Below are 55949 nucleotides of genomic sequence, written 5' to 3' on the forward strand. Positions count from 1 at the left end.
GGTAACCCCGATCCCGCTCGGCGGGCTCCTGCCGGGGGCCGCGGCTGTCGTACCGCTCGGGGTTGGGCTGGTCCCGATGCCAGGCGGCTTCCCGAGCGGGACCTCGCTCGTCGGCGGGGCGTCGGTCGGACCAGGCGGTACGTCGGTCCGACTCGGGCGAGCGGCGGTCGTCGCGGCGGGGTGGCTCGGGCAGCGGACGACGGTACGGCTCGTGGTCGTAGTGGCGGGAGTCAGCGCTGTCGGGCCGGCCGTAGGCGGACGCGTCGGCCGCGAGCTCGTCGCTGCGGAGTCGGCTGTAGGCCGACGCCTCGCCCGGCTCGTCGTCGGCCCAGGAACGGCCGTGAGGTGCCTGTTCCGCCGGTGGTTCGTCGGACCAGGACCGGCCGAGGTAGGTGCCGTCCGGGCGGGTGGGCGCCAGCGGCGGCACCTCGGCGCGGCCGGACACCGTCGCGCGTCCGCGCGGTGGTGGCTGGTGCGGCATGCCGATGTCGCCGGCGTAACGCTGGCCGGGGAACTGGGGGTGCCACTCGGTGGTCGGCTCGACCACCCAGGACGGTTCGTTCGGGTCTGACCACCGGTCGGTGTAGCGGCCGTTCATCCGCCGAGCCCGTCGCCACACCCGGCCGCTCGGCCGATTCTCGCCGGGGGCGAGGTGTCCGCAGCCGCCGTCGGGTGACCGCTGGGCGTCCGGTCGCCGCCTGCCACGCCCCGGTGGCCGGCTCGCGTCCGCTCGCTCACGCGTTGTCACCTCGTTGCAAATTGTCGCGCTGGGGCCGCACGCGCCGGTCAGATCGCCGCTCCGGCAGGCCGTGGCTGCGGATGGAGGGTAACGGCGTGGGCTCGCTCACCGCCACTGTGGTGCCGCCCACCGGCGCAAACGTTATCCCATTGGTTTCGGACATTTGGTCCTATAAGCGAATCTGGACTCCGACCTTACCGCACTCAAGGATCACCTGGCTGCGGCGGTATCGCCCTCGTCGCTCAGGGGTGCTCCATGACGAGGACGGCGAACGTACCGGGAGCGAGCGCCTCGTAACGGTGCGGGGCGTCGCCGGGGAACGTGGCGTAGTCGCCGGGTTCGAGTTCGACAGGTGCCGCCTCGGGCCCCACCCGCAGCCGTCCGGCGGCGACCACCACGTGCTCGATACTGCGCGGGGTGTGTCCGGGCCCGGCCCGCACGGCGCCGGGCTCGAGCCTGATCAGGTAGACGTCCCGGCGCAGGTGCGCCGCACCGGCGCTGAGCAGCGTTCCGCTGAAGTCGGCCTGCTCCGAGCGGACGTGCGGCCCGTCCCCGGCCCGGATGACCCGTACGCCGTCGTCGACGGGCTCCACCAGCCGGCTGAACGGCACACCGAGGGCGACGCCCAGCGCCCAGAGTGTCTCCACACTCGGGTTTCCGGTGCCCGACTCCAGTTGGGAGAGGGTGGACTTGGCCACCCCCGCTCGGCGGGCCAGCTCGGTCAGCGAGATGCCGACCCGTTCCCGCTCCCGGCGTAGGGCGGCGGCGATGGTGGCCAGGGGGGCAGCCGGTTCCGAAGGCATGCCTTCGCTCCATTGGTCACATGTTCGGTCTGTCGAACAACGACCCGTTCAGCATGAAGAACGCACGACAAGATCCGCGCAGTTACGGCGAAACTGCTGCCTCGCAGATGTCTGAGGCAGCAGTTTCGCTGATGGTGCGAGGATCGTGGAGCTGTGGGACGGCCCGCCCGCGGGTCAGACCTTGTCGCCCAGCTTGACCTGGGGCGCCGGAGCGCGCATCCGGCGGAAGGTGATCGACCGCATGACCGCGTAGAGGAAGAGCGAGCCCATCCGCTGGTCGGTCTTCGGGAAGCGTTCCCGGACCAACTTGCTGATCTTGCGGCAGATCAGCACCGAGTCGACGACCACACCCAGCGCCAGCGCTCCCCAGAGCACGTTGGAGATCAGCCGGACCACCGGCGGCATGGCGGCGTTCGAGCCGACCAGCACGATCAGCGCGCCGCCGAAGAACCAGGTGCCGACGGTACGCCGGGAGTCGACCACGTTGCGGGCCAGCAGCCGCTCCGGGCCACGGTCGCGGGGGCCACCCTCGCGGCGGAACTCCGACGCCGCCTCGGCGCGCAGTTGCCGGCGGCGCTCCCGCTCCTCCTCCTTGGTGAGGGGACGCGTGGGGCCGGCCGGCCGACGGCCGACGGTCGGCCGCTTGGGCGTCTCCCGACCCTTGGCCGGGGTGTAACCCCGGGAACGCTCAGCGGTCTCCTCGGGGGTCACCGAGGTAACGGCCTCGTCGACGAGGTCGGTGGACTTGCGGCGAAAGAGCGACGGCACGCGGCAAGGGTAGCCAACGGTCCGCGCCCGGTGCACATCGCGGTACAGCGACCGACGGCTCCAGGTCGCAGCGCGACCTGGAGCCGTCGTAGCCGAACGATGGGTGAGCGACGTTACGGACGCTCGGCGTGCGCGCCCAGGTCGGCGAGCTTCGCCTCGAAGTCCTCGTAGCCCCGGTTGATCAGGTCCACGCCGTACACCCGGGAGGTGCCCTCGGCCGCGAGCGCCGCGATCAGGTGGCTGAACCCGGCCCGCAGGTCCGGGATGACCAGGTCGGCGGCGTGCAGCTTGCTCGGCCCGGCGATCACTGCGGAGTGCTTGAAGTTGCGCCGGCCGAAGCGGCACGGCGTGCCGCCGAGGCAGTCCCGGTAGACCTGGATGTTGGCGCCCATCGAGTTGAGCGCCTCGGTGTAGCCCAACCGCTGCTCGTAGACCGTCTCGTGGACGATCGACAGGCCGCGCGCCTGGGTCAGCGCCACGACCAGCGGCTGCTGCCAGTCGGTCATGAAGCCGGGGTGCACGTCGGTCTCCAGCGCCACCGCGTTCAGCTCGCCACCCGGGTGCCAGAAGCGGATGCCGCCCTCCTGACCCGGGTCGCCCAGCTTCGGCGCGCGGGCGTCGGTGACCTCGTACTCGCCGCCGACCGAGCGGAAGATGTTCAGGAAGGTCATCATGTCGGCCTGCTGAGCGCCCAGGACCTCGACGTGACCACGGGTGGCCAGGGCGGCGGCCGCCCAGCTCGCCGCCTCGATCCGGTCCGGGATCGGCCGGTGGGTGTAGCCGTGCAGCTTGGGCACGCCCTGAATCTCGATCACCCGGTCGGTGTGGACCTTGATGATCGCGCCCATCTTCTGCAGGATGCAGATCAGGTCGATGATCTCCGGCTCCACCGCGGCGTTACGCAGCTCGGTGACGCCCTCGGCCATCACGGCGGTCAGCAGCACCTGCTCGGTGGCACCGACGCTCGGGTACGGCAGGGCGAACTTGGTGCCGTGCAGCCCGTTCGGCGCGGACAGGTGCAACCCCTCGGGCCGCTTCTCGACAGTCGCGCCGAACTCGCGCAGCGCCTGAAGGTGGAAGTCGATCGGACGCGGGCCGATGTGGCAGCCGCCCAGATCCGGGATGAACGCGTGCCCGAGGCGGTGCAGCAGCGGGCCGCAGAACAGGATCGGGATCCGGCTGGAACCGGCGTGCACGTTGATCTGGTCGGTGCTGGCGCTCTCCACGTTCGCCGGGTCGAAGACGAGCTCGCCGTCCTCGGTGCCGTCGGTGACCTTGACGCCGTGCAGGCCGAGCAGACCTCGCACCACCTCGACATCGCGGATCTTCGGCACGTCGAACAGCCGGCTCGGGCTGTCGCCGAGCAACGCGGCGACCATCGCCTTCGAAACGAGGTTCTTCGCGCCGCGCACGCGGATCCGCCCTTCGAGCGGAGTACCTCCGTGCACAACCAGGACGTCGTCGGTCAACGCAACCTCCAGCGCGTCGGTGCTGCTGTGTTGATGGTGGGGTGCCTGAACGTCCTCGCTACCCCGGATGCGGCCACATCGAAACGGCTCGCGTGTGTCGTCGCTTGGGCAGCATAGCCCTCGGTGACGAAAAAGGACTCGGTCACATCGGCGTGTGTGGCATTAATCGGTGATCCGGCACTTTTGCGTACCAAGAGCGCTACGGATCGTGATCAGGACACCGTCGGCGGCGGGGTGTCCGCGCCGGGCAGCGCGAGCATCTGATCAAGCGCCACCCGGGCGTGGTGCGCGGTGTCGGCGTCCACCGTGATCTGGTTGACCACCCGGCCCGCTACCAGCTCCTCCAGGGCCCAGACCAGGTGCGGCAGATCGATCCGGTTCATCGTCGAGCAGTAGCAGACGGCCTTGTCCAGGAACATGATCTGCTTGTCCGGGTGCGCCAGGGCGAGCCGGCGAACCAGGTTCAGCTCGGTGCCGAGCGCCCACGCCGAGCCGGCCGGAGCCGCCTCGATGGTCTTGATGATGTATTCGGTGGACCCGACGTAGTCGGAGGCCGTGACCACCTCGTGCCGGCACTCCGGGTGGACCAGGACGTTGACCCCTGGCACCCGCTCCCGTACGTCGTTGACGCTCTCCAGGGTGAACCGGCCGTGCACCGAGCAGTGCCCCCGCCACAGGATCATCTTGGCGTCGCGCAGCTGCTCCGGGGTGAGCCCGCCACCGGGCTTGTGCGGGTCGTAGAGCACGCAGTCGTCCAGCGACAGGCCCATCTCCAGCACCGCGGTGTTACGGCCCAGGTGCTGATCCGGCAGGAAGAGCACCTTCGACCCCTGCTCGAAGGCCCAGTCCAGGGCGCGCTTGGCGTTGGACGAGGTGCAGACCACGCCGCCGTTGCGGCCCACGAAACCCTTGATGTCAGCCGAGGAGTTCATGTACGTCACCGGGACCGTGTCGCCGGCGATGCCCAGCTCGGTCAGCGTGTCCCACGCGGCCTCGACCTGGCCCAGCACGGCCATGTCGGCCATCGAGCAACCCGCCGCGAGGTCCGGCAGGATCACCCGCTGGGTGCTCGTGGTGAGGATGTCCGCGCTCTCGGCCATGAAGTGCACGCCGCAGAAGACGATGTACTCCGCGTCCGGGCGGGCCGCGGCCTCCCGGGCCAGCTTGAACGAGTCGCCCGTCACATCGGCGAACTGGATCACCTCGTCGCGCTGGTAGTGGTGCCCCAGCACGAAGACCTTGCTGCCCAGCTTCGCCTTCGCGGCGGTGGCACGGGCCACCAGATCCGGATCGCTGGGCGCCGGCAGGTCGCCCGGACACTCGACACCGCGCTCGGTGTCGGGGTCACTGCCCCGGCCGAGCAGCAGCAGAGCCGTCGCCGTGTTGGAGGGTTCCACCCAGGTCGAAGTCACGTAGCCCATGGTCCCACAGCGCGAGCGCGACGCAGCCTCGCTCGGTGTGGGCTGCCACACTGCTCGGCATGCGCGTGCTGCTCTGCCCGGACAAGTTCGCCGGCACCCTGTCCGCACCGGAGGTGGCCGCCGCCGTCGCCGCCGGTTGGCGCACCGTCACCGACGGAGACGATCTGCTGATCCGACCGCTCGCCGACGGCGGACCGGGCTTCGTGGAGGTGCTCGCCGAGGCCCTCGGTGGCCGGCTGGTGCCGGTGTCGACGGTCGACCCGCTGGGCCGCCCGGCGGCCGGTGAGATCCTGCTCACCGCCGACGGCTCGACCGCCTACCTGGAGAGCGCGCAGGCGTGCGGGCTGCACCTGCTCTCCCCGGCCGAGCGCGACCCGAAGACCACCACCTCGTACGGGCTGGGTCTGTTGGTGGCCGCCGCGGTGGAGAGCGGTGCCCGCACCGTGGTGATCGGGCTGGGTGGCTCCGGCACCAACGACGCCGGCGCCGGAATGCTCGCCGCGCTGGGCGTGACCCCCCTCGACCAGGGCGGCGCCGCTCTGCCGTACGGCGGGGCGGCGCTCGCCGCCGTCGACGCGCTGGACGGCGCGCCCCGGCTGCGTGGCGTCCGGCTGGTCGCGGCCACCGACGTGGACAACCCCCTGCTCGGCCTGCACGGCGCCAGCAACGTGTTCGGCCCGCAGAAGGGCGCCGATCGCGCCGACGTGTTACTGCTCGACGCGGCCCTGGAGCGTTTCGCGGCGGTGCTGGAGAAGGACCTGGCCGGCTGCCCGGCGGGGCTCGGCGCGCTGCCCGGGGGCGGGGCCGCCGGCGGCATCGGCGCGGCGCTCCTCGCCCTGGGCGGCGACTGCGAGTCGGGGATCGGCCTGGTCACCCGGGCCACCCGTCTCGACGCCGCGCTGGACAGCGCCGACCTGGTGATCACCGGCGAGGGGTCGTTCGACCACCAGTCGCTGCGTGGCAAGGTCGTCGCCGGTGTGGCCGGCGCCGCCCGCGACCGGGGGGTGCCCTGCGTGGTGGTGGCCGGGCAGGTGAGCACCGGCCGGCGGGAGGCCGCCTCGGCCGGGGTGACCGACGCGTACAGCCTGGTGGAGCACTTCGGCGGCGAGGAGCGCGGCGGGCTCGACGCGGCGCTGAGCCGGCCCGCCGAGGGGCTGCGCGAGCTGGGGGCCCGGCTGGCCCGGCAGTGGAGCCGCTGAACGTCCCGGCCGCCCGCGTGCGCCCGCCCCGACCGGGGGCGACCTGCGGCGGGGGTCACGCCACGCGGGTGGGCCCGGCCAAGGCGGCGTACGATCGGTTGAGGACCACAACCGGGAATCACTGGACGACGCGCGACGTTGGCCAGTGCGTCCGGACCCAAACCGCGCAGGGAGACTTCCACGTGACCACGCCAGCGCAGACCGAGTCGACCGAGGCCAAGGCCCCTACTTCCGTCGTCCTCACCGACGTCGCAGCGCAGAAGGTCAAGGCCCTGATCGAGCAGGAGGGCCGCGACGACCTGCGGCTCCGCGTCGCCGTGCAGCCGGGCGGCTGCTCCGGCCTGCGGTACCAGCTCTTCTTCGACGAGCGTTCGCTCGACGGTGACGTCGTGACCGACTTCGGTGGTGTCGAGGTCGTCGTTGACCGGATGAGCGCCCCGTACCTGTCCGGCGCGACGATCGACTTCGCCGACCGGATCGACGCCCAGGGCTTCACCATCGACAACCCCAACGCGGGCAGCTCCTGCGCCTGCGGTGACTCGTTCAACTGAGTCACACCACACATCAGCGACGATGGGGCCGTTCTTCGGGACGGCCCCATCGCCGTACCGGTCGGCTGTCGCACCGGCCCCGGAGCGGGCCGTGGCGGGCTGGTTGCCGGTGTCCGACCGAGCGGTGACCATCGCGTTGCCGTCCCGGTAGGCTGACCGCGCCCTGCTCCCGACCCTGAGGGTTGACATGAAGATCGCCGTCACCGGCTCGATCGCCACCGATCACCTGATGAGTTTCCCCGGTCGCTTCGCCGACCAGCTCATCGCCGATCAACTGCACAAGGTGTCCCTCTCCTTCCTGGTGGACGACCTGGTGCTCCGCCGCGGCGGCGTGGCGGCGAACATCTCCTTCGGGATGGGTCAGCTCGGGCTTCGCCCGGTGCTGCTCGGCGCGGTCGGCGCCGACTTCGCCGACTACCGCTCCTGGCTTGAGCGCCACGGTGTGGACTGCGACTCGGTGCACATCAGCGAGGTGGCGCACACCGCCCGCTTCGTCTGCACCACCGACACCGACATGTGCCAGATCGCGTCGTTCTACGCCGGTGCGATGAGCGAGGCCCGCAACATCGAGCTCGCCCCGGTCGCCGACCGGCTCGGCGGCCTGGACCTGGTGCTGGTCGGCGCGAACGACCCCGAGGCGATGCTGCGCCACTCGGCCGAGTGCCGCACCCGCGGGTACGCCTTCGCCGCCGACCCGTCCCAGCAGCTCGCCCGGATGCCCGGCGAGGACGTGGTGGCGCTGATCGAAGGCGCCGAGTACCTGATGACCAACGACTACGAGAAGTCGCTGCTGCAGAGCAAGGCGCAGCTCAGTGACGACCAACTGCTGGACCTGGTCAAGGTGCGGGTCACCACGCTGGGCAAGCACGGTGTGGAGATCGCCGGGCGCGGCATCGACCCGATCCACGTACCGATCGCGCGGGAGATCCGGGCGGTCGACCCGACCGGCGTCGGCGACGGCTTCCGGGCCGGCTTCTTCACGGCGCTCTCCTGGGGCCTGGGCCTGGAACGCGCCGCCCAGGTCGGCTCGCTGCTGGCCACGCTGGTCCTGGAGACCGTCGGCACCCAGGAGTACGACGTCCGCCGCGACCTGTTCGTCAAGCGCCTCGCCGAGTCCTACGGTGACGCCGCGGCAGAAGAGGTCCGCCCCCACCTCCTCCCGGCGTAGCCGCCCAGCCCTCGCCCCCCGCCCCGCCCCGCCCCGCCCCTCGCCCCTCGGCCTTGGCCCCGCGATCTTGCAGTTTCTGTCGCCGTTTCGCGGCTTCTGCGCACGTTTGTCCCCGCAGAAACTGCAAGATCGCGAGGGTGAGGTAGGGCGGGGGTGTGGGGACGGAGCTCGGCCCGCGCCGCCCCGCCTCCGCCCGCGTCGATCATGGAGTTGTGGTGGCTGGATAGTCGTCTTATGTAGCTTTTGTCCACCACCACAACTCCATGATCGACGCGGGGGTGCGGGGGTGCGGGGGTGCGGGGGTGCGGGGGTGCGGGGGTGCGGGGGTGCGGGGGTGCGGGGGTGCGGGGTAGGGGCGCGGCGGAAGCGTGGGTTACAGGGTTCGGCGGATGTCGTAGGCGGGGCCGTCCGGGCCGGTGACCGAGTCGAGGAACTCCTGGCCGCGCATCCGGCACCAAGCGGGTATGTCGACCGCCGCTGCCGGGTCGTCGGCCAGCACCCGGACCACAGTGCCGACCGGGACCTCGGGCATCCGTCGGGCCGCAGCGATCACCGGCAGCGGGCAGCGTTGCCCCCGGCAGTCGATCACCTCGTCGGGCGTCGTCACAGCCCCACCACCCCGGCCTCGGCGCGCAGCCCGGCGACGATCCCCGGCAGCTCGGTCAGGAACCGCTCCACGTCCGCGTCGGTCGTCTCCCGGTGCAGGCTGACCCGCACGTTGCCATGCGAGAGCACCCCCATCGCCTCCAACACGTGCGACGGACGCAACGTGGACGACGTGCAGGACGAACCGGACGACACGGCGAAGCCCCGCCGGTCCAGGGCGTGCAGCAACGCCTCCCCGTCCACGTACAGGCAGGAGAAGGTGACCAGGTGCGGGAGCCGGAGCACCGGATCGCCGACCACCTCCACGTCGGGCACCTCCGCCGCGACCCGTTCCCGGACCCGGTCCACCAGGGCGGTCAACCGGGTCGCCTCGGCCGCCGCGTCGGCCGCCGCCGCCCGCAGGCTCGCCGCCGCCGCCACGACCGCCGGCAGATTCACCACCCCTGGGGTACGGCCGCTCTCCCGCTCGTCGGCCGGCCAGGGTGACTCCCAGCGAGTGCCCTTGCGGACCGCCAGCACCCCCACGCCGGGCGGCCCACCCCACTTGTGGGCGCTCGCCGTCAGCACCGACCAGCCGGCCGGCAGAGGCACCCGGCCCACCGACTGTGCCGCGTCCACGTACAGCGGCACACCCACGTCGGCGCAGGCCGCAGCCGCCTCGGCGACCGGCTGCACCGTCCCCACCTCGTGACTGGCACTGATCAACGCGGCCAGCGCGACCCCTGGGGCCCGAACGGCGGTCGACCACGCGGTCAGGTCCAGCCGGCCCAACCGGTCGACCGGCACCGCGGCGGCCGTCCCGCCAGCGCCGACGTGCCGTTCCGCAGCGTGCAGCACCGCCGAGTGCTCGATCGCCGAGTGCACCAGCGTCGACCCGACCCGGCGTCGCCCCGCCAGGCCGCCGAGGACGGCGCCGTGGGCCGCGGTCGTACCACTGGGGGTGAAGGAGACCTCATCGGCGCGGACGCCGAGCGTCACCGCGGTGGCCTCGCGGGCGGCGTCGAGCAGTTGCCGGGCCCGGCGGGACTGCGAATACAGCTTGCTCGGATCGGCCCAGCCGTCGGCGAGCGCGGCCAGCAGAGCCTGCCGCGCGACCGGATGCATCGGCGCGGCGGTCGCCGCGTCCAGGTAGACCGGGGATGCGCTCACAGACCTGCCTTCGTTCGCGGCTGCGGGGCTCGCGACCCCGGCTCACTCCTCGCGCTCACAGACCAAGACGCTATCGCGGCGGTATGCCTAGGATCCCCCCGATGGGGGTCGGACAGTGACCCCACCACGGCCGAGTCCGTCATGGTCGAGTAATCTGCGACCGTCGGTGACGCCTTTGCCGCGGGTGCTGAGGAAAGACGCACCGCGGCGCGCTAGGGAGGCAGGACCAGGTGGTCGCAAGGAGTTCGGAGGTACGGCCGTCGGCCGTACGGCACAGCGCTTCCCCAGGGGTTGGTGGACGCCGGGGGCGTGGTGCTGGTCGCCTGGCCGGGCTCGGTCTCGGTGGCGTGGCGTTGCTGGTTCTGCTCACGGGCTGTGACGTCGGTCAGGCGTTCCACGGCTTCGGCTGGCCGCAGGGCGGCATCTCGCCGGAGTCCAAGCGGATGTACGACCTGTGGATCGCCTCCTGCATCGCCGCGCTCGCGGTCGGCGTCTTCGTGTGGGGCCTGATCTTCTGGTGCGTCGTGCGCTACCGCAAGCGTGGCAACGCGCTGCCGGTGCAGACCCGCTACAACATGCCGATGGAGTTCCTCTACACCATCGCGCCGATCCTGATCGTCTCCGTGCTCTTCTACTACACGGCGATCGTGCAGACCGACGTCGACAAGTTGTCGAAGAACCCGGACGTCACGGTCGAGGTCGTCGCGTTCAAGTGGAACTGGCAGTTCAACTACCGGGACGGCCAGGGCACGGAAGCCCGCACCACCGCGTCGACGCTCGGCACCAGCGAGGTCATCCCGGTGCTGGTGCTGCCGACCAACCGGTCCATCCGGTTCGAGGAGACCAGCCGCGACGTCATCCACTCGTTCTGGGTGCCGGAGCTGCTCTTCAAGCGGGACGTCATGCCGGGCAAGATCCGCAACGTGTTCGAGGTCTCGAGCCTGGACGCCGAGGGCGCCTACGTCGGGCGCTGCGCCGAACTGTGCGGCAGCTACCACGCGTTCATGAACTTCGAGCTGCGGGTGGTCTCGCCGGAGAAGTACGACCAGTTCCTCGCGGCCAAGCAGGGCGGCAAGTCCACCCAGGATGCGCTGTCGGCGATCGGTGAGCAGCCGTACGCGACGACCACGCAGCCGTTCGACACGCGGCGGACGCAGGACAACTTCAACCCGGACGACGTTCCGGCCCGCACGGGAAGCTGAGGCAGCCGCATGAAGACCGAGTGGCGTATCTTCCTGATCATCGCCGGGTTCCTCTTCGGCGCCACCATCCTCTACGGTGCCTGGACGAACGGTGCGTCGGGCGGCATCGAGTGGGTCGGCACCGTCGCCCTGCTGCTGTCGTTCCTGCTCTGCTCGATGTGCGGTGGCTTCTTCTGGTTCGTCTCCCGCCGCATCGACCTGCGCCCGGAGGACCGTCCGGACGCCGAGATCGCCGACGGCGCTGGTGAGGTCGGCTTCTTCAGCCCGGGCAGCTACTGGCCGTTCGGTCTGGCGCTGGCCGCCGCGATCGCCGCGCTCGGCTTGGTGTTCTGGCAGTACTGGCTGATTGGTGCCGGCCTGCTGGCCGTCGTCTTCTCCGCCTGTGGGCTCCTGTTCGAGTACTACAGCGGCACCCGGCGTACCGCCGAGCACTGACCCACCCGGTCGCCGTCGCGACCGACCCGGCATGACGAAGGCCCGTTCCCCGAGTGGGGGAGCGGGCCTTCGGTCATGCGCCACCCCGCCCGGGGTGGGCTGCGGTGCAGCGGTAGGGCGGTGACTGCGGTCAGGCGGCGCGGCGGTGGGCGGGCTGGCGGCGGGCGGCCAACCGGGTGACCGGGACGGCGAACGCGCTGACCACCACGGCGGCGCCGCAGCCGGTGCAGATCAGCTCGGGACAGTCGGTGCCGTGGCCGTCGACGCAGGGCGGCGGCTCGAACGGCGCCACGCCCTCACAGACGTCGCAGTAGAGATCGCGGTGCGACACGGGCGTCTCCTCTCACGTCAGGCGAACCGCCCCCGGATGCGACAGCAACACACCGACGGCAGCAGAAAACTACTCAGCTGTAGTTTCCCAGACGGGTCCGACAAATCTCCGCGCACCGTCGTCCGCTCGCCGGCATCCGCGCGTGATCCACTCGACTTCGATGACGTCGGGGCATTGGAGCGGCCCTGACACCACGGATTCAAGGAATCCGAGGTGATCACACCCAAGACTCCGCCTGCGGACGGCGCCGCCGGGTCCGGTGGTGCTGAGGTCAGGCGGCGGCGTTGGCGGTGGCGATCCAGCGGTCCAGGGTGGCGGCGGCCGCGCCGGAGTCGATCGACTCGGCGGCACGGGCCAGGCCGGCGCGCAGCGCCTCGGTCAGGTCGCCGTCCAGCGGGCCCTGGGTGGCCAGCGCCGCCGCCGCGTTGACCAGCACCGCGTCCCGGACCGGGCCCTTCTCGCCGGCCAGCAGGCGACGAGCCACGCCCGCGTTGTACGCGGCGTCACCGCCGCGCAGGTCCGCCAGGGTGGACCGGGGTACCCCCAGGTCCGTCGCGTCCAGCACGACCTCGCGTACGGTGCCGCCCTGGGCCGCCCAGATCCGGGTGGGGGCGGCGGTGGTGAACTCGTCCAGCCCGTCCTCGCCGCGCATCACGATCGCCGAGTCGCCGCGGGCCGCGAACACGCTGGCCATGACCGGGGCCATCCGCAGGTCGAAACAGCCGACCGCGCCGGCCCGGGGGCGGGCCGGGTTGGTCAGCGGGCCGAGGAAGTTGAAGAAGGTGGGCACGCCCACCTCGCGGCGGACCGGGCCGGCGTGCCGCATCCCGGGGTGGAAGCGGGCCGCGAAGCAGAACCCGATGCCGGCCTCCTCGACACAGCGGGCGACCTGCTCCGGGCCGAGATCCAGCGGGATGCCGAGGAACTCCAGCAGGTCGGCGGTGCCGCACAGGGAGGAGGCAGCCCGGTTGCCGTGCTTCACGACACGGACGCCCGTGCCGGCGACCACCAGCGCCGTCATCGTGGAGATGTTCACCGTGTGGGCGAGGTCACCGCCGGTGCCCACCACGTCGAGCGCGGTGCGGCGCAGCTCCTCGGGGAGCGCCACCGGGACCGCGCGACCGAGCATCGCCTCCACCAGGCCGGCCAGCTCGGCGGGCGTCTCACCCTTGGCCCGCAGCGCCACGGCGAACGCGGCGATCTGCGCCGCGCTCGCCGAGCCGGTCATGATCTCGTCCATCGCCCAGGCGGTGTCGGCGGTGGAGAGTTCGTCACCGCGCAGCAGCGCGTTGAGCAGGTGCGGCCAGGTCCGATCGCCCATGGCGGGCCTCCCGAGCATGCGAAGTGCGGGTGGGCTGGAACCGGCGCCGACGAGATCCGGCGCCGTGGGGGTGCCGGAGGAGCGGGGGACGTCAGGCGGGTGCGTGCGTCCGCAGCAGCTCGGCCACCGTGCCGCCGGTGGTCACCGGGTCGAGCGGGTGCACCAGCGTCGCGTCGACCTCGGCGTACGCGGCGAGCCATCGGTCCGCGGCGCGGGCGATCACCAGGCAGGTCGGGGGAGCGTCGTCCCGGTCGTCCTTGACCTGCCGGGCGATGCCGATGCCGCCGCCCGGGCTCGCCTCACCGTCGAGCAGCAGCAGGTCGATCTCGTAGTCGTCGACCAGCCGGATGGTCTCCGCGTAGGTCGACGCCTCGACGAACTCGATCTGCAGACCGGGAGCGGGCCGGGTGCCGACGGCCATCCGCATCCGATCACGGACCTGCGGGTCGTCGCTGTAGAGCAACACGGTGCAAAGACGATCGGTCATGCCGGAACTCCCACCTCGTAGCTGCCCGCAGATCGTACCGGTCGGCGTGACGTAGCCGACATCCCGCCCGACGTCGCGCGTCGGGGCGTACCGTCCGGGCAGCTCAGGCGGGCGCGGCGTCGGCGGCGCGTTCGCGGGCCTCCTGGCGGTCCAGCTCGCGGTCCACCCGCCGGGCCTCCCGCTCGGACTGCTTGACCCACTGCACCACCAGTACCGCGAGCATGGTCACACTGACGAATTCGCCACCGGCCCAGAGGATGCCGCCGGCGACCACCTGGTCCTGCCACGGGTCGGACCAACTGAGGTTGAGCGACGGGTACCAGTCGCCGCCGAAGAGCGTGCTGCTCTGCATGATGGTGAGGCCGAGCACTGTGTGGAACGGCACGGAGAGCAGCATCAGCAGCGCACGCGCCGGGTACGGCCAGCGGCCGGGCAGCGGGTCGAGGCCGAGCAGCGGCCAGAAGAACACGCAGCCGGTCATGATGAAGTGCGCGTGCACCAGCTCGTGCGCCCAGGCGTGTTCGAGGGTGTAGCGGTACAGGTCACTGAAGTACAGCACGAACGGGTTGACCACGAAGATGGCGAACGCCACCAGCGGGAAGCTGTAGACCCGGGCGACACGGCTGTGCACGATCGCGAGCAGGCGCTTGCGCGGCCCGACCGGCAGGGTGCGCAGGGCCAGGGTCATCGGTGCGCCCAGGGCCAGGAAGATCGGCGCCACCATGGACAGCACCATGTGCTGGATCATGTGCACGGACAGCAGCGCGGTGTCGTACGCGTGCAGTCCGCTGACCGTGACGAGCGCGATGCCACCCAGGCCGGGGCCGAGGAAGAACACGGTACGGGTGATCGGCCAGCGGTCGCCGCGTAGGCGCAGCCGGTACACCCCGTAGAGGTACAGGCCGGCGGCGAGCACCAGGCCGAGGGCCAGCCAGCTGTCCAGCCGGGTCTCGGTCAGCACCGCGCCGACGGTGAACGGCGGCGGGGCCGAGGTGGCGGCGAAGATCGGATCGACGTGCAGCACGCTTTTCAGGCTAGGCCAGGCGAACCGGACCCTGACGCTCGGGCCACGGAAGGCGCAGGTTTGCCACCCCGCTGATCGGCGGCCCCGGTCAGGGGCAATAATGACGGCGTGACTGCGGCCCCAGCCATTGACAAGAGCCGGATCCACTCTCTGACCCGACCAAACATGGTCAGCGTCGGGACGATCGTGTGGCTCTCCAGTGAACTCATGTTCTTCGCGGCGTTGTTCGCGATGTACTTCTCCATCCGCGCGGCTGCGCCGGAGCAATGGGAGAAGCACACCGAAGCGCTGAACATCCCGTACGCGACCACCTTCACGGTGATCCTGGTGCTGTCCTCGGTGACGTGCCAGCTCGGCGTCTTCGCGGCGGAAAAGGGTGACGTGCACGCGCTGCGGCGCTGGTTCACCGTCACCTTCGTGATGGGCCTGATCTTCGTCCTCGGCCAGCTGAACGAGTACCGGCACCTGGTCGCCGACGGCATCAAGATCAACGGAGACGGGTACGGGTCGGTGTTCTACCTGACCACCGGCTTCCACGGCCTGCACGTGACCGGAGGTCTGATCGCCTTCATCATCTTCATGGTCCGTACGACCATGGGCCGGTTCACTCCGGCGCAGGCGACCTCGGCGATCGTCGTGTCGTACTACTGGCACTTCGTCGACGTCGTGTGGATCGGGCTGTACGCCATGATCTACTGGCTCCAGTGATCTTGCGCGTCACACTCCGCGCTGCTGCTCCGTCCCCTGAGACAGGTCCAACCGGTTAAGGACACCGCTCATGACTTCTGACAACGACCGCCGACGCGGTCTGCTCGCGCGGTTGCGCGAGCGGCCCGCCGCGCGCAGCAGGGGCCGCCGCCGGCTGGGCGCCGCGGTCCGGCTGATCGCCGCGTTGATGCTCGCCGGTGGCGCGTACACCGTCTTCGCCCCGGGCGCCCAGGCGCAGGACAACCCGCAGCTGACCGGCGCCGCCGCCGAGGGCAAGGCGCTGTTCGACGTGAGCTGCGTGACCTGCCACGGCCGCAACGCCCAGGGCGTCGAGGGCCGCGGGCCGAGCCTGATCGGCGTCGGCGCGGCATCGGTCGAGTTCCAGGTCAGCTCCGGGCGGATGCCGCTGGCCCGCCAGGAGGCCCAGGCGCACCGCAAGCCCCCGGTCTTCACCGACGAGCAGACCCGTCAGCTGGCCCAGTACATCCAGGAGCTTGGCGGCGGCCCGGTCGTGCCCGAGGGCGACGACCTCCGCGAGGACGGCAACATCGCCGCCGGCGGTGAGCTGTTCCGGATCAACTGCTCGCAGTGCCACGCCTTCGGTGGCGGCGGTGGTGCGCTCTCCTCGGGCAAGTTCGCCCCGAGCCTGCACCCCGCGACCGACCGCCAGATCTACGCGGCGATGTTGAGCGGCCCGCAGAACATGCCGGTGTTCGGCGACAACCAGCTCCGGCCGGAGCAGAAGGCCGACATCATCGCCTACATCCAGGAGACGCTGAAGCACGACCAGGACCCGGGTGGGTTCAACCTCGGACGGTACGGCCCGTCCACCGAGGGTTTGGCGATCTTCCTGATCGGCATCGTCGCGCTCGTCTTCGCCAGCCTGTGGATCGCGGGTAAGTCGTGATCGAGCAGGCCATCCGATTCAGTGCTGTGGTGCCGCTCGGCGCCACCCGTAGCGAGGTGACGGCATGAGCACCCACCCCGAGCACCAGGCCTCACAGGGCCCGGAGCCGCTCGACGTGAACGACCCCAGGCTCACCCGGTTCGACATCGTTCGTGAGGGCGCTCGTCGGGACGACATCGAGATCGTCCACTACGAGCCGCAGGTGCTGCCGGGCACCAAGGCGGAGCGTCGGCTGACCCGGGTGGTCGCCGGCTTCTTCCTGATCACCGGCCTGGCCGCGACCGCCTTCCTGGCCATCTACATCTGGTGGCCGTGGCAGTACGAGGCGGGCCGGGGCGGCGACAAGTTCTACACCCCCCTGCTCGGCTTCACCCTCGGCGTAGCCCTGCTCGCTGTCGGCTTCGGCATCCTGACCTGGGGCAAGAAGTTGCTGCCCAAGGAGGTCTCGATCCAGGACCGGCACGAGGGCCAGGTGGACTCCGAAGGCCGCACCATCACCGGCCAGACCATGCTCTACATGGCGGACGAGCTGGGCGTGAAGCGTCGCCCCCTGCTCGGCATCTCGCTGCTGGCCGGCCTCGCGCCGGTCGCCGCGGTCGCCGCGGCGCCGCTGGTCGGCGGCCTGATCTCGCAGCCGCACAAGAACAACCAGATGTTCACCACCGGGTTCGCCACGCCCGAGGGCGGCCAGCGGATCCGCCTGGTCCGCGAGGACGGCCGGCCGATCCGCCCGGCGGACATCAGCACCGGTGGGCAGCTGACCGTCTTCCCCGGCATCGACCACGGCGTGAGCAACAAGCACGCCGACTCGCCGACGCTGCTGATCCACCTCCGCGACTCGGACGCGCAGGAGTCGCGCCGGGCCAACGAGAAGGTTGGTCATGGTGACTACATGTGGGGCAACTACGCGGCGTTCTCCAAGATCTGCACGCACGCGGGATGCCCGGCCAGCCTGTACGAGCAGCAGACCAACCGGCTGCTCTGCCCGTGCCACCAGTCCCAGTTCCTGATCACCGACAACGCCCGGCCAGTCTTCGGCCCCGCCAGCCGGCGGCTGCCGCAGCTGCCGATCGAGGTGGACTCCGAGGGCTTCTTCGTGGCGAAGTCCGACTTCACCGAGACCGTCGGGCCTGATTTCTGGGAGCGGCCATGAAGCGTCGAAAGTTTGACCTTGCGGCGACGCCGGGCAAGGCAGCGGTGGGAGTGGACGACCGTTTCCAGGTGGCCACCCCGCTGCGCAAGCTGCTGAACAAGGTCTTCCCGGACCACTGGTCCTTCCTGCTCGGCGAGATCGCGCTGTTCTCGTTCGTCGTGCTGCTGCTGACCGGTGTGTTCCTCACCTTCTTCTTCGAGCCGGCGATGACCGAGGTGGTCTACGACGGCAGCTACGCGCCGTTGCAGGGCACCCCGATGTCCGCCGCGTACGCCTCCAGCCTGGACATCTCGTTCGATGTCCGGGGCGGTCTGGTGATGCGGCAGATGCACCACTGGTCGGCGCTGCTGTTCATGGCCGCGATCGTCGTGCACATGCTGCGGGTCTTCTTCACCGGCGCCTTCCGCAAGCCGCGTGAGACCAACTGGATCATCGGTTCGCTGCTGTTCTGGGTGGGCTTCCTGGCCGGCTTCAGCGGCTACTCGCTGCCGGACGACGGCCTGTCCGGCACCGGTCTGCGGATCGCCTCGGCGATCATGCTGTCCATCCCGGTCGTCGGCTCCTGGGTCACCTCGTCGATCTTCGGCGGCGAGTTCCCCGGCACGATCATCATCAGCCGGTTCTTCATCGCCCACGTGCTGCTCATCCCGGGTCTGCTGGTCGCGCTGATCAGCGTCCACCTGGGTCTGGTCTTCAAGCAGAAGCACACCCAGTGGCCCGGCCCTGGCCGGACCAACAACAACGTGGTCGGCGAGCGGATGTTCCCGCGGTACGCGCTGAAGCAGGGCGGCTTCTTCATGGTCGTCTTCGGCGTTATCGCGCTGATGGGCGGTCTGTTCCAGATCAACCCGATCTGGTTGTTCGGCCCGTACGAGGCGTGGGTGGTCTCGGCCGCCAGCCAGCCCGACTGGTACGTCATGTTCCTCGACGGGTCGACCCGACTCATGCCGGCCTGGGAAATCAACATCCCGCTCGGCGACGGGTACGTCATCCCGCCGCTGTTCTGGCCGACTGTCGTGCTGCCCGGCATCCTGGTGGGCCTGTCGACGATGTACCCGTTCCTCGAAGCCCGGCACCTCAAGGACCGCAAGAGCCACAACCTGCTCCAACGGCCTCGGGACGCTCCGGCCCGGACCGCCGTCGGTGCCATGGCCGTCTCGTTCTACATCGTGCTGACGCTCTCCGGCGCCAACGACGTGATCGCTGACAAGTTCCAGATCAGCTTGAACGCGATGACCTGGGCGGGCCGCATCGGCCTGCTGGTGGTCCCGCCGCTGGCGTACTACGTCACCTACCGGCTCTGCCTGGGTCTCCAGCAGCACGACCGGGAGGTGCTCGCGCACGGCGTGGAGACCGGCATCATCCGGCGCCTGCCGGACGGCCGGTTCGTCGAGGTGCACCAGCCGCTCAGCGCGTCCAACGGGCACGCGGACGGTCACGGCCAACTCGACTACGTCGGCTGGGTCGTACCCAAGAAGATGAACCGGCTGGGGGCCCTCGGCCCGGCCATCCGGGGCTTCTTCTACCCGATCGAGAAGCCGGTCGAGGCACCGGTCTCGCCGGGGCACCCGCCGGTCGAGGCCCGACCCGAGCGCGAGGAGATCGGCAGCGGCGAGAGCCGCCGCTGACCGCCCAGTCACACCGTTAAGGGGCGCCCGCCGGATTCCGGCGGGCGCCCCTTCGTATCCACACCTCCCGACCCATCCGGCCAGGAGTCGGACGGCTCTGACGGGACCGGTCGACGCCGCGCGACGGGCGATCGCAGGAATAACCCCGGTGAGCCGGGTATGCGTGCGGTCCAACGTCTCAAGGGGGGGAAGCATGTTGGGTATCAAACGCCTCGGCCTGTTGGCCGCGCTGGTACTTGTCGGTGTCGCGCCGGCCGCGGCCGCGCAGGCCGCGGCACAGCCGTCAACGCAGGACACCCAGTACCTGCAGGCGGTACACCAGGTCAACCTGTTCGAGATCACCGCTGGTGACCTGGCTCAGCAGAAGGGTCACGACCAGGGGGTCAAGGACCTGGGCGCGATGCTGAAGACCGACCACACCCAGCTCGACCAGACGGTGCAGCAGACCGCGTCGCAGCTCGGGGTGGAACTGCCGAACGAGCCCAGCGCCGATCAGCAGGCGGTCATCGACAAGCTGAACAACGCCAGCGGCGCGGAGTTCGACCGGCTCTGGGTGACCAGTGAGCTGGCCGGTCACGTCCAGGCCATCCAGGCCACCCAGACGGAGATCTCGCAGGGCTCCGAGCAGTCGGTGGTCCAGTTGGCGCAGACGGCGCTTCCGACGCTCCAGACGCACTACGACGAGTTGGTGGCGCTCGCGAACAAGCTGGGCATCCCGGTTCCGCAGACCAGCGCCAGCGGCACGCCCAGCCCGGGCGGCACCGGCACCGAGTCGCCGGCTCCGGGTGGCACTGTCACCGAGTCGCCGGCTCCGGGTGGCACCGGCACCGAGTCGCCGGCTCCGGGCGGTGGCAGCACCGAGGTACCGGCTCCCAGCGAGAGCTGACGTAGCCACAAGCAGACGGCCGGCCCACCCTCGCGGTGGGCCGGCCGCCCTGTGCGCGCCACGCGCCGCCCTGCGGGCGGCACCGGCCCCAAAACGGCGAGCGGGTCAGTCGGCGCTGGCCAGACCGATCGCGAACGTCTCCTCCAGGTCGTGCTGGGAGTACGCCCGGAAGGCGATGTGGGACTCGGTGTTGAGCACCCCCGGGACCTTGGAGATGCTGCCCGCGATGACCTGGGCGATCTGGTCGAACTCGCGGACCCGGACGATGGCGATGAGGTCGACGTGCCCGGCCACCGAGTAGACCTCGCTGACACCGGGAAGGTTGGCCAGGTTCTCCGCCACCTCGGGGATCGCGTCGGTGGCGCAGTCGATCAGCACGATCGCGGTGATCACGGGGCATTTCTCCGTTCGTCGGCGTCGTCGCCCATGCTAGATGTTCCGGTCCGGGACCGGAGGCGGGAGCATGTTCCGGTCCGGGACGGGAGGCGGGAGCCGTCGGTGCTCAGCCTTGGGCGGGGCAGGGCACGGTCAGGTCGCTGCCGGCCCGGATCACGTTTCGCAGCCGCTCGCCGGCCCGCACTGTCGCGCCCGGCCACACCACGGTGCGGGACACGTCACCGTCCACCCGCGCTCCCGCGCCGACGACCGACTCCACGCAGTGGCCGGTCACCGTCGCGGACTCCTCGACGAGAACGCCGCCGGCCGCGGCGTGCAGGTTGGCCGCCAAATAGTCGGCCGGGGTGCCGGTGTCGAAGAAGGTGCCCGGGTAGGACACCACGGTCAGGGCGCCCGCGGCCTCGGCCGGACGCCACACGGCGCGAACCAGGTCCGAGAAGACGACCGGCAGGTCCCGGACCAGCCGCCAGGGCAGCAGCGAGAAGCCGGTGAAGCAGTGCCCGGCGAAGGTGCCCGGCGCCGCCGGGTCCGCGGCGGGCTGGCCGAGCAGGCGTACGGTGTGCCCGTCCCAGCCGTCGAGCAGGGCGGCCACGTCCGGGCCCGGGGGAGCAGCCGGGTCGGCGAGGTACGCGTCGGCGTTGCCGACCAGCACCGGACGCCCGTCGATCCAGTCCCGCAGGTTGGCCACCCCGCCGGCGGTGCCCAGCGGGTCGCCCGGCTCCACCGACAGGTGTGCGCGGTCGCCGACGTGCGCCACCACCTGGTCGCCGAGGTAGCAGGCGTTCACAGCGACCCGGTCGGGACCGGTCAGGCCCAGGCCGGCCAGCCGCGCCAACGCCCGATCCAGCAGGGGCACGTTGCCCACCGGGCAGAGCGCCTTGGGCAGCCGTTCGGTGAGCGGGCGCAGCCGCGTGCCCTCGCCGGCGGCCAGCACCACCGCGCACAGCTCGGCCGGCACACCGACCGCGCCGGTCACGGGGTCTCGTCGGGCACCGGCGGCGGGAACTGCCCGGCGAGTGGCCCGATGTCGTAGTAGGCGAGCAGCCGGGCCGTCGGCCAGGTCAGCTTGGGCAGGTCGTCCAGGGGGTGCCAGGCGGCCTCGAAGACCTCCCCGCCGTCGACGGTCAGCTGGGTGCTGGACGCCGGCACGTCGGCCTCGAAGACCATGTCCACCCAGCCCTTGGCGTGCACTATCGCGTTCGGCACCGCCGGGCGCAGCCGGGACGGTGGAAGCCGGACGCCGGACTCCTCGAACAGCTCACGGGCCGCGCCCACCACCGGGGCCTCACCCCGGTTGAGCAGGCCGGCGGGGAGTGACCAACCCTTGCCGGGAGGCTGGCGGAGCATGAGCAACCGACCCGCGCCCGTCGCCTCCGTGTCCCGGACCAGGGTCACCGCGCCGACGATGTACTTGGGCACCGCCAACCGGACCAGGCGCCGACGCACCGGCAGCGGCAGCCGGTAGAAGGCCTGGTAGAAGAGGGCCCGAGCGGTGGCGCGGGAGCGGGGGATCATGACCCCAGGCTAGTGGTCACGAATGTCCTTCGTACGCGCTGGGGCCGGCCGGGTCACTGTCGATGGTCGACCAGGTCGATGAGCTGGCGGACCACGGTGTCCGGTTCGATCACCCGGTCGAAGACCGCGACCAACAGGGTTTCCAGGTCGGGGTAGCCCAACTCCTCGGAGAGGCGCAGTAACGGCAGGTCACTGGCGAGGCCCCGGTTGTGCTGGCGCAGGGCGAGCCCGATGGTGGCCCGACCGAGCCGCACCTTGTCGCTGATCGTGATGCCCGGCTCGGTGTGCTCGGCGAACCATCTGTTGATCTGCATCTGCGCGTGCGGCGACTTGACGAAGGTCAGCCACTCCCGCCGGGGACCGCGCGGCGCCACACCGGCCTCGAAGCCGTTGTCGCCGTCGTTCTCGGTGAAGATCTCCACCACGTCGCCCTCGTCCAGCTCCGAACTGAGCGGGGCCAGCCGACCGTTGATGCGTGCGGCCAGGCAGTGGTCGCCCCGGTCGTTGCCCAGCTCGTACGCGAGGTCGACAGGCGTGGCACCGGCCGGCAGCACGACCTGCCGCCCGTCGGCGAAGACCTGGATCTGCCCCTCGGCCAGGTCGCAGCGCAGCGACTCGTAGAACTGTGCCGGGTCGGCGGCGTCCGGCTCCCAGTCGAGCACCCGGCGCAGCCAGTCCAGCTGCTCGGCACGGGCCGCTGCGGTGCTGCTGCCGGAGCTGGGGAAACGGAAGTCGGCGGCGATGCCGTACTCGGCCGAGCGGTGCATCTCCTCGGTGCGGATCAGCACCTCCACGGTGCGGTCCTGGGGGCCGCAGACGCTGGTGTGCAGCGAACGGTAGAGGTTGTTCTTCGGCGAGGCGATGAAGTCCTTGAAGCGGCCGGGTACCGGTCGCCAGGTGCCGTGGATCGCGCCCAGCGCGGCGTAACAGTCGGTGGCCGGGCCGTCGACCACCACCACGATGCGGGGCAGGTCGTACGGGGCGGTGTGGCCGCCGGCGATGGTGTCCTTCCAGATCGAGTAGAGGTGCCGGGGACGGGGGCTCACCTCGGCGTCGACCCGGCTGCGGCGCAGCGCCACCCGGGCCCGGGTGACCACCGAGTCGAGGTACGAATCCCAACCCGGCCGATCGTGCACGTGCCGGGCCAGCCGGGCGTGCTCGTCGGGCTCGAGGTGCAGCAGCACCACGTCGTCCAGCTCGCGTTTGAGGGTCTGGATGCCCAGCCGGTCACAGAGCGGGACGAGCACCTCCTGGGTCTTGCGGGCGATCCGTTCCCGCGACGACGCGGAGCGCACCCCGAGCGTCCGCATGTTGTGCAGCCGGTCGGCCAGTTTGATGATCAGCACCCGGACGTCCTTGGCGGCCGCGACGATCATCTTGCGGACCGTCTCCGCCTCGGCGGCCTTGCCGTAGAACGCCTTGTCGAACTTGGTCACCCCGTCGACCAGGTGGGCCACCTCGCCGCCGAAGTCCTCGGAGAGCGCCTGGAGGGTGTAGCGGGTGTCCTCCACGGTGTCGTGCAGCAGCGCCGCGACCAGGGTGGTGGTGTCCATCCCCAGCTCGGCGCAGATCTGCGCCACCGCGAGGGGGTGGGTGATGTACGGTTCCCCGCTCTTGCGGAACTGCCCGCGGTGCATGTTTTCCGCGATCGTGTAGGCACGGCGCAGCACCGCGGGGTCGGTGCCGGCGTGGATGCCCCGGTGGGTGCGGACCAGTTGGGTGACCGGGTCCGAGTCGGTGGTCGGCCAGCTGAGCAGCGACCGCAGCCGGCGGGCGAGCGGCAGCTCACCCGGTTGTGTCGGCAGGGCGCCCCCCAGGGCGGCGCCGTGTCCGGCGTCGACGTCCACGAGGGACACCTCCTCACCCCGGCTCCACACCGCCGGATCCCGGCGGGGGAGCAGGCCCACGAATCGGGCAGGACTGCACTTCTCTAACAGCCTAAGCGAGTCGACGTAGTCCGATCGGTCAGTTGGTCATGAGCGTTCGGTCGAGAGTTGGTGGGACGCGCCGCCCTCGGCCTTCGCCAGCAGGTCACGGAACCGGGCCGCGCCACTCGCCGGGGAGGACCAACCGGAGGACATCTCGACGAGTCGGGTCTCCGGTCGCTCCAACCAGGACAGGATGCGCTCGGACTCTTCGGCGGTCGCCGCCGGCACCGGACCGTGCCCGCCGGACACCGTCTCGGCGGTGGCCCGGATCGTGGTCAACGTGGGACGCGGGTGCACGCCCGGCGGGGACACCCCCGCACCGGCCAGTCGGCCGTGCCGGACCAACGCCAACTCCCAGCCGCCCCGGGCGGCCGGTCGGGCCGCGGCCAACTCGACGATCCCGGTCAGCGCGGCCAGCCGCTGCATCCGCACCGTGGCGCGCAGCACCGCGGCCAGCCGGGACCGCACAACGGCGGCCTCCTCGTAGCGCTGGTCGGCCGAGAGCACGTCGATCCGCGCGAGCAGCGCGTCCACCACCGGCTGAGGGTCGCTGGCCGTCGCGGTGCGGAAGGGCGCGGCGGCGCTGTCGTCGTACTCCTCGGGGGTGATCTTGTGTTCGCAGGGCGCCGGGCAGCGACCCAGCTCGGCCAGCGCGCAGGCCGGCGTGACGGTGCGCAGCGAGAGCCGGTGCGTGCACTGGCGCAGTGGCACCGCGTCGTGGAAACCGGCGGCGGCCAGCTCGGCGGCTCGTCGGGAGGTGAACGGCCCGAGGTACGCGGTGTCGGTGGGGGAGAGGTCGCGGACGATCGACAATCGAGGGTACGGACCGTCGGTCAGCTTGAGCCAGACCATCCGTTCCGGGTATTTGGACCGGCGGTTGTACGGCGGGGCGTGCGCGGCGATCAACCGCAGCTCACGGACCTCCGCCTCCAACGAGTGGGCGCACTCCACCGCCTCGACCCGTTCGGCCGCGCCCAGCATCTCCGAGATTCGGGCGCGCTTCTCGCCGGCGGTGAAGTAGCTGCGCACCCGGGTGGCGATGTCGACGGAGGTGCCCACGTAGAGCGGCCGGTCGTCGGCGGCCCGGAAGATGTAGACCCCGGGAACCTTGGGCAACCCTTCGGCCAGGTGCCGCTTGCGGCGCTGGGTCGGGGTGACCGCGCGGGCGAACTCGATGGCGTCGCCGATCGTGTCCACCCGGTGCCCGCCGAGCCGGCCGATCAGCCCGTGCAGCACGTCGACGGTGGCCTTCGCGTCGTCCAACGCCCGGTGGGTGGGCTGGGTGGCGGTGCGGAAGTAGGCGGCCAGGGTGCCGAGCTTGCGGTTGGGCACCTCGTCGCGGGTCAGCACCCGGCGGGCGAGTGCTGCGGTGTCCAGGACCCGGGGGTTGGGCCAGCGGTAACCGTGCTTCGCGCAGGCGGCCTTGAGGAAGCCCACGTCGTACGGGGCGTTGTGGGCCACCAGCACCGCGTCGTCGATGAACTCCAGGAAGCTCGGCAGCACCTGCTCGATCGGTGGCGCCGGCACCAGCATGGCCTGGGTGATGCCGGTCAGCACCGTGATGAACGGCGGAATCGGCTGGCCCGGGTTGACCAGGGTCGCCAGCACCCCCAACTGCTCGCCACCGCGCACCTTGACCGCGCCGATCTCGGTGATGCCGCCGCCGTCCGGCGCGCCGCCGGTGGTTTCCAGGTCGACCACCACGAAGGTCGTCGCGTAGAGCGGCAGCGCCGGGTCCACCCCGCCCACCGCCGGGTCGAGACCGGCCAGTGACTCCTGGACGTACTCCGCCTGTGCCATCGGCGGCACGCTAGCGCCCCGGTCCGACACTCCCGTCGCAGCCGTCCCATCAGTCACCATGGGGCTAGGATGAGAGATCGGCTCACTCACCGGGCGGTGGGCCCGGTCGCGGTGGGAGACTTGCCACATGCCCCTCACCGAGCCGTACGACGACCACCTCCCGCAGGAGGATCCGGTCGCGCTCGACGGTGCTGTGGGCAACCCGGACGACAACGTAGTCAACGGCACATTGGACGCATCGGATCCGACAATGGTCGACGGCCCCGCCGCCGAGCCGGAGCCGACCCTGCCCGAGCCGGTCCGGCAGCGGATCGTGACGCTGACCGCCGCGGTGCTGCCCACCCTCCCCACCGACGAGGTCCCGGTGCCCTTGCGCCGGGTTGCCAAGTTCGCCCCCAACCGACGCGCCCGGCTCGGCGCGCCCGTCATCGCCGCCCAGCTCACCGCCGACCCGCTGTTCCGGCAGCGGGTCACCGCGCGGGTCCTGGCCGACGCCGGTGACCTCGGTGCGGCGGTGGTCGAGGGCACCGCGCCGGCCGCCGCCGACCCGGTCGAGGTGGCCGCGCTGGCCTACCTGGCCCGGCCCCGTGGCTGGCGGGAGCTGATCGACGCCAGCGGCGCGGCAGTGCGCGCCGAGGCGGACAGCGCCGTCGTCGCCGAGTTGGTCCGCGAGGCCGAGCAGCGGGCAACCCGGGCCGAGCACGACCGCGCGGTGGCCCGGGTCGAGGCCGAGAAGCTGCGCGACGAGTTGGCCCGCGTCCGGGAGGAGCTGGGTCAGCTCCGCGAGGAGTCCCGACAGGTGGCCCGCACCCTGCGCGAGACCCAGGCCCGCGAGCGCAAGGCCACCGAGCTGTTGGCCACCGAGCGCGGCCGGGCGGCCCGCGCCAGCGCCGACGTGGACGCCGAACTCCGTCGCGCCCGGGCCCGGCTGGCCGAGGCCGAGGCCTCCGCCGGGGTGGCCCGCGCCAGCGCCAAGGAGGCGCGCTCGGTCGACGACGCCCGGCTCTGGCTGCTCCTGGAGACCATCGGCCAGGCCGCCGTCGGGCTGCGCCGGGAGCTGGCGCTCGACCCGGTGGACAAACTCCCGGCCGACTTCGTCGCCGACGCGTTCGCCGAGCAGCCGGGCACCGCCCCGGCCGGCCCCGCCGCCCGCGCCCGCGACACCGACGACCCGGCCCGGCTCGACCAGTTGCTCGCCCTGCCCCGGGCGCACCTGGTGGTGGACGGCTACAACGTCACCAAGCGTGGCTTCGGCGAGATGTCCCTGGAGCAGCAGCGCAAACGCCTGATCACCGGGCTGGGCGGGATCGCCGCGCAGACCGGCGACGAGGTCACTGTGGTCTTCGACGGCGCCGAGCGGATGCACGGGCTGCCGCCCGCGCCGCGCGGCGTACGGGTGCTCTTCTCCCGCAAGGGTGAGACCGCCGACGAGCTGATCCGGCGACTGGTCCGTGCCGAGCCGGCGGGCCGGCCGGTGGTCGTGGTCTCGTCGGACCGCGAGGTCGCCGACGGGGTACGCCGCCACGGCGCGTACCCGCTGGGCGCGGACTCGCTGCTGCGGCGGCTCGCCCGCTCCTGAGGGGACACGTCCTGCTGCCGCACCGCTGCGTGGCCACCTGGCCCTCACTGCCGCTCGGGCCGCTGTCCGGTGGCCGGTAGTCGCCGGGTCAGCTCGCGACGCAGTGCGTCGGTGCGCGGCTCCATCCAGGTGAGCCGGACGACCAGCTCGTAGGGGCCGCGTCCGGGAGTCGACCACTGTCCGGCTCGCATGGGCGGACGAGTCTGCTGCGGGTCGAGGGTCACGACCACCAGCCGCGGATCCAGGCGTCCCCGCACCTGGGCGCTGGCGACGTTGACCCAGTCGATGCTGAGTGTGGTCCCCTTCGGTCCGCTCAGGTGCAGCGTTTCGTCGGTCAACCGCAGCGGCAGGCGAGGCTGATGGCGCAGCTGCCAGTTGGTGGTCAGCGCGACGCAGCCGCCGATCATGCCGAAGCGCAGCAGCACCTTCCACCACGCCTCGTCGAACACCACCGTGTAGAAGGTGAGGAGAGCCGCGCCGACCAGCACGGCGAGAACCATGGCGAGGCGATGTCGGCGCGGGGAGTACCGGAACTCCACGACTGACGAAGCATCGAGATCGGCCACGGTCGCCCAGTGCCCGGGTGGTCGGTCGGCCAAACGATGCCTCTCCTTCGCTCGGTCGGCATGAGTTCCTCCCGGTCGGGTGGGATACCCCGATATCGCTGATCTGGAGTGGATCTAGCCCTGAAACAGGCGGTCGGATCGGGTTGCTGTCGTACCCGGTGGCTAGTGTCGATGTCACCGACGGTGCCCGGTCGGCGACAAAAGGAGTCGCCCGTGCGCCGCGAGCCGATCAGGAGGCGTGATGCTCATCGACTGCGACGGGTGCGCGAAGCGGGCCGACGGCTGTTCCGGCTGCCCGCTGACCGCCCTGTTCGACGAGACGTCCCCGGCGGCCGGGTTGGTCGCCGCCGAGGTCGAGGCCATCGAGGTGCTCGCCCGGTCCGGCTTCGACGTGGAGGTGCTGGCTGCGCCCGCGCGCCCGGAGGTCGCTCCCCGCCGCCCCGCCCGCCGGGTCGCCTGAGCCTTACACCGCGCCCGGAAGGAGGCTTCTCGCGGGCCATAGGATGAGCGGTCACGGCGGGAGGAGCGGCGCGATGAGCGAGGTACGGCGGGACGACGGCGGGCTCGTCGGTGGCGCTGCGTCCGGTGGCGCTGCATCCGGTGGCGCTGCGTGCGGTGGCGGCGATCCGGCCCGCCGGGCGGTGACGCGGTGACGCCGCGGGGTTGGGCGCTGCTGACCCTGGCCGGGCTGGCCCTCGTGCTGGTCGTGCTGGCCGCGTTGCTCATCCCGTGGCACCGCCCGCCGGCACCCCGGGCCGACCAGCTCGCCGCGCTGGGCGACCTGCCGGCCGAGCAGGTGGCCAAGGGGCGGGAGTTCCGAGCCGCGCTGCGTCCCGGTGGCTACGCCGCGCTCGCCGTCGGGCTGCTGATCGCCCTCGCGCTCGGGTTGACCCCGCTGGGCAGTCGCCTGGTCGAGCTGGTCGGCCGGCCCTTCGGTGGGCACTGGGCAGCGCAGGCCGTGCTCGGCGGGCTGGCGGTGGTGCTCGTCGCCGACCTGGTGACGCTCCCGTTCGCCGCCTGGCGGCAGAGCGTGCTCACCCGCTACGGGTTGAGCACCAACGGCTGGAGCGGCTGGGCTGTCGACCTGCTCAAGTCGTACGCCGTCAGCGCGGTGATCGGCGCGGTGGCGCTGTTCGGCTTCTACGCGGTCATCCGGCTCGCGCCACGCTGGTGGTGGGCGTTCGGTGCGGCCGGCGCCGCCGTGCTCGTGGTGCTGCTGTCGTTCGTGCTGCCGGTGCTGGTGGAGCCGGTGTTCAACCGGTTCACCCCGATGGAGCAGGGTCCGTTGCGCACCGAGCTGATGAGCATGGCCGCCCGCGACGGGGTGCCGGTGCGTGACGTGCTGGTCGCCGATGCCTCCCGGCGCACCAGGGCGGTCAACGCGTACGTCTCCGGTCTCGGGCCGACCCGACGGGTGGTCGTCTACGACACGCTGCTGCGCGAGGCGAACCCGGCCGAGGTGACCGCCGTCGTGGCGCACGAGTTGGGGCACGCGAAGGATTCCGACGTGGCGGCCGGCACGCTGACCGGGGCGCTGGGTGCCGCGGCCGCCGTGGTGGCGCTCTACCTGCTCGGCTCGTGGGGGCCACTGCTACGGCTGGCCGGTGTCGACTCGGTGGCCCAACCGCGCGCGTTCCCGCTGCTGATCGCCCTGGTCACGGTGGCCGGGCTGGTCGCCGCTCCGGTGCAGGCGCTGATGTCCCGACGGGTGGAGGCGCGGGCCGATGCGCACGCGCTCGCGCTCACCGACGACCCGGAGTCCTTCGAGTCGATGCAGCGCCGGTTGGGCTCGGTCAACCTCGGTGACCCCGACCCGCCCCGCTGGGAATACCTCTACTCGGCCTCACACCCGTCCACAGTGGAGCGGATTGCCGCCGCCCGCGCGTACGCCCGGGAGGCCGGTCGATGAACCGCACCCTGCTGATCACCAATGACTTTCCGCCCCGCCCGGGTGGGATCCAGTCGTTCGTGCACCACCTCGCGGTCCGTCAACCGGCCGGCTCGGTGGTCGTCTACGCGTCGAGCTGGCGCGGGGCGGCGAAGTTCGACGCCGACCAGCCGTACGAGGTGATCCGGGAGCGCACCCGGGTGTTGTTGCCCACCCCGTTGATCGCCCGCAGGGCGGCCCGTTTGGCTCGCGCGTACGACTGCGACACGGTGTGGTTCGGCGCGGCGGCCCCGTTGGGCCTGCTCGCGGCCGGCCTGCGGCGGCGGGCCGGCATCCGTCGGGTGGTGGCGCAGACCCATGGCCACGAGGTCGGTTGGGCGGCCGTGCCGGCCGCCCGGCCGGCGCTGCGGCGCATCGGTCGGGGTGTGGACGTGACCACCTATCTGGGCGAGTACACCCGCAGCCGGTTGGCCCGGGTGCTGGACGGGGTGACCGAGCTGCGCCGCCTCGCGCCCGGGGTCGACGTGGACACCTACCACCCGAGCGTGGACGGTGAACAGGTCCGGGCCCGGCTCGGTTTGACCGACCGGCCGGTGGTCGTCTGTGTGTCCCGGCTGGTGCCGCGCAAGGGTCAGGACACCCTGATCCGGGCCCTGCCGGAGATCCGCCGCCGGGTGCCCGAGGCGGCGCTGCTGATCGTCGGTGGCGGGCCGTACCGGGCGACCCTGGAGAAGCTGGCCCGCCAGGCCGGTGTGGAACGGGATGTGGTGTTCACCGGCACTGTGCCGTCGGTCGAGTTGCCGGCGCACTACGCGGCCGGTGACGTCTACGCGATGCCGTGCCGCACCCGCAACCGTGGTCTCGACGTCGAAGGGCTGGGCATCGTCTACCTGGAGGCATCCGCGACCGGCCTGCCGGTGGTGGCCGGTGACTCCGGGGGAGCGCCGGACGCCGTCCGGGAGGGGGAGACCGGCTACGTCGTGGGCGGCCGGGACATCGCCCAGCTCGCCGACCGGGTCGCCCGGCTGCTCGCCGACCGGGACCTGGCCCGTCAGCTGGGCGCGGCCGGCCGGGCCTGGGTGGAACGGGAGTGGCGCTGGGAGACGCAGGCGGACCGCATGGCGGCACTGCTCGCCGGCTGATCGCCGCCCGGGTTCAGCTCTCCCGGGCGGGCGCGTAGTGCGGCACGTACTCCTGGCCGGTGAGCCGCTGGATCGCCGCCATCACCTCGTCGGTGACCGTCCGGATGTCCCGCGGCCCGTTGATCCGCTCGGCGACCGGGATCGGCGGGCCGAACCGCAGGGTGATCGGGTGGCGACGGGGCAGCCGCGCGTCGACCGGCAGCACCTCGGCGGTGCCGAGCACGCCGACCGGAATGATCGGCACCCCGGCGTCGCGGGCCAGCCGGGTCATCCCGACCCGGCCCCGGTAGAGCCGCCCGTCCGGGGAGCGGGTGCCCTCCGGGTAGACGGCGACCAGGCCGCCGGAGCGGAGTACCGGGACGGCGGCGTCGAGGGCGCGCAGGGCGGCCCGGCCGTCGGCGCGGTCGACCGGGATGGCGCCCATGCCGGCGACGATCCGCCGGTTGAGCCAGCCGCCCGGACCCCGGCCGTTGAAGTACTCGACCTTCGCCCAGAAGGTGACGTGTCGGGGCGCCGAGCAGACGAGGAACAACTCGTCGGCGACGGACAGGTGGTTGCCGGCGAGGATCGCGCCGCCGTCTCGGGGCAGGTGCTCCAGCCCTTCCACCCGGGGCTGCCAGCCAAACCGCAGCACGGTGCCGACGGTCAGCTTGGTGACGTCGTACAGCAGGGGCACGTGTCCTCCGGGTTGGTTTTCAGGCGGGCGTCGGGCCGAGGTGCGCGTCCAACGCGGCGTGCAGCAGGGCATCGTCGTCGGTGGCGCCGGTGGCCAGCGGCAGGCTGCCCCAGGCCCAGAGTTGGGCGATGCCGTGCAGGTTCGCCCAGAGCGCGCCGGCCAGCACCGCTGCGGGCGCGTCGGTGGGCCGGCGTGCCTGCGCCACCAGGTCGGCCAGCATGGCGAACAACGGCAGGCTCGTCTCGCGCAGCCGAAGTCGGCCACTGTCCAGCAGGTCGTGGCGGAACATCAGCTCGAACATGCCGCGGTGGGCCGCCGCGAAGTCCAGGTACGTCCGGGCCAGCGCGGTCAATCGGGTACGGGGGTCCGGACCGACGTCGCGCAACGTTCGCTCGATCTGGGCGGTGAGGTCGGCGAAGCCCTCCCGGGCGATGGCGGAGAGCAGGTCGACGTGGGTGGGGAAGTAGCGGCGCGGTGCGCCGTGCGAGACCCCGGCGCGCCGGGCTATCTCCCGCAGCGACACCGCCGACTGGCCCTCGCGCAGCACGAGGTCCACCCCGACGGCCACCAACCGAGCCCGCAGCCCCGTCTCGTCCGCGTCCATAGACACTGTCTACCAGCCCCCGTAGACGGTGTCTACCTCTTGCCCTGCGGCGCGTGGTGCGGTGCCCAGCCGCGACGTCGTCCACTTTGGCGGTGGGTTGGCTCACGCAGGCGTGTCTCGGCGGCCTGCCGTGCCTTGCCGGAATCAGCATGATGTCTGTGAGTCATCAAGATGACTCACAGACATCACACTCAACGCAGTGTCCGGGCCGCGCTGTCCGCTCGCGTCGTTCGCTCGACCCCTGGCCACGGCTGCTCCCCTGCGAGTTTCGTGAAGCGCCCACTGGTGAGCCCGGCGAGCTGCGGGTGATAGGTGCAGGGTGAGCCGCAGTGTGCGAAGTGGGCGGGAACGGGTGGAGCGTGGGCGGGCCCGAGGGTCAGCGGATGCGGGCCAGGATGCGATCGGCGGGGGCCGGGCGGCCGAAGTGCCAGCCCTGGGCCGCGTCGCAGCCGATCGCGCGTAGTCGCTCGGCCTGCCCGGCGGTCTCCACCCCCTCGGCGGTGACGGTCAGGTCGAGCGCGTGCGCCAGCGAGACCAGGGAGGCGAGGATCCGCTCGTCGGTGCGGCCGACGGAGGGCGACCGCAGGCCGGCCACGAACTCCCCGGCCACCTTCAGTTCGGTCACCGGCAGGTCCCGCAGGTAGGCCAGGTTGCTGTAGCCCGTGCCGAAGTCGTCGATGGCGATGCGCACCCCGAGGTCGGCAAGGACCCGCAGGGCGCGGACGGGCTCCTCGGCGGTGCTCATCATCGTGCTCTCGGTGATCTCCAGTTGGAGCCGCTCCGGTGGCAGGCCGGTCTGCCGCAGCAGCGCCCGGACCTCCTGCACCAACCCGGGCCGGTGCACCTGCCGTACCGCCAGGTTGACGCTGACGAAGGGCGCGGCGGCACCCCCGGCCGACCACGCCTCGGCCTCGCGGCACGCCTCGGCCAACACCCAACCGCCCAGCTGGACGATCAGGCCGGTCTCCTCGGCCAACCCGATGAAGCTGTCCGGGCGCAGCACCCCCAACTCGGGGTGCCGCCAGCGGACCAGCGCCTCCACGCCGACCAGGCTGCCGTCGCGCAGTGAGGTCAGCGGCTGATAGTCGAGGTAGAACTCGCCCCGCTCCAACGCCGCCGGGATCGCCGCGGAGAGCGCGTAGCGGGCCAGTTCACGTTGGTTGCGCTCGGCGTCGTAGAGCGCCCAGCGTGCCCCACCGGCGGACTTCGCCCAGTGCAGAGTGCTGCCGGCGGCCCGCATCAGGTCCGTGGGGTTGGCCCCGGCGACCTGGCGCTCGACGATGCCGATGCTCGCGGAGATCTGCAACTCGTGCCCGTCGACCAGGGCCGGTGTGCCTACCGCGGCGAGCGCGGTCTCGGCCACCGCCACCATGTCGTCGGTGCCGGCGGTGCGTTCCACCAGGATGACGAACTCGTCGCCGCCGAGCCGGGCCACCAGGTGCTCACCCATGGCCTTGCGCAGCCGCTCGGCCACCGTGGCCAGCAGCAGGTCACCGATCTGGTGCCCCAGCGTGTCGTTGACCACCTTGAAGCGGTCCAGATCCAGGAAGCACACCCCGACCCGCTGCGCGCCCCGGCCCGGTTCGTTGAGCGCGGCGGCGAGCCGTTCGGTGAACAGCGTCCGGTTGGGCAGGCCGGTCAGCGGGTCGTGGGTGGCCTGATGCCGAAAACGGGCCTCGCTGGCCCGCAGCGCCCGCTCGGCCTGGGTGCGAGCCCGCATGGCGGCGCGGCGGATCGACTCCTGCTCGTCGAGCGTCCGGTCGCGCAGCGCGCGGGCGTAGCCGGTTGCCACGGCCGCCAACAGCCGGGCCATCCGGTCCTCGACGTCCTCGGCCACCAGGCCCAGGTCGCGCACCAGGCGGAGCTGGATGACCTCGACGGTACGACCCAGCCCTTCGGCGGAAGCGATGTGCGCGGCGACCAACTCGGCGCCGACCCGGTGCCCGGCACGCAGGTCGAACGGCTCGGTGAGCAGCGCCCCGGCCAGTTGCCCGGTGAGCCGGTCCAGCAGGGACTCCAACTGGGCCTGGGTCATCGGTAGGTAACTGGTGCCGGAGACCGCCTTCGCCCAGGCCCGGGCGAAGGTCCCCGGGTGGGAGGCCGCCCCGGGCGACTCAGTCACCGAGGCGCCCGACGCCGCCCATGAAGACCGCGCGCTCGGCGTCCTCCGCGCTCTCCGGGGTGTCCGGTCGCCACTGGGGCACCCAGACCACGCCCGGGTCGAGCAGCTCGAAGCCGTCGAAGAGCGCGGTCAGCTCGGCGCGACTGCGCACCGACAGCGGGTTGTCGGTGCGCCGGTAGACCCGCTCCGCCTCTGCGCGTTCGTCCTCGCTGCGCCCGTCGTCGCTGGCCTGCGACAGCACCAGGTAGCTGCCGGGCGCCAACGCGTCGCGCAGCGTCCGCAGCAGCTCCGCCGGCCGGTCGTCATCGGGGACGAAGTGCAGGACGGCCACGATCATCACGGCCACCGGTTGGCTCAGGTCGAGCAGCTTGTGGACGTCCGGATGGGCCAGGATCGCCTCCGGGTTGCGCAGGTCCTCCTGCACGATTGCGGCCTGCTCGTTGCCGGCGAGGATCTCGCGGCTGTGCGCCACCGCCACCGGGTCGACGTCCACATAGACCACTCGCGACCGCGGGTCGAGCTGCTGGGCGATCTCGTGCACGTTGCCGACCGTCGGGATGCCCGAACCGATGTCCAGGAACTGCCGGATGCCGGCGTCGGCGAGGTGGTGCACGGCGCGGCGCAGGAACGCCCGGTTGGCCTGGGCCATCAACGGCGCCTCGGGCACCGCGGCGACCATGGCCTGCGCGGCGGCCCGGTCTGCGGCGAAGTTGTGCGAGCCGCCGAGGTAGTAGTCGTACATCCGCGCGACGCTCGGGCGCTCGATGTCGATGGTGTCGGGTGCCCAGTCCGGCCGCTGCATGCGTTTCACCCCTCGGAATCCGCGACGCGAGCATCATCGCCCGCGCGGGTATTGTGCACCCGCCACGCACGCCAGACCATAGCGCGCCGAAGGTTGCCCGCCGACGTCGGTCGATGCGCGACGGTCCGCGCCGGCAGAAGCTGGCGCGGACCGTCGGTCGCGTAGTCCCGCTCGACGAGCGGGAGGCAGGTCAGAACTTCGGCGCGTCCGGTGCCTCGAGCAGGCCCAGCCGCAGCGCGGTCATCAGGGCCTGAGCCCGGTTGGCCGCGCCGAGCTTTTCGTAGAGCTTCGAGATGTGCGTCTTCGCCGTGGACTCGCTGACGAACAGCTGCTTGGCGATGCCCGCCACGCTCATGCCGTCCGCGAGCAGCCGCAGCACCTGTCCCTCCCGGGGAGACAACTGCGGGCCGGACGGGGCGAGCCGGCGCTTCATCGCCTCTGCCAGGTCGGCCGCGGTGAACGCGCTGGGGGAGGAGGCGGCGTGCCGTGCGGCAGCCACCACCTCGTCGGCCGGGGCGGTCTTCGGCACGAAGGCGCTCGCGCCGGCCTCCAGGGCGCCGAAGAGCTGGTCGTCGCCGGCGTACATGGTCAGGACCACGATGCCCATCGACGCGCTGGACTTACGCAGTGCGCGGGTGGCCTCCAGGCCGCTGCCGTCGGGCAGCCGCAGATCCATGATCACCACGTCCGGCTGCAAGGCGCCGGCCTGGCGTACTCCCTCCGCCGCCGTGGCCGCCTCACCGACGACCTCGAACTGGCGGTCGCGCTCGAAGGCGTGCCGCAAACCCTTGCGAATCAGGTCATGATCGTCGACAAGGAGGACCTTGGTACGGGTGGCCGGTATCGGACTTGTGGTCATCCTCGGGTTACTCCCCTTCTGGTGCTGCGCTGCCGCGCACGTTATCGCGCCGGGCCGAGGTGCCGAGAACCACCGCCACGGTCGTGCCGCTGGGTTGCCGCGGCCTGATCTCCAACCGGCCCCGGATACGTTCCGCCCTCTCGGCCATGATCGCAAGACCGTACCGTCCGTCCGGGCGCTGGTCAGCCATCCCCTGACCGTCATCCGACACTTCTATTTGCGCGTACGGGGGGTCGATCTCGCACGTGACCCACAAATTCGACGCCCCGGCGTGCTTGCGCGCGTTGGTCACCGCCTCCTGCGCGATGCGCAGCAACTCGGCTTCGGTGGCGGCCGGCAGCCGGGCGGTGGACTCGTCCAGCGAGAGGTGCACCCGCAGCCCGCCGGAGGCGCCAACGGTGCGCGCGTACTCGGCGATCGCCGCGGCCAACCCACCCTGCCGGTCCACCTCGCTGCGCAGCTCGAAGAGGCTCAGCCGCAGCTCCTGGATCACCCGGGTGACCTCACCGCGCAGCGTACGCAGGGCCTCGGCGGTCTCGTCGGCGTCGTCGAAGACGGTGGCCAGGGCGTTGTCGATGCCGTAGCCGACCATCACCAGTTCCTGGGCCACCCCGTCGTGGATCTCCCGGGCCAGCCGCTGCCGCTCCTCGTTGGTGGCCAGCGAGCGCACCTCGTCGAAGAGCAGCGCCGCCTCCAGCCGCAGCGCGGCCGGGCGGGTCAGCGCGGTCACCCGGGACACCACCGGCGGTGGGTACGCCTGCGTGGCGTCGGCCTCCAGCACCACGAGCCCCACCGTGCGCACCCCGGCGACCAGCGGAACGATCAGCGCGGACACGTCGCCGCCGCGGTGCGAGCGGGACTGCGACCGGGCGGCCGTGGTGGCCTGCTGGGTGGCCCAGGCGTCGGCGATCGCCGAGTCCGCGTCCAGCGTCGTCTCCCAGTCCACCCGGTCGACGCCGGCCTGGGCGAGCACCACGAGGCGACCGCCGCCGCTGGCCGACAGCACCGCGCCCCGGTCCGCGCGGGCCACCGTCCGCAGTTCCTCCAGCAGGTGCTCGGAGATGCCGCCGGGGTCCAGGGTCGCTCCGGGCAGTTGCCGGGCCACCGTCCGCAGTTGGGTCAGCAGCCGGGTCGCCTCGGCGTACGGCTGGGGTTTGCCCTCACCGCGCACCGCCATCACCCGGTGCAGAGTGCCGGCGGCGTAGAGCCCCAACGCTGCCAGGATCAGCCACTGCGCGCAGACCGCGAGGTAACCCGGCTGGCCGAGCTGAAGGCCACCGTCGACCCGGGTCAGCGCGCCGCTGAGCAGCAAAGTGGCGGCGGTGACCACGAGCAGCGCGGCACCCTCCGGGAAGCGGCGGCGCAGCGCGGTGACGGTCACCGGGACCGCCAGGTACGGCAGCACCGCCGAGGCGCCCAGGCCGTCGACGGTGCCACCAATGGACGCCACCGCGGCGACGTGGCTCGCGGCCAGCCCCAGCACCACCACCTCGGCCACCCGGCTCAGCGGGCCGACCAGCCGGTGCTGCGGTGCCAGCAGCGACGGCAGCCCGGCCACCGCCAGCAGCGCGATCCACCACAGCTGGGTGACGTCGCGGGTGGCGAACAGGGTCAGGATGGCGACCAGCGCCAGCATCACCACGCGGGCGGCCGCGGCGAGGGGATGCGGGTGCGGGGCGGTGGCTGTGGATGCGGGCACGTGACGGATGGTAGTCAGCCTCGGTAGATATCGGCGATCTCCGCCGCGTACGTCTTGTGGACAACCTGGCGCTTGACCTTGAGCGACGGGGTCAGCTCGCCGGTCGCCTCGGTGAAGTCGTGGGGCAGGACCCGGAACACCTTGATCGCCTCGGCCTTCGACACGGCCTGGTTCGCGGCGTCGACTGCGGCCTGGATCTCCTTGCGGAGGCCCTCGTGCTCGCGCAGTTGCTCGACGGTGGTGTCGAGGGGCAACCCGGCGTTCTCCAACCAGGTCGGCAGCGCCTCCTCGTCGACGGTGACCAGCGCCGCGATGAACGGCTTGGCGTCACCGACCACGACGCACTGGCTGATCAACGGGTGCGCGCGGACCAGGTCCTCCAGCACCGCCGGGGCGACGTTCTTACCGCCGGCGGTCACGATCAGCTCCTTCTTGCGACCGGTGATGCTCAGGTAGCCGTCGGAGTCGAGCTGGCCCAGGTCGCCGGTGCGGAGCCAACCGTCGGCGCTGATCGCCTCGGCGGTCGCGGTCTCGTTGCGCCAGTAACCCTGGAAGATCAACTCACCGGAGAGCAGGATCTCGCCGTCGTCCTCGATCCGCACGGTCACGCCCGGGAACGGACGACCGACGGTGCCCATCCGGGTGGCGGTGGGCTGGTTCGCTGCGGCAGCGGGCGAGGTCTCGGTGAGGCCGTAGCCCTCCAGGACCGTCACGCCGATGCCCCGGAAGAAGTGACCCAGACGGGCGCCGAGCGGCGCCCCGCCGGAGATCGCGTCCCGGCACCGTCCGCCGAGCGCGGCACGCAGCTTGCGGTAGACCAGCCGGTCGAAGACCGCGTGCTGGGCGCGCAGCGCCAGGCCCGGTCCGCCCGGAGTCTCCAGCGCCTCGCTGTACGCGATGGCGACCTGCTCGGCGCGGGCGAAGATGCCGCCCTTGCCGTCCGCCTCGGCCTTCTGCTTGGCGGCGTTGTAGACCTTCTCGAAGACCCGGGGTACGGAGAGCACGAAGGTCGGCCGGAACGCCTGCAGCTCGGCGACCAGGTTCTTGGTGTCCGCGCAGTGCGCCATGGTGACTCGGGCCTGTACGACGCCGATCTGGATGAGCCGGGCGAAGGCGTGCGCCAGCGGGAGGAAGAGCAGGGTGCTCGCGCCGGCGTTGAAGAGGTTCGGCAGCACCGGCACGGCGTTGGCGATGTCGGCGTACATGTTGCGGTGGGTGAGCACGCAACCCTTGGGCCGGCCGGTGGTGCCGCTGGTGTAGATGATCGTGGCCAGGTCGCCGGCACGGACGGCCTTGCGTCGCCGCTCGACCTCGGCCAGCTCGACAGAGGCGCCGGTGGTGACCAGCTCGTCGACCCCGCCGCCATCGATCTGCCAGACCTGGCCCAGCTCGGGCAGCCGGTGCCGGACACCGGCGACCAGGGCGGCGTGCGCCTCGGTCTCCACCACGACGGCGACCGCGTTGGAGTCCTCGAGGATCCACGCGGTCTGCTCAGCGCTGGACGTCTCGTAGATCGGCACTGTCACCGCGCCCACGGTCCAGATGGCGTAGTCCAGGAGCGTCCACTCGTAGCGGGTGCGGCTCATCAGCCCGACCCGGACGCCCGGTTCGATGCCGGCGGCGATCAACCCGCGGGCCACGGCGGCCACCTCGTCGCGGAACTGGAGGCAGGTCACCTCGGTCCATTCGGTGACGGTGCCGTCGGTGCGCGGAGTGGGGCGGGCGAACTGGACGGCGTCGGGCGCGACTTCGGCGTTGTCCCAGACCGGATCGGTGAGGTTGGCCGCGTCGCCAACGGTGACGATCGGCGGGACGGAGAACTCGCGCACCTGCACTCCTTCGTGCTCGCACTGGTCGGGCTGGTCGGGCTGGTCGGGCCGGTCGGGCTGGTCGGGCTGGTCGTCGCCGTGGGCGTCGGTTGTGTCGAAACCTACCCGGTGAGGAAGGGCACCCTGCTAACGGCCAGCGGGTATGGGTCCTGCCGAGCGCCGGGGGCGGCGCAGCGTGCCGGGCGGTACTCGCCGGGTAGCCTCCCCCCATGGCGGACTCCTCCACCCAGTCGATCATCATCGGCGCCGTACCGGATCGGGTGACGGCGGTCATCTGCGACTTCGCGCGCTACCCGGAGTGGACCGACGCGGTGCGTCGCGCCGAGGTAATCGAGGAGTACGAGGACGGTTACGCCAGTCAGGTGCGTTTCACCATCGACGCCGGGGTGATGGCCGACGAGTACGTGCTCGCCTACGAGTACGCCGAGGACCTGTCCCGGATCGAGTGGCACCTGGTCGCCCCCTCGAAGATGCAGAAGGCCCAGCGTGGTTCGTACGACCTGGTGGGTAACCCGGACGGCGGCACGACGGTGACCTACACGCTGGAGGTCGACCTGTCGGTCGGCATGCTCGGGATGTTTCGGCGCAAGGCCGAAAAGATGATCATGGACACCGCGTTGAAGCAGCTCAAGCGCCGGGTAGAAGCAACCGGTGCGGCGCAGTGACGTGTCCGGTGGCACGGTAGAGGAGCCGACGGTGGGCGGAACGGATCCGGGTTCGGCCCGGGAAGAGGCGGAGCGGCTGGTCGCCACCCTGCTGGCAGGGGCGCGACTGGCCTCCGCCGGCTCGGCGGGCGGCGCGCTCGGCTCGTTGGGCGGGATGCTGTCCGGTGTCCTCGGTCACAGCGCGGGTCCGGACGCCCGCTCCGGCAGCGGTGGTGCTTTCGCCACCGGTTCGGCCGAATGCTGCGTCTGCCCGGTCTGTCGGGGCATCGCCGCGTTGCGGGACCCGAGTCCGGAATTTGCCGAACGGCTCGCGACCGGCGCCGGTGACCTCGCCGCGGGTGTCGCCAGCCTGCTCCGCGCGTTCTCGCCGGCGGAACCGTCCGCGCCGGGGACCGCCGAGCCGGCCGCCGAGCCGGCCACCCCGTCCTCACCGGCACCCGCCGGGAGCACCGACGACGTGCTCCCCGAGCCACCCCCGAGCGGCCCGCCCACCGCGACCGTCGACGAGCACGTGTGGCGCGATGCCACCCGTACCGGGCATGATTCTCAGCCGGCGCCGGAGCGGGATGTCTGGTCGGTCGCCACCCGGACGGCGGACCCACTCGCCCCGGCCGCCGTACCACCCGTCGACGAGGCCGGGACGGCGACCGTACCGGCGCCGACCACCCGTCCCGTGGTGCCCGCCTCGCGGGTGCCCGACGACGCCGACGCGGAAGCATCGGGCGACGGCGCCTGAGCGCGGGACCTTCCGACCCGGACCGGCACTGGGCCGGGACCCGGGCCGGACAGCACAGCAGAGGGGGGCGGTAGCGGTGACGCTGACCATCGGAGTCGACGTCGGTGGCACGAAGGTGGCCGGCGGTGTCGTGGACGACACCGGCACGGTCCTCGTGCAGACCCGACGGGACACTCCCGCCGATGACGTGGCCAAGACCCGCGACGTCATCATCGAGTTGGTCGGCGAACTGGCTGCCGGGCGGACCATCGAAGCCGTCGGCATCGGCGCGGCCGGTTGGATCGACGCCAGTCGTTCGACTGTGCTCTTCGCGCCCAACCTGGCCTGGCGTGACGAACCGCTGCGCGAGTACGTCAGCGAGGCCATCGGGCTGCCCGTGATCGTGGAGAACGACGGGAACGTCGCCGCGTGGGCCGAGTTCCGCTACGGCGCGGCCCGCGACGCCGACGACTCGATGATCATGTTCACCATCGGCACCGGTGTGGGCGGCGGCGTCGTCCTCGGTGGCGACCTGATGCGCGGCGCGCACGGCATCGCCGCGGAACTGGGCCACATGCTGGCCGTGCCGGACGGGCACCAGTGTGGCTGCGGCCGGCTGGGCTGCATCGAGCAGTACGCCAGCGGCAGCGCCCTGGTCCGCTTCGCCCGGGCCGGCGCCCGGCAGGAGCCCAACCGCGCCACCGCACTGCTGAAGCTGGCCGGCGGTGAGGCCGAGGCGATCACCGGCCCGATGGTGACCGCCGCGGCGCAGGGCGGTGACCCGGTCTCCGCCGAGGCGTTCGCCCAGATCGGCCGGTGGCTGGGCACCAGCCTCGCCGACATGGCGCAGATCCTCGACCCGCAGACCCTGGTGGTCGGCGGCGGCGTGATCGACGCCGGTGACCTGCTGCTCGGCCCCACCCGCCGCTCGTACCTCGACGCGCTCGCCCAACGCGGTCGCCTGCCGGTGGCCGAGGTGCTCCCGGCGGAGCTGGGCAACAGCGCCGGGGTGATCGGGGCCGCCGACCTGGCCCGCCGGATCTGAGGCGGTCGGGGATGGGCGTGCCGCTGCGCGTGGTGTCGTACAACGTCCACAGCCAGCGCGACGACACCGCCGCGCTGGCGGCCGTGGTCCGGGCCGCGACGCCGGACGTGGTGATCGTGCAGGAGGGGCCGCGCCGGTTCCGGTGGCGGCAGAAGTCCGCCACGTTGGCCGAGTCGTTCGGTCTGGTGGTGGCCGCCGGTGGGCTGCCCGCGCTGGGCAACCTGCTCCTGACCAGCCTGCGGGTCCAGGTGCTCGGCACCCGCTGCCAGCGCTTTCCGCTGACCCCGGGCCGGCACCTGCGCGGCGCCGCGTACGCCGACTGCCGTGTCGGTGACGCCCGGTTCACCGTCGCCGGCTCGCACCTGTCCACCGACCCGGCCGAGCGGCCCTCGCAGGCCTCCGAGTTCAAGCGCGGTCTGGACGCGGCGACCAGCCCGGTGCTGGCCGGGGCGGACCTCAACGAGGGTCCGGACGGGCCGGCCTGGGCCACCGTGTCGCGCGGGTTGACCGACGCCGCGGTGGCCGCCGACCGGGCCGAGCGGCTCACCTACTCCTGCGCCGACCCGCGCCGACGCATCGACGCGCTCTTCGTCGACCCGAGGATCACAGTGGTCGACTACGACGTGGTGGACACTCCGCAGACCCGTCGGGCCAGCGACCACTTCCCGGTCCTGGTCGACCTGCTGCTGCCCTCCACCGGCTGACCCCCCGACCCCGGCTCGACCGTCGGCGCCTCCGGCTCAGGACTGGACATCCGGCCCGGTTGTGGAGAGGATTTCGCGGCGACCGGCACGCCTGCCGTACCAAAGGAGATGTCCCCGGTGTCCACCTCCACCGACCACGGCCGGCCCGACCCGGAGGCGACCTCGCCGACGGCGAACAGCGACGGGCGCCCGGTCTCCGACCGGGGCGACACGGTCTGCGTCATCGGGGCCGGGGCCAGCGGGTTGACCGCCATCAAGAACCTGCGTGAGCACGGGTTCGGCGTGGACTGCTACGAGCGGGAGACGGGCGTCGGCGGTGCCTGGAACTGGCGGCACGACCGCAGCCCGGTGTACGCCAGCACCCACCTGATCTCGTCGAAGCCGTTCACCCAGTTCCCCGACTTCCCGATGCCGGACTCCTGGCCGGACTACCCGCACCACGGTCAGCTGCTGTCCTACTTCGAGCGGTACGCCGACCACTTCGACCTGCGTTCGCACATCTGGTTCGGCACCGAGGTGATCCGGGTCGAGCCCGTCGAGGGGGACCGGTGGGACGTGACCACCCGCTCCACCGGCGGTTACGGCCCCGAGCGCACCGCCCGGTACGCCGCCGTGGTGATCGCCAACGGCCACAACTGGTCGCCGAAGCTGCCCCGCTACGAGGGCCTGGAGGAGTTCCGCGGCGAGATCATGCACGCCTCGTCCTACAAGGACCCGGCGCAGCTGCGCGGTAAGCGGGTGCTGGTGGTCGGTGCCGGCAACACCGGCTGCGACATCGCCGTCGAGGCCGCCCAGCAGGCGTCGCGCTGCTGGCACTCCACCCGCCGGGGTTACTGGTACGCGCCGAAGTACGTGCTCGGTCGCCCCGCCGACCAGGTGAACGACACCCTCCTGGCGTTGCGGGTGCCGCTGCGGGTGCGGCAGTGGCTCTACCACTGGACCCTGCGGCTGACCGTCGGTGACCTGACCCGCTTCGGCCTGCCCAAGCCCGACCACCGGGTGTACGAGACGCACCCGATCGCGAACAGCCAGCTCGTGTACTACGTGGGCCACGGCGGGATCGGCCCCGTGCCGGACGTCGCCCGGTTCCACCCGTACGCGGTGGAGTTGGCCGACGGCCGTGAGATCGACCCCGAGGTGGTCGTCTTCGCCACCGGTTACCTGCCGCGCTTCGAGTTCCTCGACGCGTCGGTGTTCGGTGACAGCGCGGGCGCGGGCCGGCCCACGCTGTGGCTCAACGCGTTCACGCCGGGGCACCCGACCCTGGCCGTCGCCGGCCTGCTGCAACCGGACTCCGGGTTGTTCACCCTGTCGCACTGGCAGACGGTGCTCTTCGCCCGGCTGCTCCAGGCCCGCCGGGACCGGCCGGAACGGGCCACTGCGTTCGCGGCCCGGGTGCGGGACCGGGCGGGGGAGCGGTACTCCGGGCCGGTCAAGGACAGCAGCCGGCACTGGTTCGAGGTCGGGCACGCCGACTATCTGCGCGCCATCCAACGCGCCCTGGTCGAGCTGGAGGGCAAGTGAGCGCGAGGAGTGAGCTTGCGAGCCCCGCAGTCGCGAACGAAAGGCTGGCACGGTGAGCGCGAGTAGCGAGCTGCGGATCATGCGGGGTCGGGAGTGGTCCCGGCCGGTCCGGCCGGCCCGGCGGGAGGTGCTCAGCGCGGTCCCCGAATTGGAGCAGGGGCGGCCGCCTCTGCTGTTCGTACCCGGGTTCGGGCACGGCGCGTGGGCGTTCGCCGAGCACTGGTTGGGTCACGTGGCGTCGCGGGGGTTCCCGGCGTACGCGGTGAGCCTGCGCGGGCACGGTGGCAGCGAGCCGGCGCCGGAGGCGACGCTGCGGGCGTACGCCCACGACGTGGTCCAGGTGGCCGCGAGCCTGCCGCGGCAGGCGGTGCTGGTGGGGCACGGCGCGGGGGCGCTGGTGGTGGCACACGCGTTGGCCCGCTACCCGGCGCGGGGCGCGGTGCTGGTGGCGCCGGTCTTCGGCGGCTGGGGAGTGCTGGGCGCGGCGTTGCGCCGCAACCCGGCGGGTACGTTGCCGGCGGTGTTCGGCGGGCCGTTGCGGCTCAACCGGGGGCAGTTGTTCAGCCGCGAGTTGCCCGACGAGGAGGCCCGGCGGTACGTGGGACGCCTCGGTCGGGCGGGTCGGCGGGCCCAGTGGGCGCTGCTGGGCGAGCCGGAGGCCGAGCCGGCCGTGGGCGCGCCCCCGGTGTTGGTGCTGGGCAGCCCGGACGACCGGGTGGTGCCGGCGTCGACGTTGACCCGGGTGGCTCGCCGCTACGGGTCGGCCCCGCTGCTCTTTCCCGGGATGGGCCACGACCTGATGCTGGACGCGCGGTGGGCGGAGCCGATCGACGCAATCCTGGACTGGCTGGAGAAGGAGCCGGCGGCGCACTGAGCAGCCGGGCCGCCCGGCGGTCAGCCGCCGGCCTGGTGGCCGGCCGGGCTGCCCGTCGGGGTGGCCGGTCGGGGCACCCGAGCGGCGCCGTCGGTGCCGGTGTCGGTGCCGGTCAGGCGACTGATCAGGGCGCCGCCCTCGTCCAGGGCACGCAGGTAGGAGCGGGCCCAGGCCCGGATGTCGTGCTGGTGCAGGTGGGCGCGCATGGCCCGCATCCGCTGCATGCTGTCGGCCGGGTCGGCCCGCAACGCCGCGCGCAGAGCTTGTTTGAGCCCTTCCAGGTCGTGCGGGTTGACCAGGTACGCCTGGGACAGCTCGGCGGCGGTGCCGGCGAACTCGCTGAGCAGCAGTGCGCCGGTGTCGTCGACCCGCGCGGCCACGTACTCCTTGGCGACCAGGTTCATTCCGTCGCGTAGCGGGGTCACCGCCATCACGTCGGCGACCCGGTAGAGCGCGGCCAGCTCGGCCCGGTCGAAGGGCTGGGTGAGGTAGTGGATCGCCGGCTCACCGACCCGGCCGAACTCGCCGTTGATCCGGCCGACTTCGCGTTCGATGCGTTCGCGCAGGATCTGGTACTGGCCGACGCGTTCCCGGCTCGGCATGGCGACCTGCACCAGCACCGTGTCGCGGACCTTGACGTCGCCGCTGGCGAGCAACTCGCTGTACGCCTTGAGGCGCTGCTCGATGCCCTTGGTGTAGTCCATCCGGTCCACGCTGAGGACGACCTGCCGGGGATCGCCGAGGTCCTGACGGAGCCGGTGGGCCCGGGCGGCAACGTCCGGGCGGTCGGCGAGCGCGGCCATCTCGGCGGTGTCGATGGAGACCGGGAAAGCGCCGATGCGGACGACCCGGTCGTCGATGCCGATCCGCCGGTCGGTGGCCGGCAACTCCAGCACCCGGGTCACCAACTGGGCGAAGTTGTGCGCCGCCTGCCCCCGTTGGAAGCCGACCAGGTCGGCGCCGAGCATGCCGCGCAGCAGTTCGGCCCGGCGGGGCAGTTGCATGAACAACTCCGGCGGCGGGAACGGGACGTGCAGGAAGAACCCGATGCGCAGGTCCGGGCGGAGGGTGCGCAGCAGACCGGGGACCAGTTGCAGGTGGTAGTCCTGCACCCAGACCACCCCGCCCGGCTCGGCCACCTCCGCGGTCGCCTCGGCGAAGCGCTGGTTGACCCGCTGGTACGCCTCCCACCACCGGCGGTGGTGTTGCGGCTGCTCCACCGAGTCGTGGTAGAGCGGCCAGAGGGTGGCGTTGGCGAACCCCTCGTAGTGGTCGCGCAGGTCTTCCGGGGTGAGCGCGACGGTGTGCATGCGCACGCCGTCCACGTCCGGCAGGGCGGGGGCCGGCCCGGTGCCACCGGCCCAGCCGACCCAGGTGGCCGGGGTGTGTCGCAGGAGCGGGAGCAGCGCGCTGACCAACCCACCCGGGCTGCGCCGCCACTCGCAGGCCCCGTCGGGGGCCTGGTTGTCGTCGATGGGGAGGCGGTTGGCCACCACCACGAGAGAACTCTGTCGCATCTCGGGCATTCCGATCAGCAGAGGACTGACCGCCGCGAGCAAGGAAAAACCGGTCAGTCAGCGGGGGAAGTGACGTACAGCGGTATTCCTACTGACAGTAAGTTACACCACTGTTACGCGCCCGGCGGGGCGCTGCTGTCTCGGGATGCGGGCCGACCGTCAGACGACGGCGCCGTTGTCCGGGTCGTCCTCGTCCTCGTCGCCGGGGCGCAGCCGCCAGATCAGCGTGACGAAACCGGCCAGGATGCCGGTGAACCCGAACAGTGTGACCGCCGAGCGGTCGATCGGGAGCAGCCATGGGAAGAGGAACAGCACGAACCCGACGACCACCCCGAGCACGCCGATCACCGCGTACTTGCTGACCCGCGGCAGCGGCGGTGGTGGTGGTGGGTGGTAGCCCTCGTCGTCCTCGTCGTCGGGCAGGTCGGCGCCGAAGGTGTCCAACCCGTCCAGCAGCGACGGCTCGTCCGGTCGGGTGCCGCGCCCCACCGAGATTCCGGAGATGTCCGTCGCGGACGGCAGCCGACGAACGTCGGTGGCGGTCGGACCCGCTTCGTCGGTGCCGGAGCGGGTCAGCGACCCGGAGGTCGACTCGTCCCGGGTGTCCCGCTCGTCCACGTCCTCCGAGGCCGGCCACGGATTGTCACCGGGCGTGGAGGTGGTGTGGAAGCCGGCCACGATACGAGCCCACTCGGCGTCGATGTCCGGTTCGTCGCGCGCCGGTGGCTGCTCCGGAGTGGTCTCGTCGGCGAGCTGGGTCAGGTAGTCCCGGGCGGTGGTCAGGTGCGAGCGGTCGACGTAGAGCCGGTCGACCGGCCGGGCCGGCACCGTGGTGGTGCGGGTGACCGGATTGAGGTCGGCGGAGGGCTGGAGGTAGGCGGCGATCCCACCGGCGGCCAGCACGTCGAGCAGGTGCTCACCGACGCGCGGATCGACGTCGCCGACGACGGCGTACTCGTTCGCGTCGAGCCCGTTGTCCCGCCGTCCCCGGCGGGCCCCACCCGCTGACACCCGGACATCCCCCTTTAACGCGCCTTCCGGCGCGGCCACCGCTGCCCTTCGGCGCCAGTCCGCACGCCGTGCTCTGAATCGTGACACGTCAGGGCATGGTTCCGGGAGTGCGTTGTGTCGCGTCTTCCAAAGTCACGGCTGCTCCCGCAGGTCGCGGCGGGGCTCCTTTGTCCGTTTTTGCTAATCCTTGCCAACAGGAGGTCTCCGGGTATGGCGCTTCTCGCCGACTCGCCGACCGCCCGCTTGATCTCGCTGTGACCGCGATGTCAGGTCAGGTCTGGAGCAGGACCGCCGGGGCCGGAGTGGGAGACGAAGCCGCCGTCAAATGGCCCAACCGACGCGGACCCCGACCCCGTATTGGCGGATCATGGACCGCAGCGGGGCCGAGCCGTCTGAACGGCTCGGCCCCTTCGAGCAAGTGCTGAGCTGCGGCAGCCCGCTCCCGACCCCCGCCAGTCGGCTCTGGCCGGCGTCCTGGTGCTTCACCCGGTGTCATTGTCGTTCGACGCGGTACTGCTCCACGAGACCGTCGTGCAGGCCAGCAGGGAGATCGGTATCCGTGAGCAGGTCGATGGACCACGGCACCGGACACGGGCCCGGGTGGACGTCATCGGGGCACAGCAGGGCCGCGATCTGGTCCACCAAGGCGCGGGCGTCTTCTGCGCTTGCATAGATGCCGACGCGAAGTTCCCAGATGGACGGTTGCCCGACCATGCCGCCTCCTTTGGGGGAGTTACCGCCGAGGAGCCAGGCTACCGGCTCAGACCGGGTGACAGTGCCGCTTGTAGTGACCCGGCGGCACCTTGCGGTTGGCGTCCTTCTCGGCGTTCAATTTGGCGCTGTTGTACGTCGTTCCGGTGCCAGTGCCGTAAATGACGTCCACGACGGTGGTGTCCTTGATGCGGACCACGTGGCAGCGGACGGTGACGGTGTACCGGGCCAGGGTTTCCGCGACCGCGGTGGTCGATGTTCCTGCACGGTCCGCATGGGCCGCCGTGATCGGTTCAGCGGCTGATGCTGGGCCGCCGGCGAACGCCATGGCGGCTGACGCCACGATAGGAAGCAAGGCCGCAGCTAGCTTTGGCGTACGTTTCATGGAACATCTCCTTCAAAGTTTCGACGCCTGGGATGCGGGCTGAACGACTGCATTACGGACGCCATTCGATGCTGCTGGCTCCACCGACGCCGAAGATGCAAGGACCGGCTTGAAGCCGTTGGGTCGGATTGCCGGCCTTCGGTGCCGCCCATCCGGAGTACTTGTCGGGCGCGCCGTTGCAGTCCGCCCGCAGTCGGACCTGTCCCCCGTAGACGCGGCACCAGGTGTAGGCGTACTGGCCGGTCGTGTGGATGCGCGGGCAGTCGACGTCAGGGCCGGCGGCCTGCGCCGCCGCCGAAATCACGGACATGGTGACCGTCGCGGTTGGCGCATGTGCCGAGGCCAGTGCCGGTGCGGGCGCCAGTACGGCCAAGCCGAGCGTCAGTGTGGCGGCAGCGCCGAGAGTTCTTAGATTCATTCCAGATCCAATCTGTGATCTCCGCCGATTACTGCGACAGCCTCCGCGGCGGGACGGCGGCTGTCGCAATCAGCTTTTGCGGAGGCGGCGCAGTCGGACAAGCGAAAGCCTGTTCGGAACCATTCGGAACAAGTGATCGAACAGTTCCGTCCGGGCGTCCCACTCGGAAGAGCGCCCTGCCTTGGCCCGGGCTCGACCGCGAATATCTACGGCGCAATGAATGCGTGGCACATGGGCCTGCCACGCATTGAGTGGTCGAGATGAATCTGCCCCGGGAATCAGCCCGCTGCCCGGCCGGCCCCGTCGCGCGGTTCCTCAAAGCCGCCCGCGGCGTGCAAGGGGTAGGAAAGTCGAGGCGATACGTCCGCCACGAGCTTCGTCCGTTGTGGTGAGAGCGCTCGCTTCGTAGGCTCGTCGGCGACGACGGCTGGCGCTGTCGCGAGCACACCATGGGAAGGGACGCCGGTGCTCTACTGGCTGCTGAAGTACGTCATCCTCGGTCCGCTGCTCAAGCTGATCTTCCGCCCGCAGGTGGAGGGCCTGCGCAACGTCCCGGCGACCGGTCCGGTGATCCTGGCGAGCAACCACCTCTCCTTCTCCGACTCGATCTTCACGCCGTTGATCACCGCCCGGAAGGTCACCTTCGTCGCCAAGGCCGAGTACTTCACCGGCAAGGGAATCAAGGGCTGGCTGACCAAGATGTTCTTCGTGGGCACCGGCACGATTCCGGTGGACCGCTCCGGCGGTCGGGCCGCGCGCGCCGCCCTGGACACCCAGTTGCAGGTGCTGCGGGCCGGGGGAGTGGCCGGCATCTACCCCGAGGGCACCCGCTCCCCGGACGGACGGCTCTACCGGGGCAAGACCGGGGTGGCCCGGCTCGCCCTGGAGAGCGGCGCGGTGGTGGTGCCGGTGGCGATGCTCAACGCCGACGAGATCCAGCCCCCGGGCAAGCTCATCCCCAAGATCGATCGGGTGCGGATCCGGTTCGGGGCGCCGCTGGACTTCTCCCGCTACTCCGGGCTGGCCGGCGACCGGTTCGTCGAGCGCGCGGTCACCGACGAGATCATGTACGAGTTGATGGAACTCTCCGGCCGGGAGTACGTGGACGTCTACGCCCAGAAGCTCAAGCAGCCCGTCCCGACGCCGCTGGCCGCCTGAGCCACCGCCACCGCCGCCACCGGCCCTGGTCGGCGGTCAGGGCAGGTGCAGCAGGGCGGGGGCGTGGTGGCGGCTGGCGAAGTCGTGCAGGCGGGCCCGGGTCGCCTCGGCGACGGGCGGGTCCGTCTCGGCAAGCGGGCCGATGGCCAGCGCCAGCGTGATGATCTCGTCGGTCACGTCGCTCATCCGGGCGTAGCTCGCCGCCGCCGAGCGGAGCAGGTTCGCCGCCGTCGATGAGTCCCCGGCGTGCCGGGCCAACGTGGCGTCGGCGACCTGACCGGCCGCGTGAGCCCACGGGGTCGTCCGGGGCGCCCGGTCGAGCAACTGCCGGACCAGCCGGGCCGCGTCCGCGCCGAGCACCCCGGCGACGTGCCCGACGGCCGGCACCCACTCCGCGAACGGAATCATCCGGGTCCGTTGCCAGTCCTCGTCCAGCTCCGTGAGCAGCGCCATCGCTTCGTCGCGGCGACCCTGCGCCGCCCGGCAGAGGGCGGCGTGCGCCAGGGTGGAGCGCAGCACCCGGTGGAATCCGGTACGCCGCGCCGCGACCAGCGCCTGCTCGATGAGATCCCCACCCGGTGCGTCCGACCCCGCTGTGTCGTCAGGCCCGGCGGGTCCGACCAACTCGGCTCCGGCCAGACCGCGCATCCAACCCGACACCGCCACGATGTGCAGATCCCACTCCGCTGTCGGCCGCCGGGTCGACTCCGCCGCCATCGCCAGCGCCGCCGTCCAGTCACCCGCGTAGTACGACCGCGCCCACTGGTCGGCGAAACTCGTGGCCAGGCTGTGCTCGCCGCCCAGGTCGAGGGTGAGCTGCTCGTCGACCAACCGGGCCGAGCCGGCCAGGTCGCCCTCCTCCTGCAACGCCCAGGCCAGGTTCTGCACCGCCCGGCGGCGACTGGTCAACCGCTCCACCCGGCAGTGCTCGGTCACCTCCGCCAGCTCCGGGAACGCCTCGGCGGAGCCGGCCAGGTAGCGCGCCACGGCCAGGGTGATCCGCGCGTTGGCCTGGACCTCGCGCAGCTGGAGCCGCTCGGCGAGGGACGCCGCCGCCCGCGCCGCGGTGCACGCCGGCTCGGTCTCCGCGTTGAGCATGTGCACCCGGGCCAGCTCCAGCAGCGCGCCCGCCTTCTCCTGACTGTCCGGCAGGTCGCCGTAGATGCCGATCGCCTGGTCCAGGCAGTGCAGGGTCGCCGACCGGTCGGCCCGACTCCAGGCGGCGGTGGCGAGCAGCGTCCAGGCGCGCGCCGCCCCCGTCCGGTCGCCGCTCGTGGCGAGCCGCGCGGCCAGCCGGGAGAGGACGTCCGTGCCCCCCGCCACCAGGAAGGCGTCCCCGTCCCGATAGAACGCCAGCTCGGCGTCGAACAGCTCCAGCGCCGGGTCCGCCTCGACGTCCAGGGCCAGCGCCCGGCCGACCAGCGCGGCGGCGGTGTCCAGCGCGTGCAGCTCGTACGCGCGGCGGGCCGCCTGATGCAGCGCGGCCCGCGCCGACGGGGCGTAGGGGGCGGTGTCCAGCCCGACCGTACGGGCGATCTCGTGGGCCGCCCAGCGATGGTTGGCCAGCACCTCGGCCAGGTCGTACTGCCGACCGTCGGTGAGCTGTGCCATCCAGTCGGCGGTGCGTTGGTGGCGCAGCACCCGTTCGGCCCTGGGCAGTCGCTGGTAGCAGACGTCGCGTACCAGGATGTGCCGGAACCGGTACTCGGACTTTCCGGGCATCGTCGACGTGCTCTGCTCGTATACCAGGTCGCGACGTTGCAGGCGGTCCAGCGCGCGCTCCACCCACTCCACCGGCCGTCCCAACGCCATCGCCACCGGCGCGGCCCAGAACACCACGCCGACCACGGCGGCGGCCTGGAGCACCGCCCGGTCGGCCGGGTCCAGCAGGTCGAGCCGGTTGGCGATGACCGCCTGCACGGTGCGGGGCATCTCCGCGCCGCCGTCGAGGTCGGGGTGGGCGGTCGTACCGACCGCGTCGAGCAGGCCGCCGTCCAGCAGCATCCGGGCGTACTCCTGGGCGTAGAGCGGGTTGCCGTCGGCGAACTCGATCAGCGGGGTACGCGAGCTGGACGGCAGCGTCGCCTGCCCGAGGAGCAGCGAGTAGAGCGTGTCGATGTCCGTGTCGTGCATCGGCGGCACCGAGATGGACATCGCGCCACTGATCGTGCCGGTCCAGGCCGGGTGCCGTTCCCGCAGCTCCGGCCGGGCGGTCGCCACGACCAGCAGCGGTACGCCGCGGGCTGACGCGCCCAACTGCTCGACGAAGGCGAGCATCTGCTGGTCCGCCCAGTGCATGTCCTCGAAGACCAGCACGGTCGGGCCGGTCGTCGCCAGGGTGATCAGGAACCGCCGCCAGGCGGCCTCGGTCTCACCGGGGGTGAGCCGTTCACCGGGTACGCCGATCAACGGGCCGAGCGCCTCGGCCAGCCGGGTCGCGTGCGGGTCGGCGAGCTGTCCCAGCCGGGACCGTAGCCGTTCGCGCAGCGCGGTCGGGCCGTCGACCTCCGGCACGCCCACCCAGGTCTTCACGATGTCCGACAGGGCTGCCCAGGTGACGTTCTCGCCGAACGGCGGGCACTGCCCGACGAGCCAGGTGATCGGCGGGCCGGGCAGGCTGCCGGCGTGCCGGGCCAGCTCGCGCAACAGCCGACTCTTGCCCACCCCGGCCGGGCCGAACACCGTCACCAACTGGGACGTCCGTTCGGTCACCATCCGGTGCAGCGCGTTGACCAGCAGGCCTCGCTCGTGCTCCCGGTCCACCATCGGGGTCAGCTCGGCGCCGCGCGGGTCCCGGTGGGGTCGCACCTGGACGGCCAGCCAGATCCGGCTCACCGCGGACCGGCCGCGCAGGGTGACCGGTGGTTGGTCCGCGTACTCCATCTCGTGTCGGGTGGCCGACCAGGTGCTCTCGTCGACCACGACACCGCCCGGCGGGGCGAACCCCTGCAGGCGGGAGGCCGTGTTGACCACGTCTCCGGTCACGAAGGCCTGCCCACCGTCGCGGGTGGCGGAGAGGTCGACAAGGGCCTCGCCGGTCGCGATGCCGACCCGGAAGCTCAGCGGGGCCTGCGGACCGGCGGGCTGGCGGGCCAGGTTCCGTTGCAGCTCCAGGCCGGCGCGGACGCACCGCAACGCGTCGTTGTCGGTGGCCACCGGCGCGCCGAACAGCGCCATCGCCGCGTCGCCGATGTACTTCTCGACCACCCCGCCGTACTGGTGCACGATCCGGCGCACCGTGGCGAAGTAGGTCTGCTGCAGACTGCGGGCCTGCTCCGGGTCGGCCCGCTCCGCGTAGCTGGTGAAGTCCACGATGTCGACGAAGAGCACGCTGACCTGACGCCGGTCCTCCTGCACCGCGACGGCGTGGTCGCGCAGCGGTTGACCACAGCTGGTGCAGAAGTTGACCTCGGTGCTGTTGGCGTGCCCGCAGTGCGCACAGTTGACCCCAAGCGGTTGGCCGCACCCGCCGCAGAAGCGGTCGTCCGGCCCGGCCGCGCGCGCGCAGTGTCCACACTTGAGGTCGATGTTCAGCTCCGTGGGCGAAAGAGGTCAGTATCGCGGCCGGTCGGCCAGTCGGGTACCCGACGTGCGGACGGGCAACGGCATCGATCGGTCGGGGTTAGTGTTCCGTACCAGGAAGTTTCATGTCAGGGAGAGTTCCGTGCAGGTACGACTGTCCGCCTCGTGGACCGATCCGGGTGGCACGCTTTGGGCGCCGGGCGACACGATCGACGTCGATGCGGTCACTCTCGCCGAACTGGAGGAGCAGGGCATGGTGGAAGAGCCTGAGGGTCAGTCGGGCGGGTCGGGGGAGACCACGACCACCTCGTCGAGCACGTCCACGGCTGGTAAGCCGACCGATCCGAAGAAGATCGGGCCGGGGCCGGGTGCGCCGCCGGCCGACAGCACGGAGAACTGATCGCCCGGGTGCGGTCGGCGGGCCTTGAGTCCACCGGCCGCACCCGTCGGGCGGCCTCACCCGTTGGCCGCTGCGAACCTGCCCGGCGTCGGCAGGCGTAGCCCGAGGGCCCGGGTGAGCAGGGGAGCGATCAGCGCCAGGGTGGCCAGCACACCCAACCCCGAGATGACCAGCACCCATCGTGGCCCGACCATCGCCAACAGCGGTGCGCCGACGGCGTAGGCCAGTGCCTCCGCCGCGTACGGGAACATGTAGACGGTGCCGAACACCACGCCGAGCCGTTCGGCCGGCACGTTCTGCTGGATGAGGGTGTCGGCGGCGACGTTGTGCCAGCCCGCGCCGACGCCGGCCACCGCCTGACCGGCAATGGCGAGCGCGATCACCGGGCTGATGCCGGTGACAAGCGTTCCGGCGCCGAGCGCGAGCAGCGCACCGTAGAGGACCAGGTCCATCCGGATGCGTACGCCGGTTCTCGCCAGGCACATCGGACCGAGCACCATGCCGACGCCGTAGGCGGTGCCCAGCAGACCGATCGTGACCTCGGTGGCACCCAGCTCGGCGCGTCCGAGGGGGACGATGGCGAGGTTGTCCAGCGCGGCGAACATCACCATCACCAGGAACCCGACCGAGACCGCACGGACGACGCTGTGCCCTCGGACCACCCTCAGTCCTTCGCGCAGCACCGTCCGCAGTGGCTCGGGCCGGCGGGTCGCGCCGGTCGTCGAGAGCGCCCGGACTCCGCCGATCAGCAACGCGGAGAGAACGAATGTCGCCGCGTCCACGAGCAGCGTGGCCGTCAGTCCGAGGGTCGCCAGCAGGAGGCCGCCGACGGCTGGCCCGGCAGCGAGCCCGATGTTGACGCCCGTCGCGAGTTGCGCGTTCGCCGCCGGTAGCTGCTCGCGTTCGACCAGGCGGGGGAGCAGGCTGCGCCCGGCGGGAGTGAACGCGGTCGCGGCCGTGGTGGCCGCGGTGATCAGCGCCAACAGGACGGGCAGGGGTGGCGCGAGCAGCGCGACGGCGACGTACGTCAACGCCTGGGCGGTGTCGCAACCGATCATCAGCCGGCGTTGGTCGAAGCGGTCGGCCAGGGCGCCGAGCAACGGTCCGAGCAGCCGGGGCACCGTCGAGGCCAGCAGCAGCAGGGCGACCGCGCCGCCGCCGTGCCGGTCGTAGACGGCGATCAGCAGCGCCGTCCGGGCCAGCTGGTCACCGGTGTACGACACCAGGCGCGCCGACCAGTACCGACGAAATGCGACATTGCCGCGGAGTAATGACATGACCGGTGGCTCCTCACTGCTGCGGGTATGTCGGCACGGGCCCTGGAACAGGGGCGGGCGCGGCAACCTTGTCAGCGCGGTGTGGGGGCCAACAACCGCTCTTCAGCCAGTGATTGATGTCGATTTGTCCTATTTTGTCCCACCGCTCCACGCCGTAGCGTCCTCGGCAAGACAAGCGCAACAAGCACCACACACCGACCAGGAGGACGACATGGCGACCACGACGACGACCACCACCACCACCGCGAGCGGCTGGGCCGGGCCGGGCATCTGGGCCGGGCCGGGATTCTGGGCCGGACCGGGCTTCTGGGCGGGCCCCGGCTACCAGCCGGTCGCGACCAGCTGGATCGGCCCGACCCGCTGAACCCCACCCGCTGAACCGCGAGCACGGTGACGCCGGCTGCCACTGGCAGCCGGCACAGCCGTGCGTACGGGTAGGAGAGTGAGTGGGGACGGATAGGGCCCGTCCAGATCGGATGCCCGAGCGACGTGCCGGTCGGTCAGCGGTCGGCCATGCCGGCGCGGCGGCGCAGCGCGGCCACGTCGGTCACCACGATCCGGCGGCCCTCGGTGCGCAGCCAGCCACGGCTGGCGAACGAGCCGATCGCCTGGTTGACGCTCTGCCGGGAGCCACCGGCCATCTCGGCCAGTTGACTCTGGTTG

General features: G+C 71.8%; 55 protein-coding genes (2 of these 55 cut by a window edge). 23 read left to right on the plus strand and 32 right to left on the minus strand.

Translation table 11 applies throughout. The features are described 5' to 3' along the window. The 5 genes from ACLQ3F_RS11000 to nadA all read right to left on the minus strand — a co-directional run. On the minus strand, positions 1-598 hold the 5' portion of the coding sequence (locus ACLQ3F_RS11000; protein WP_425848420.1) for a WG repeat-containing protein. Its footprint begins 4316 nt before the window's first position; 598 of the gene's 4914 nt are visible here — the first part of the coding sequence; it begins with the start codon at positions 596-598; its stop codon lies off the left edge, out of view. A 383-nt stretch (positions 599-981) separates the two neighbouring features. Continuing rightward, a complete protein-coding gene (locus ACLQ3F_RS11005) occupies positions 982-1542 on the minus strand; it encodes a helix-turn-helix domain-containing protein (RefSeq protein WP_357202862.1) in 561 nt (186 codons plus the stop codon). Positions 1543-1716: 174 nt separating this feature from the next. After that, positions 1717-2310, minus strand: a complete 594-nt coding sequence (locus ACLQ3F_RS11010; protein ID WP_355007751.1) for a DUF3043 domain-containing protein — start codon at positions 2308-2310, stop codon at positions 1717-1719. A 113-nt stretch (positions 2311-2423) separates the two neighbouring features. Continuing rightward, positions 2424-3791, minus strand: coding sequence for a UDP-N-acetylglucosamine 1-carboxyvinyltransferase (murA, locus tag ACLQ3F_RS11015; RefSeq protein ID WP_247669761.1), 1368 nt, complete (start codon positions 3789-3791; stop codon positions 2424-2426). A 200-nt stretch (positions 3792-3991) separates the two neighbouring features. Next, the gene (nadA, locus tag ACLQ3F_RS11020; protein ID WP_357202858.1) at positions 3992-5191 is read right to left on the minus strand and encodes a quinolinate synthase NadA; all 1200 of its coding nucleotides are present in this window, start codon (positions 5189-5191) and stop codon (positions 3992-3994) included. Between the two features lie 68 nt (positions 5192-5259). On the opposite strand from nadA, the gene ACLQ3F_RS11025 reads away from it, so the two are divergent. The 3 genes from ACLQ3F_RS11025 to ACLQ3F_RS11035 all read left to right on the plus strand — a co-directional run bounded on the left by ACLQ3F_RS11025 (position 5260) and on the right by ACLQ3F_RS11035 (position 8118). After that, complete coding sequence (locus ACLQ3F_RS11025; RefSeq protein ID WP_425848723.1) at positions 5260-6399, plus strand: glycerate kinase; 1140 nt, start codon at positions 5260-5262, stop codon at positions 6397-6399. 182 nt (positions 6400-6581) lie between these two features. Then, a complete protein-coding gene (gene erpA, locus ACLQ3F_RS11030) occupies positions 6582-6950 on the plus strand; it encodes an iron-sulfur cluster insertion protein ErpA (RefSeq protein ID WP_091407494.1) in 369 nt (122 codons plus the stop codon). A gap of 187 nt (positions 6951-7137) precedes the next feature. Beyond that, positions 7138-8118: a carbohydrate kinase family protein gene (locus tag ACLQ3F_RS11035; RefSeq protein ID WP_355007749.1), complete on the plus strand. Its 981-nt coding sequence runs from the start codon at positions 7138-7140 to the stop codon at positions 8116-8118. A gap of 373 nt (positions 8119-8491) precedes the next feature. On the opposite strand, the gene ACLQ3F_RS11040 is transcribed toward ACLQ3F_RS11035, so the two are convergent. Together ACLQ3F_RS11040 and ACLQ3F_RS11045 are read right to left on the minus strand one after the other, a co-directional pair. Continuing rightward, positions 8492-8725 carry a sulfurtransferase TusA family protein gene (locus tag ACLQ3F_RS11040; protein ID WP_425848422.1) on the minus strand — a complete coding sequence of 78 codons (234 nt, stop codon included), beginning with the start codon at positions 8723-8725 and terminating at the stop codon, positions 8492-8494. Further along, positions 8722-9873 carry a cysteine desulfurase family protein gene (locus ACLQ3F_RS11045; RefSeq protein WP_425848424.1) on the minus strand — a complete coding sequence of 384 codons (1152 nt, stop codon included), beginning with the start codon at positions 9871-9873 and terminating at the stop codon, positions 8722-8724. Before ACLQ3F_RS11045 ends, ACLQ3F_RS11040 begins: the two co-directional genes overlap by 4 nt. Positions 9874-10103: 230 nt before the next feature. Between ACLQ3F_RS11045 and coxB the strand changes: the two genes are divergently transcribed. Both coxB and ACLQ3F_RS11055 read left to right on the plus strand, forming a co-directional pair. Continuing rightward, positions 10104-11075: a cytochrome c oxidase subunit II gene (gene coxB / locus ACLQ3F_RS11050; protein WP_425848426.1), complete on the plus strand. Its 972-nt coding sequence runs from the start codon at positions 10104-10106 to the stop codon at positions 11073-11075. A 9-nt stretch (positions 11076-11084) separates the two neighbouring features. Beyond that, positions 11085-11510 carry a cytochrome c oxidase subunit 4 gene (locus ACLQ3F_RS11055; RefSeq protein ID WP_355007746.1) on the plus strand — a complete coding sequence of 142 codons (426 nt, stop codon included), beginning with the start codon at positions 11085-11087 and terminating at the stop codon, positions 11508-11510. A 130-nt stretch (positions 11511-11640) separates the two neighbouring features. Here the strand turns inward: ACLQ3F_RS11055 and ACLQ3F_RS11060 are convergent, their stop codons facing one another. The 4 genes from ACLQ3F_RS11060 to ACLQ3F_RS11075 form a co-directional block, all read right to left on the minus strand. Continuing rightward, the gene (locus ACLQ3F_RS11060) at positions 11641-11841 is read right to left on the minus strand and encodes a hypothetical protein (RefSeq protein ID WP_425848428.1); all 201 of its coding nucleotides are present in this window, start codon (positions 11839-11841) and stop codon (positions 11641-11643) included. A gap of 271 nt (positions 11842-12112) precedes the next feature. After that, positions 12113-13162 carry an anthranilate phosphoribosyltransferase gene (trpD, locus tag ACLQ3F_RS11065; RefSeq protein ID WP_357202841.1) on the minus strand — a complete coding sequence of 350 codons (1050 nt, stop codon included), beginning with the start codon at positions 13160-13162 and terminating at the stop codon, positions 12113-12115. 91 nt (positions 13163-13253) lie between these two features. Further along, the gene (locus tag ACLQ3F_RS11070) at positions 13254-13649 is read right to left on the minus strand and encodes a hypothetical protein (protein WP_091407513.1); all 396 of its coding nucleotides are present in this window, start codon (positions 13647-13649) and stop codon (positions 13254-13256) included. Between the two features lie 103 nt (positions 13650-13752). Beyond that, positions 13753-14673, minus strand: a complete 921-nt coding sequence (locus tag ACLQ3F_RS11075) for a cytochrome c oxidase assembly protein (protein ID WP_425848430.1) — start codon at positions 14671-14673, stop codon at positions 13753-13755. Positions 14674-14781: 108 nt separating this feature from the next. On the opposite strand from ACLQ3F_RS11075, the gene ACLQ3F_RS11080 reads away from it, so the two are divergent. The 5 genes from ACLQ3F_RS11080 (at position 14782) to ACLQ3F_RS11100 (ending at position 19955) form a co-directional block, all read left to right on the plus strand. Beyond that, positions 14782-15381, plus strand: a complete 600-nt coding sequence (locus ACLQ3F_RS11080; RefSeq protein WP_091408043.1) for an aa3-type cytochrome oxidase subunit III — start codon at positions 14782-14784, stop codon at positions 15379-15381. A gap of 70 nt (positions 15382-15451) precedes the next feature. Next, on the plus strand, positions 15452-16288 hold the full coding sequence (locus tag ACLQ3F_RS11085; protein WP_112671723.1) for a cytochrome bc1 complex diheme cytochrome c subunit: 837 nt from the start codon (positions 15452-15454) through the stop codon (positions 16286-16288). Positions 16289-16352: 64 nt separating this feature from the next. After that, on the plus strand, positions 16353-17441 hold the full coding sequence (locus ACLQ3F_RS11090) for a cytochrome bc1 complex Rieske iron-sulfur subunit (protein WP_357202834.1): 1089 nt from the start codon (positions 16353-16355) through the stop codon (positions 17439-17441). Continuing rightward, entirely contained in the window at positions 17438-19069 is a 1632-nt protein-coding gene (locus ACLQ3F_RS11095) for a cytochrome bc1 complex cytochrome b subunit (protein WP_357259682.1), read from the plus strand. Before ACLQ3F_RS11090 ends, ACLQ3F_RS11095 begins: the two co-directional genes overlap by 4 nt. A 193-nt stretch (positions 19070-19262) precedes the next feature. Continuing rightward, positions 19263-19955, plus strand: coding sequence for a DUF4142 domain-containing protein (locus ACLQ3F_RS11100; RefSeq protein ID WP_357230635.1), 693 nt, complete (start codon positions 19263-19265; stop codon positions 19953-19955). A 105-nt stretch (positions 19956-20060) separates the two neighbouring features. Here the strand turns inward: ACLQ3F_RS11100 and ACLQ3F_RS11105 are convergent, their stop codons facing one another. The 5 genes from ACLQ3F_RS11105 to ACLQ3F_RS11125 all read right to left on the minus strand — a co-directional run bounded on the left by ACLQ3F_RS11105 (position 20061) and on the right by ACLQ3F_RS11125 (position 25594). Then, the gene (locus ACLQ3F_RS11105) at positions 20061-20348 is read right to left on the minus strand and encodes an Lrp/AsnC family transcriptional regulator (protein ID WP_124772802.1); all 288 of its coding nucleotides are present in this window, start codon (positions 20346-20348) and stop codon (positions 20061-20063) included. A 109-nt stretch (positions 20349-20457) separates the two neighbouring features. Continuing rightward, complete coding sequence (locus ACLQ3F_RS11110; RefSeq protein ID WP_425848434.1) at positions 20458-21327, minus strand: nucleotidyltransferase family protein; 870 nt, start codon at positions 21325-21327, stop codon at positions 20458-20460. Then, on the minus strand, positions 21324-21866 hold the full coding sequence (locus tag ACLQ3F_RS11115) for an NUDIX hydrolase (protein WP_357259679.1): 543 nt from the start codon (positions 21864-21866) through the stop codon (positions 21324-21326). The genes ACLQ3F_RS11110 and ACLQ3F_RS11115 overlap by 4 nt, the downstream gene beginning before the upstream one ends. A gap of 53 nt (positions 21867-21919) precedes the next feature. Further along, the gene (locus tag ACLQ3F_RS11120) at positions 21920-23713 is read right to left on the minus strand and encodes a RelA/SpoT family protein (protein WP_357205509.1); all 1794 of its coding nucleotides are present in this window, start codon (positions 23711-23713) and stop codon (positions 21920-21922) included. Between the two features lie 126 nt (positions 23714-23839). Next, a complete protein-coding gene (locus ACLQ3F_RS11125) occupies positions 23840-25594 on the minus strand; it encodes a DEDD exonuclease domain-containing protein (RefSeq protein WP_357259676.1) in 1755 nt (584 codons plus the stop codon). Positions 25595-25721: 127 nt separating this feature from the next. On the opposite strand from ACLQ3F_RS11125, the gene ACLQ3F_RS11130 reads away from it, so the two are divergent. Next, a complete protein-coding gene (locus ACLQ3F_RS11130; RefSeq protein WP_357205492.1) occupies positions 25722-27173 on the plus strand; it encodes an NYN domain-containing protein in 1452 nt (483 codons plus the stop codon). Positions 27174-27217: 44 nt separating this feature from the next. Here ACLQ3F_RS11130 and ACLQ3F_RS11135 read toward each other — a convergent pair whose 3' ends face one another. Then, the gene (locus ACLQ3F_RS11135; protein WP_425848437.1) at positions 27218-27712 is read right to left on the minus strand and encodes a hypothetical protein; all 495 of its coding nucleotides are present in this window, start codon (positions 27710-27712) and stop codon (positions 27218-27220) included. 268 nt (positions 27713-27980) lie between these two features. Between ACLQ3F_RS11135 and ACLQ3F_RS11140 the strand changes: the two genes are divergently transcribed. From ACLQ3F_RS11140 to ACLQ3F_RS11150, 3 genes are all read left to right on the plus strand, one after another. Beyond that, positions 27981-28199 (plus strand): hypothetical protein, encoded by a 219-nt coding sequence (locus tag ACLQ3F_RS11140; RefSeq protein ID WP_357205483.1) that lies wholly within the window; start codon positions 27981-27983, stop codon positions 28197-28199. Between the two features lie 189 nt (positions 28200-28388). After that, a complete protein-coding gene (locus ACLQ3F_RS11145; protein ID WP_425848440.1) occupies positions 28389-29648 on the plus strand; it encodes a M48 family metalloprotease in 1260 nt (419 codons plus the stop codon). Then, positions 29645-30769, plus strand: coding sequence for a glycosyltransferase family 4 protein (locus ACLQ3F_RS11150; RefSeq protein WP_357205477.1), 1125 nt, complete (start codon positions 29645-29647; stop codon positions 30767-30769). The genes ACLQ3F_RS11145 and ACLQ3F_RS11150 overlap by 4 nt, the downstream gene beginning before the upstream one ends. Positions 30770-30782: 13 nt before the next feature. Here the strand turns inward: ACLQ3F_RS11150 and ACLQ3F_RS11155 are convergent, their stop codons facing one another. From ACLQ3F_RS11155 to ACLQ3F_RS11185, 7 genes are all read right to left on the minus strand, one after another. Continuing rightward, positions 30783-31445 (minus strand): lysophospholipid acyltransferase family protein, encoded by a 663-nt coding sequence (locus ACLQ3F_RS11155; RefSeq protein WP_425848444.1) that lies wholly within the window; start codon positions 31443-31445, stop codon positions 30783-30785. Positions 31446-31464: 19 nt separating this feature from the next. Further along, positions 31465-32049, minus strand: a complete 585-nt coding sequence (locus ACLQ3F_RS11160; protein ID WP_357205471.1) for a TetR/AcrR family transcriptional regulator — start codon at positions 32047-32049, stop codon at positions 31465-31467. A gap of 376 nt (positions 32050-32425) precedes the next feature. Next, entirely contained in the window at positions 32426-34084 is a 1659-nt protein-coding gene (locus ACLQ3F_RS11165) for a putative bifunctional diguanylate cyclase/phosphodiesterase (protein WP_357259781.1), read from the minus strand. Between the two features lie 79 nt (positions 34085-34163). After that, entirely contained in the window at positions 34164-34973 is an 810-nt protein-coding gene (locus tag ACLQ3F_RS11170; RefSeq protein ID WP_357205468.1) for an SAM-dependent methyltransferase, read from the minus strand. A gap of 190 nt (positions 34974-35163) precedes the next feature. Beyond that, positions 35164-35832, minus strand: a complete 669-nt coding sequence (locus tag ACLQ3F_RS11175; RefSeq protein ID WP_030337723.1) for a response regulator transcription factor — start codon at positions 35830-35832, stop codon at positions 35164-35166. A 7-nt stretch (positions 35833-35839) separates the two neighbouring features. Continuing rightward, positions 35840-37531 (minus strand): GAF domain-containing sensor histidine kinase, encoded by a 1692-nt coding sequence (locus ACLQ3F_RS11180; RefSeq protein ID WP_425848446.1) that lies wholly within the window; start codon positions 37529-37531, stop codon positions 35840-35842. A gap of 14 nt (positions 37532-37545) precedes the next feature. Continuing rightward, the gene (locus tag ACLQ3F_RS11185; protein WP_425848448.1) at positions 37546-39360 is read right to left on the minus strand and encodes an AMP-dependent synthetase/ligase; all 1815 of its coding nucleotides are present in this window, start codon (positions 39358-39360) and stop codon (positions 37546-37548) included. Positions 39361-39569: 209 nt separating this feature from the next. Between ACLQ3F_RS11185 and ACLQ3F_RS11190 the strand changes: the two genes are divergently transcribed. The 6 genes from ACLQ3F_RS11190 to ACLQ3F_RS11215 all read left to right on the plus strand — a co-directional run bounded on the left by ACLQ3F_RS11190 (position 39570) and on the right by ACLQ3F_RS11215 (position 44887). Next, positions 39570-40025, plus strand: coding sequence for an SRPBCC family protein (locus tag ACLQ3F_RS11190; RefSeq protein ID WP_357199674.1), 456 nt, complete (start codon positions 39570-39572; stop codon positions 40023-40025). A gap of 31 nt (positions 40026-40056) precedes the next feature. Continuing rightward, the gene (locus ACLQ3F_RS11195) at positions 40057-40761 is read left to right on the plus strand and encodes a hypothetical protein (protein ID WP_425848450.1); all 705 of its coding nucleotides are present in this window, start codon (positions 40057-40059) and stop codon (positions 40759-40761) included. A 76-nt stretch (positions 40762-40837) separates the two neighbouring features. Beyond that, positions 40838-41785, plus strand: a complete 948-nt coding sequence (locus tag ACLQ3F_RS11200; protein ID WP_355007723.1) for an ROK family glucokinase — start codon at positions 40838-40840, stop codon at positions 41783-41785. 11 nt (positions 41786-41796) lie between these two features. Continuing rightward, the gene (locus ACLQ3F_RS11205) at positions 41797-42489 is read left to right on the plus strand and encodes an endonuclease/exonuclease/phosphatase family protein (RefSeq protein WP_425848453.1); all 693 of its coding nucleotides are present in this window, start codon (positions 41797-41799) and stop codon (positions 42487-42489) included. Positions 42490-42606: 117 nt separating this feature from the next. Continuing rightward, positions 42607-44013 carry a flavin-containing monooxygenase gene (locus ACLQ3F_RS11210; RefSeq protein ID WP_355007721.1) on the plus strand — a complete coding sequence of 469 codons (1407 nt, stop codon included), beginning with the start codon at positions 42607-42609 and terminating at the stop codon, positions 44011-44013. A gap of 79 nt (positions 44014-44092) precedes the next feature. Beyond that, a complete protein-coding gene (locus ACLQ3F_RS11215; protein WP_357199736.1) occupies positions 44093-44887 on the plus strand; it encodes an alpha/beta hydrolase in 795 nt (264 codons plus the stop codon). 20 nt (positions 44888-44907) lie between these two features. Here ACLQ3F_RS11215 and ACLQ3F_RS11220 read toward each other — a convergent pair whose 3' ends face one another. The 5 genes from ACLQ3F_RS11220 to ACLQ3F_RS11240 form a co-directional block, all read right to left on the minus strand. Next, positions 44908-46404, minus strand: a complete 1497-nt coding sequence (locus tag ACLQ3F_RS11220; protein WP_425848454.1) for an alpha,alpha-trehalose-phosphate synthase (UDP-forming) — start codon at positions 46402-46404, stop codon at positions 44908-44910. 159 nt (positions 46405-46563) lie between these two features. After that, a complete protein-coding gene (locus ACLQ3F_RS11225; RefSeq protein WP_357199682.1) occupies positions 46564-47415 on the minus strand; it encodes a DUF308 domain-containing protein in 852 nt (283 codons plus the stop codon). Between the two features lie 492 nt (positions 47416-47907). Then, complete coding sequence (locus ACLQ3F_RS11230) at positions 47908-48129, minus strand: hypothetical protein (protein WP_357199685.1); 222 nt, start codon at positions 48127-48129, stop codon at positions 47908-47910. A gap of 46 nt (positions 48130-48175) precedes the next feature. Further along, positions 48176-48511 carry a hypothetical protein gene (locus ACLQ3F_RS11235; RefSeq protein WP_357199687.1) on the minus strand — a complete coding sequence of 112 codons (336 nt, stop codon included), beginning with the start codon at positions 48509-48511 and terminating at the stop codon, positions 48176-48178. Between the two features lie 52 nt (positions 48512-48563). Further along, entirely contained in the window at positions 48564-48929 is a 366-nt protein-coding gene (locus ACLQ3F_RS11240) for a hypothetical protein (RefSeq protein ID WP_357199690.1), read from the minus strand. 465 nt (positions 48930-49394) lie between these two features. Here ACLQ3F_RS11240 and ACLQ3F_RS11245 point away from each other — a divergent pair, with 465 nt between their 5' ends. Further along, positions 49395-50087 (plus strand): lysophospholipid acyltransferase family protein, encoded by a 693-nt coding sequence (locus ACLQ3F_RS11245; RefSeq protein WP_357199693.1) that lies wholly within the window; start codon positions 49395-49397, stop codon positions 50085-50087. 36 nt (positions 50088-50123) lie between these two features. On the opposite strand, the gene ACLQ3F_RS11250 is transcribed toward ACLQ3F_RS11245, so the two are convergent. Beyond that, complete coding sequence (locus ACLQ3F_RS11250; RefSeq protein WP_425848729.1) at positions 50124-53621, minus strand: adenylate/guanylate cyclase domain-containing protein; 3498 nt, start codon at positions 53619-53621, stop codon at positions 50124-50126. Here ACLQ3F_RS11250 and ACLQ3F_RS11255 point away from each other — a divergent pair. Continuing rightward, positions 53614-54009, plus strand: a complete 396-nt coding sequence (locus ACLQ3F_RS11255; RefSeq protein ID WP_357259654.1) for a hypothetical protein — start codon at positions 53614-53616, stop codon at positions 54007-54009. The genes ACLQ3F_RS11250 and ACLQ3F_RS11255 overlap by 8 nt on opposite strands. 56 nt (positions 54010-54065) lie before the next feature. On the opposite strand, the gene ACLQ3F_RS11260 is transcribed toward ACLQ3F_RS11255, so the two are convergent. Then, positions 54066-55286, minus strand: a complete 1221-nt coding sequence (locus ACLQ3F_RS11260; protein ID WP_425848459.1) for an MFS transporter — start codon at positions 55284-55286, stop codon at positions 54066-54068. A 211-nt stretch (positions 55287-55497) separates the two neighbouring features. Here ACLQ3F_RS11260 and ACLQ3F_RS11265 point away from each other — a divergent pair, with 211 nt between their 5' ends. Continuing rightward, positions 55498-55650 (plus strand): hypothetical protein, encoded by a 153-nt coding sequence (locus ACLQ3F_RS11265; protein WP_357199700.1) that lies wholly within the window; start codon positions 55498-55500, stop codon positions 55648-55650. A gap of 136 nt (positions 55651-55786) precedes the next feature. Here the strand turns inward: ACLQ3F_RS11265 and ACLQ3F_RS11270 are convergent, their stop codons facing one another. Continuing rightward, positions 55787-55949, minus strand: the end of a protein-coding gene (locus ACLQ3F_RS11270; protein WP_091407574.1) for a Crp/Fnr family transcriptional regulator. 530 nt of this gene lie beyond the right edge of the window; 163 of the gene's 693 nt are visible here — the last part of the coding sequence; its start codon lies off the right edge, out of view; it ends in the stop codon at positions 55787-55789.

Source organism: Micromonospora sp. DT15, from assembly GCF_049841475.1.
GTDB lineage: Bacteria > Actinomycetota > Actinomycetes > Mycobacteriales > Micromonosporaceae > Micromonospora.

Excerpts from the sequence above, each read along its gene's own strand:
- ACLQ3F_RS11005 (WP_357202862.1), bottom strand. The coding sequence starts at position 1,542 with ATGCCTTCGGAACCGGCTGCCCCCCTGGCCACCATCGCCGCCGCCCTA.
- ACLQ3F_RS11025 (WP_425848723.1), top strand. The coding sequence starts at position 5,260 with ATGCGCGTGCTGCTCTGCCCGGACAAGTTCGCCGGCACCCTGTCCGCA.
- ACLQ3F_RS11035 (WP_355007749.1), top strand. The coding sequence starts at position 7,138 with ATGAAGATCGCCGTCACCGGCTCGATCGCCACCGATCACCTGATGAGT.
- ACLQ3F_RS11055 (WP_355007746.1), top strand. The coding sequence starts at position 11,085 with ATGAAGACCGAGTGGCGTATCTTCCTGATCATCGCCGGGTTCCTCTTC.
- trpD (WP_357202841.1), bottom strand. The coding sequence starts at position 13,162 with ATGGGCGATCGGACCTGGCCGCACCTGCTCAACGCGCTGCTGCGCGGT.
- ACLQ3F_RS11070 (WP_091407513.1), bottom strand. The coding sequence starts at position 13,649 with ATGACCGATCGTCTTTGCACCGTGTTGCTCTACAGCGACGACCCGCAG.
- ACLQ3F_RS11085 (WP_112671723.1), top strand. The coding sequence starts at position 15,452 with ATGACTTCTGACAACGACCGCCGACGCGGTCTGCTCGCGCGGTTGCGC.
- ACLQ3F_RS11090 (WP_357202834.1), top strand. The coding sequence starts at position 16,353 with ATGAGCACCCACCCCGAGCACCAGGCCTCACAGGGCCCGGAGCCGCTC.
- ACLQ3F_RS11095 (WP_357259682.1), top strand. The coding sequence starts at position 17,438 with ATGAAGCGTCGAAAGTTTGACCTTGCGGCGACGCCGGGCAAGGCAGCG.
- ACLQ3F_RS11100 (WP_357230635.1), top strand. The coding sequence starts at position 19,263 with ATGTTGGGTATCAAACGCCTCGGCCTGTTGGCCGCGCTGGTACTTGTC.
- ACLQ3F_RS11115 (WP_357259679.1), bottom strand. The coding sequence starts at position 21,866 with ATGATCCCCCGCTCCCGCGCCACCGCTCGGGCCCTCTTCTACCAGGCC.
- ACLQ3F_RS11125 (WP_357259676.1), bottom strand. The coding sequence starts at position 25,594 with ATGGCACAGGCGGAGTACGTCCAGGAGTCACTGGCCGGTCTCGACCCG.
- ACLQ3F_RS11130 (WP_357205492.1), top strand. The coding sequence starts at position 25,722 with ATGCCCCTCACCGAGCCGTACGACGACCACCTCCCGCAGGAGGATCCG.
- ACLQ3F_RS11140 (WP_357205483.1), top strand. The coding sequence starts at position 27,981 with ATGCTCATCGACTGCGACGGGTGCGCGAAGCGGGCCGACGGCTGTTCC.
- ACLQ3F_RS11150 (WP_357205477.1), top strand. The coding sequence starts at position 29,645 with ATGAACCGCACCCTGCTGATCACCAATGACTTTCCGCCCCGCCCGGGT.
- ACLQ3F_RS11160 (WP_357205471.1), bottom strand. The coding sequence starts at position 32,049 with ATGGACGCGGACGAGACGGGGCTGCGGGCTCGGTTGGTGGCCGTCGGG.
- ACLQ3F_RS11165 (WP_357259781.1), bottom strand. The coding sequence starts at position 34,084 with ATGACCCAGGCCCAGTTGGAGTCCCTGCTGGACCGGCTCACCGGGCAA.
- ACLQ3F_RS11170 (WP_357205468.1), bottom strand. The coding sequence starts at position 34,973 with ATGCAGCGGCCGGACTGGGCACCCGACACCATCGACATCGAGCGCCCG.
- ACLQ3F_RS11175 (WP_030337723.1), bottom strand. The coding sequence starts at position 35,832 with ATGACCACAAGTCCGATACCGGCCACCCGTACCAAGGTCCTCCTTGTC.
- ACLQ3F_RS11190 (WP_357199674.1), top strand. The coding sequence starts at position 39,570 with ATGGCGGACTCCTCCACCCAGTCGATCATCATCGGCGCCGTACCGGAT.
- ACLQ3F_RS11205 (WP_425848453.1), top strand. The coding sequence starts at position 41,797 with ATGGGCGTGCCGCTGCGCGTGGTGTCGTACAACGTCCACAGCCAGCGC.
- ACLQ3F_RS11215 (WP_357199736.1), top strand. The coding sequence starts at position 44,093 with ATGCGGGGTCGGGAGTGGTCCCGGCCGGTCCGGCCGGCCCGGCGGGAG.
- ACLQ3F_RS11220 (WP_425848454.1), bottom strand. The coding sequence starts at position 46,404 with ATGCGACAGAGTTCTCTCGTGGTGGTGGCCAACCGCCTCCCCATCGAC.
- ACLQ3F_RS11230 (WP_357199685.1), bottom strand. The coding sequence starts at position 48,129 with ATGGTCGGGCAACCGTCCATCTGGGAACTTCGCGTCGGCATCTATGCA.
- ACLQ3F_RS11235 (WP_357199687.1), bottom strand. The coding sequence starts at position 48,511 with ATGAAACGTACGCCAAAGCTAGCTGCGGCCTTGCTTCCTATCGTGGCG.
- ACLQ3F_RS11240 (WP_357199690.1), bottom strand. The coding sequence starts at position 48,929 with ATGAATCTAAGAACTCTCGGCGCTGCCGCCACACTGACGCTCGGCTTG.
- ACLQ3F_RS11255 (WP_357259654.1), top strand. The coding sequence starts at position 53,614 with ATGTTCAGCTCCGTGGGCGAAAGAGGTCAGTATCGCGGCCGGTCGGCC.
- ACLQ3F_RS11260 (WP_425848459.1), bottom strand. The coding sequence starts at position 55,286 with ATGTCATTACTCCGCGGCAATGTCGCATTTCGTCGGTACTGGTCGGCG.
- ACLQ3F_RS11265 (WP_357199700.1), top strand. The coding sequence starts at position 55,498 with ATGGCGACCACGACGACGACCACCACCACCACCGCGAGCGGCTGGGCC.